The following is a 56,504-nucleotide window of genomic DNA, read 5'->3' on the forward strand; positions in this document are numbered from 1 at the left end:
GTATTCATGAACTATAAAAGAATCAAAATTGAAAAGATGAATAGGAATAGTTTGGCAATTAGGTAAAGTGATGTGATAAACTAAAGGAGATTCTGATCAAAAAGAGTCAGAATTAGAGAAAAGGAAGATTTACACTAGGTTGGTGACAATATGAAACAAGGTGTTTTTATTACATTGGAAGGAAATGACGGTGCCGGTAAAACGACGGTCTGTATGGGATTGAGAAAAGAATTAGAGGCAAGAGGGTACTCGGTTGTTTATACAAGAGAACCGGGAGGATCCAAGATTGCGGAGGAAATACGAAATATTCTTTTGAGCGATGAAAATGAGAATATGGATCCCAGAACGGAAGCGTTGTTGTTTGCCGCAAGTCGTCGTCAGCACCTGGTAGATATCGTACTTCCGGCATTACAGGAAAAAAAGATCGTGCTATGTGATCGGTTTGTTGACTCCAGCCTGGCTTATCAGGGATACGCAAGGGAAATAGGCATTCCGGAAATCTGGGATATCAATCAATTTGCGATTCATGATTGTATGCCTCAAAAAACCATCTTTTTAAAGGTGTCGATGGAAACCGGACAAAAACGAATGAATCAACGAGGAGAAAAAAATCGTCTGGATAATGAACAAAGTGATTTTCATAAAAAAGTGCGTCAAGGTTATGAAACATTGATTCAGATGTATCCAGATCGAATCTGTGTCATCGATGCAGAGCCGGAGCCTGAAGTAGTTCTTCAGTCCGCTTTACATGAGGTTTTGAAGGTGATTCAAAGCTATGAATAAGGAACAGTTAAAGAAAGAACAGCCGGTCGTATATCAAACCCTGTCAAACGCCTTAAAAAGAGATCATCTGGCCCATGCTTATCTATTTGTCGGACCTAAAGGTAGTCCTAAAAATGAGATGGCTGTGCTGTTGGCACAAAGCTTGGTTTGTCATCATACGGACAGCGATGGTTTTGCCTGCCAGGAATGTGATGTCTGCCAGCGTATTCAAAAAGAAGAAGCCATTGATTTTAAGTGGATACATGGTGATAAAAATCGAATCAAGAAAAAAGATATTTTAGATTTACAGTCTTTTTTTGAGGCTACCAGTGTGGAAATAGAAAATCGAAGGATCTATTTTTTAGAACAGCTTGATCAGGCAACACCGGATGCTTCCAATTCACTTTTAAAATTTTTGGAAGAACCTAGACCGGGAATTTTTGCGATCATCAGTGCCGATGAAAAATCAAATGTATTGCCAACGATTCAATCACGTTGTCAATGGATTCAGTTTCGACCGGCATCCAAGCAACACTTTATAACAATGTTGGAAGAAATGACGGATACTGAAAGTGCGAAAATGTTGGCACAGTTTGGTTATACGATGGAGCAGGCTAAGGAAATCCTTGCCTGGCCGGACTTTGATCTGATCAAAGATTCTGCTAAGAAATATACGATGAACTGGGATGATCTTTCTATGATTCTTTCCATGCAAAGAGAAGTGTTTGTCGCAAAGTCAGAACACATGCAGAAAGAAAAGATTCGATTTTGGTTGGAATGTGTACTGTATTATACAAAAGAAAACAAAAAGGGCATTCCATTATCCAAACAAATTCGTATTCAGGAAATCCTTATTGAAGGAATGGATATGCTTCGCCGCCCGATTGAACTCGCGTTATTTTTAGATAAACTGTATAATCAGATAAGAAAGGTTGTGATATCTTGAAAAACAACGAGACTCAAAACGAAAATCGTAAATATAAATATATTGTTTATATCCAGTTTGAAGAATCTAAAAAAGCCTATACTTTTGGCTCCGATATACCTTATAAAGAACAAGATATGGTCGTTGTAGAAACGGTTCGTGGAAAAGAGCCGGGAAAAGTTTGTTCTGATTCCATCCTTTTCGATGCCAAAAAAGTAAAAGGAGCCTTAAAACCGGTTTTGCGTTTAGCTACGGAATATGATCTGATTCAAAAGAGCGAAAATGATGAAAAGGCTAAAAAAGCGATGAAGATCTGTCATCAGTGCATCGAAAACCTGGAGTTGGATATGCATCTGATCAGTGGTGAATATACATTGGATCGTTCTAAAGTCATCTTTACTTATGTCAGTGATGATCGTGTAGATTTTCGTCAGTTGTTAAAAGATTTGGCTGGTCAGTTACACTGTCGCATTGAGCTTCGTCAGGTCGGACCTAGAAATAAAGCTAAAATGGTTGGTGGTTTGGGAAACTGTGGAATGGAAACTTGTTGTTCGCGATTCCTTACCGACTTTGAAGCAATTTCCATCAATATGGCTAAAAACCAGCTTTTGGCTTTAAATATTCAAAAGTTGAGTGGACAGTGCGGAAAGCTGATGTGCTGTCTGCGTTATGAAAATGATGAATATACGAAGCTGCGAGAAGGCTTGCCAAAGATTAATTCACAGATTACTTTTGAAGATACTCGTTATCGCATTACTTCGATGAATGTTCTTCAAAGACAGGCAAAGTTAGAAAATAAAGAAGAAGTTCGTTTTGTTTCTTTTGATGAGCTTTGGCCGGATAGGAAAAAGAAAAATGAAAAGGCAAAAAAGCTTCCAAAACAATAATTCAACTTTGTATTTAGTGCCAACACCGATTGGAAATCTGCAGGAAATGACACCAAGAGCATTAGATGTGCTAAAACAGGTGGATGTGATTGCGGCAGAAGATACTCGCAATACAAAAAAGCTTTGTATGGCATATCAGATTCAAAAGCCTCTGATTTCTCATCATGAACACAATCAAGCTACCAGCATTCCGGAAATTTTGAGTTTGTTAGAGCAGGGAAAACAGGTAGCTGTCGTCAGTGATGCGGGTTATCCGTTAGTTTCAGATCCGGGGCAGAGACTGGTAAAAGAAGCGATTGAAAACGATTTTAATGTAGTTTCTTTATCTGGTGCCAATGCGGCCACCAATGCTTTGGTAGCCAGTGGTTTATCGACAGAGCATTATTTGTTCTATGGTTTTCTTGACAATAAGAGCAGTCGCCGAAAGAAACAACTGGATGAACTCAAGGATTTTCCATATACGATGATTTTCTATGAAGCGCCTCATCGAATTGAGGATATGTTACAGGATTGTTTAGAAGTATTAGGCAATCGAAATATCGTCTTAGCGCGTGAGCTGACGAAAGTGTATGAGGAATATATACGAGGAACGATAGAAGAGGTTTTAGAAATCGTATCTTCTTTAAAAGGTGAAATGGTGGTCTTAATCGAAGGAAAGAGACAAGAAACAAAAATCTTTGATATGAAAGCGGCACTTAAACAAGTACAAGCTTTAGTGGATGAAGGAATGAAAACCAAAGAAGCTGTCAAACGGGTAGCACAGGAAATGAACGGTTCTAAAAATGAACTGTATGAAGCGTATCATAAACAATCTTGATCTTGCGAAAGCAGGATCTTTTTTTGTATAAGGGATGGAAAAATGCAATTTTTGAGGTCAAAATGGGGTGGAAAAATGCAAGAAGATTACAATTTTATTTCGAATTTATCAAAAATCCAATAAAATGAGCTGCATAACTCAATATTCTATACATGTATAAGGAAGAAATAATTAAAATCATTGAATAAAGGGATGTTAAAGAATCTTTGCGTGACAAATTGACATGATTTTACCATACTGTAATTGAAGGAAGGTGATCTTATGTCAAATCTTTCTCAAAATATCCGTAAATATAGAGAACAGAAATCTATGTCACAAGAAGAATTGGCGCAAAAGCTTTATGTGACAAGACAGACCATATCTAACTATGAAAACGGAAAAACAGAACCAGACTTAGATAGAATTGAAGAAATGGCTGTACTGTTTGATGTGGACGTTCAGGAACTTCTACAAACAAAAAATAAGTATCCATTCCCCAAAAAGAGATTCATTCTATTGATTTTATTAGCTGCTGTTTTGGTAATTTGGATGATTATTATATCTCATGACATAGATCAGATGAGAAAATATTATACGGTGCCATGGTCATTCTTAATTCTATGTCCGTTTGTGGCTTGTGTCTTATTATCCGGTATTGGTTATCTGATTGGTGATGTATTGACGGAAAGTCGGCTGTTGAAACGGGTATCAATGCCTTTATGGGTACATCAAGTGTTTTTGATCTTAACAAGTTTGATCTGTATAGGACTGATTATTTCTATATTGATGTATAGTTTTTACCATGTGTTTTATATCGAACTTCAAATACAAAATACAAATCAATGGATATCGTAGGGGTTTGCGTTTTGGAATCAGGTGCGCGCAAATATCATGGTGATGTTTAGTTTTCATCCTTTATTATATGGCATTTTTCCGATATTGGGATTCATATGTTCCTACAGCAAGAAAGTTGTTTCTAAAAAAAGAAATAAGTTGTTCTGTAGAGCGTTTATATTTTATGAAATCTGAATATCTTGTGGAAAAGGTAGAAGTTATGATTCCTAAATATGTTATCAGCATGGATACCATGGATTTTTCAAGAAATGGAATCCATCATATGAATCTACTGGATTTTTTACAGGGAAAACCTGTATAATCGTTTTCGAAATGAGGGATGAAAATGAAAAAGATAGGAATCACAACGTCACAGATTATTATGATGGATCCATCTTTATGTGGATATAAAAAAATGAATGTGACCACAACGTATGTACATGCTGTACAAAAGGCAGGCGGACTTCCTGTCATTATGCCATGTATTTGTTCGGAAGAAGAAATGAAACAATATATCGAGTTATGCGATGGCTTTGTCTTGATCGGTGGTATGGATATTGCTCCGATTTTATACGGTGAAATGCCGCATGCCAAGTGTGGTGCTTATGATTATGATGTTGATGTATCTCAGTTGGCTTTTACTAAGCTGGTAATTGAATCAAAAAAACCGACACTGGCGATTTGTCGAGGAATGCAGCTGGTTAATATTGCTCTGGGAGGTACTTTAATTCAGGATATTCCTTCTTTAAGTGATGCAATCAACCATGCCTTTGATTATGATGGCAATATCGTTCATACCGCATCACTGGATAGGGACGGTGGCTTATATAGACTGTTACAAACTGATACGATCGCAATCAACAGCCTACATCATCAGGCTGTGGGTAAATTAGGTCAAGGTTTACATGTAGATGCCAAAGCACCGGATGGAATCATTGAAGCTATCAGCTTACCAGAGCAGCCACTATTAGGTGTACAGTGGCATCCGGAAATGATGGTGGATACTGATCCTTTGATGGCAAAGCTGTTTCGCTGGGTCACTGAACACTAAAATGTGCAAATCTTCTTCAAAATAGTCATTGTATTGTAAAGAACCTTCATGTAAAATAACGTTGCAGGAAGTTTGTTTTTTGGAGGTCTTACTTATGGTCTTAAGAAGATTTACAAAACTGAAGAACATGGACTGTTTTAAGCGTGCCTAAAAAAGGTGCGCTTTTTTTGATGAAAGAGAGGACAAGAAAATGGACACAAAAAGAGTTTTGATCGTGATGGGATCACGCAGTGATCTGCCAAGCATGGAAGGCTGTATGAAACAGTTGGATGATTTTGGGGTAAGCTATACAGTACGCGTGTTGAGTGCGCATCGTACACCGAATGCCGTGATCGAATTAAGTGAACAGGCGGTAGAAAATGGAGTACAGGTGATTATTGCGGCAGCCGGAGGTGCAGCTCATTTGGCAGGTGTATTGGCAAGTTCTACGCCGTTACCGGTGATCGGTATTCCGATTCAAACCAGTGCTTTAGGCGGTATGGACTCTTTGTTGTCCACAGTACAGATGCCTCAGGGAGTACCGGTGGCGACCGTTGCCATTGGGAAAGCCGGTGCTCGCAATGCGGCCATCCTTGCATGTCAGATGATGGGCTTAGCCGATAAAGATCTTCAACAGAAGATCGTGGATTTCAAAAAAGCGCAGGCTGAAAAAGTATTGGCCGATTCTGTCGTAGAGTAGGAGGACGCATGAATACACGAATTTTTGTACGAAAGAAGGAACAGTTTCAGGTTGAAAGTGAATCGCTTTGCCATGAATTAAAGACTTCTTTAGGATTAAACGATGATTTTAGTTTGGAACAATACAATATTTATGACATTTTTGAAGCGGATGAAAATGATATTGCTCTTTTAAAGAAAAATGTCTGCAGTGAAGTAGTCACCGATGAAGTGTTGGATACTGTTGATCTGGAAGGAAAGACGTATTTGGCTTATGAATATCTTCCGGGACAATACGATCAAAGAGCTGATAGTGCCATGCAGTGTTTGATGTTGCTCAACAATAAACAAAGCGTGCGTATTCATTCGGGAACATTACTGGTATTCTCTGGAACGATAGATGAAGCACAGTTGGAAAAGATTACGCAGTATATCGTGAACCCGGTTGAAGCTCGTGTTAAAGATCTTTCTGTTTTAGAAGATGATCAGGATGTAGAAGTCGCAGAAGTACCGGTATTGGAAGGGTTTATTACATTATCTAAGGAAGAGTTAGAAGCCCTTCGTCAAAAAGAAGGTTTGGCGATGAGCTTTGATGATATCGAACATGTGCAAAACTACTTCCGAGATGAAGAAAAACGTGACTGTACGATGACCGAATTAAAAGTGTTGGATACGTATTGGTCGGATCATTGTCGTCATACGACCTTTGAAACAGTGTTGGATTCTGTCGATTTTAAATTGTCGACTTTAAAAGAACAGATTCAAGCTTCTTATGAACGATATTTAAAGCTGCGTGAAAAGGTGCATGGCAATAAAAAAGAACAAACTTTGATGGATATGGCCACGATTGCCGGTAAATATCTTCGCAAGGAAGGCAAGCTGGATGATCTGGAAGTCAGTGACGAAATCAATGCCTGCTCGGTTGAAATCAAGGTTGATGTCAACGGACAGGACGAAGACTGGCTGTTGATGTTTAAAAACGAAACACACAATCATCCTACAGAAATTGAACCATTTGGTGGGGCTTCTACCTGCATCGGTGGTGCCATTCGAGATCCATTGTCGGGTCGAAGCTATGTATATCAGGCTATGCGTATTACCGGTGCCGGAGATATTACCAAACCGATCGAAGAAACGATGGAGCATAAGCTTCCGCAGTCCAAAATTTCAAAAACGGCGGCTCATGGCTACTCCAGCTACGGAAACCAGATTGGACTGGCCACCACATTTGTCGAAGAAGTCTTTGATGAAGGCTATGTCGCCAAACGTATGGAAGTCGGCGCCGTTGTCGGTGCAGCTCCGAAAAGCCATGTGAAACGAGAAAAACCACTGCCTGGCGATATCATCGTGTTGATCGGTGGCGCAACAGGTCGTGATGGAATCGGCGGTGCTACCGGATCCAGTAAAGAACATAATGAAACATCCTTGGAAAAATGCAGCAGTGAAGTGCAAAAGGGAAATGCCTTGATCGAACGTAAGCTGCAGCGTTTATTCAGAAATCCAAATTGTACAAGACTGATCAAAAAGGCCAATGACTTTGGGGCCGGTGGTGTCAGTGTGGCTGTGGGTGAATTAGCCGATGGTCTGGATATCAATTTGGATGCGGTACCTGTTAAATATCAGGGCTTAGATGGAACGGAACTGGCGATCAGTGAATCACAGGAGCGTATGGCTTGTTGTATTGCGGCCAGTGATTTTGAAGCCTTCCAAAAAGAAGCCGAAAAAGAAAATCTGGAAGCCATCAAAGTGGCCGATGTTACGGATACCAATCGTCTGGTGATGCATTTTAGAGGCAAAACTATTGTCGATATGTCCAGAGCTTTCTTAGATACCAACGGTGTTCGCCAACATCAAAACGTAGAAGTTGTGGAAAGTACCTATGATGAAAAACCATTTGCACCAACACATTCTAACTTGATCGATACGCTGCAGGATCCCAATGTGGCCTGCCAGATCGGTTTAAGTGAAATGTTTGATGCCTCGATCGGAAAATCAACCGTTCTGATGCCATTTGGTGGTTTTTATCAGCTGACACCGGAAGAAGGAAGCGTACAGAAACTGCCGGTCTTTGGCATGACGCATACTTGTTCTTTGATGACTTATGGCTATGATCCAAAATTAAGCAAATATTCACCATACTTAGGAGCAAGCTATTCTGTTGTGGAAGCTTTGGCTCGCATGACCGCTTTGGGTGCCGATTATAAAACGTGTCGTTTATCCAATCAGGAATACTTTGAACATTTAGGAAAGGATCCTGAAAAATGGGGCAATCCAATGCAGGCTTTACTGGGATTGATCGATGCCCAGCTTGCTTTTGAAACACCAAGTATCGGTGGTAAGGACAGTATGTCCGGTACCTATAAAGATATTCACGTACCGCCGACATTGATCACCTTTGCGGTTACGACCGAAAAAACAGAAAATATTATTTCAGCCAGCTTTAAAAAGCCGGGTAACTATGTCTATTTGATCAAACATGATCCAAAAGAAGACCATACACCAAATTATGAACAGTTAAAGGATAACTTTGAAGCAGTTCGTAAAAGGATGCGGGAAGGTAAGATCGTTGCGGCCAGTGCCGTTAAATTTGGTGGTATCGGTTATGCGATTGCCAAGATGGCTTTTGGAAATAAACTCGGTGTTGCCATTGAAAGCAATGAAGATCTGTACGGCTTTAACATCGGATCGTTGATTGTAGAAACAACCGAAACGATTCAGGATCTACACTTTACTTTATTGGGAATTACCAATGAAGAAAAACGCATTGTGTTAAATGGCGAAAGTGTAACAATCGATGAGGCTCTAGAAGCTTGGATGAAGCGTTATAACGAAGTGTATCCGGTTCGTGTCGATTTAGGAAAAGAAGTATTGGATACACCACTCACCGAAGCAAAAGTACCACAATCTAAAGTGGTTGTAGAAAAACCGGTCGTGGTTATTCCGATTTTCCCGGGACAGAACTGTGAATACGATACAACACAGAAATTTGAAAGAGCTGGAGCCGAGGTTCATCAAGTCGTCATCAATAATCTTACGGTAGAAAACCTGCAAAGAAGTATTGATACGCTGGCGGATGAAATTTCCAAGGCGCAGATCTTAATAATCGTCGGTGGATTCTCCAGTGGAGATGAGCCGGATGGTTCGGGTAAATTTATTGCCAATGCCTTACGTAATCCAAAGATCTGGCAAGCCATTTGTACGATGCGAGAAAACGATGGATTGATTCTGGGAATCTGTAACGGATTCCAGGCTTTGATCAAAGCAGGTCTGCTTCCATACGGAGATATTGAAAAACTGGATGCCTCGAATCCAACCTTGTTTAGAAATAATATCAACCGTCACGTTTCCCATATCGCCAGAACGCGTATCACTTCAAATAAATCACCGTGGTTAGCTTCTATGAAACCGGGTGAAATTCACAGCGTGGCCATGAGTCATGGCGAAGGAAAGTTTGTGGCTTCTGCCGATGTGATCGAAAAACTGGTACAGAATGGTCAGGTGGCTACGCAATATGTCAATGAAAAAGGGCAGCCGACCATGGATGGTTTAGATAATATCAATGGTTCTACGATGGCTATTGAGGGCATCTTGAGTGAAGATGGAAAGATCTTTGGTAAGATGGGGCATAGCGAACGTTATGAACCGGGTCTGTTCCAAAATATTGCGGGAAACAAAGACCAGAATATATTTGAAAACGGTGTGCGTTACTTTACGCATAAATAGGATTGTCTATGAAACAGACAAATGTGATTCAAGATTCTTCGGGAATCTTAGGGATCTTTGGCAGTGAGAATGCGGCCAACAGTGCGTATTATGGTCTTCATGCGATGCAGCATCGAGGGCAGGATGGTGTCGGCATTGCGGTATCTAATGGAGAAACCGTTTCCTGTATCAAGGGATTAGGGCTGTTATCGGAAACGATATCCAGCGCTTCCCTACAGGATTTAAAAGGTTCGATTGCCATAGGACAGGTTCGTATGGCGACAACCGGCGATTCTCAGCTGGAAAATGTGCAGCCGATCATGGTTCGAGCCCATCAGGGACATTTTGCGATCGTCACCAGTGGCATGATCACCAATGCGATCACACTAAGAAATCAGCTGGAGGAAGAAGGATTGATCTTTCAGGGAACCAGTGATGCGGAACTGATCGCCCATTTGATTCAGATTCATCCGGGTAAATTTGTCGATAAGATTCGCGGTGTAGTGCAGATGATCGAAGGGGCGTATAACTTTATGATTGCCACAAGGGATTCTTTGTACGTGATGCGAGATCCCTATGGCATTCATCCCTTAAGTATGGGAAAAAGCGAACAAAGCATGATTTTCAGCAGTGAAACCTGTTCCTTTGGTATCTTAGGCGCTCATTTTGAACGGGAAGTCAATCCCGGCGAACTGCTCTGTCTTTGTCCGGATAAAGTGGAATCCATACAACTGGTTCCAGCCCACAAGGAAACAACATGTGCCATGGAGTATGTGTATTTCTCTCGTCCTGACAGTATTGTCAATACACAGACGGTACATGAAGTGCGTACCCGTTGTGGAGAAGCCTTGGCAAGACAGGAGGATGTACAGGCAGATATGGTTATCGGTGTACCGGATACCGCTACCTCGGCAGCTGTAGCCTATGCACGTGTATCAAAGATGCCGTATGAGATTGGCCTGATGAAAAACCGGTATATCGGTTCGACCTTCATTCGACCGACCAAGCAGCAGCGTCAGGAAGGAATGCGCGTTCGTTTAAATGCGATTTCTTCGGTCTTGAAAGGAAAACGTGTGATCCTGGTCGATGACAGTATCGTCAAAGGATCAACGGCCAAGCGCCTTTCGGTATTGTTGAAGGAGGCGGGGGCCAAAGAAGTGCATTTGCGTATCGCATCCCCTAAGATCAGTTATCCCTGCCTGTATGGAACAGAACGTACAAGACAGGAAGAACTGGCGGCCTATAATTATACCGAAGAAGAAATGTGTGCTTTGTTTCAGGTGGAATCCATTCGATTTTTAAGTTTAGAAGACTTTAAAAAGTGTATTCCCGATACAAGCTGTTTAGCTTGTTTTAACGGAAATTATTCCGCAAAGCTTTGCGATTATAAAAAAGAGATAAAGGAGTAATGTATGGCAGAACAATATAAAGAAGCGGGTGTCAATTTAGAGGCCGGATACGAAAGTGTTCGTCGTATCCAATCTCATGTAGCCCGTACCAAAGTCAAAGGCGCCATTGATTCATTGGGTGCTTTTGGCGGTATGTTTGATTTGAGTGTTTACAATTTAAAAGAACCGGTACTGGTATCTGGTACTGATGGCGTTGGTACAAAACTGATGTTGGCATTTGAAATGGATAAGCACGATACGATCGGAATCGATGCGGTAGCCATGTGTGTTAATGATGTGTTGGTGCAGGGAGCCAAACCTATCTATTTCTTAGACTATATTGCGGTCGGACAAAATAAGCCCGAAGTCATTGAGCAGATTGTTAAGGGTGTGGCCGATGGCTGTGTACAGTCTGCTTGTGCTTTGATTGGTGGCGAAACCGCAGAAATGCCAGATATGTACGATGTAGATCACTATGATTTGGCCGGTTTCTGTGTCGGGGTTGTCGATAAAAGTAAACTAAAAGATTCCCGGAATTTAAAAGTGGGCGATGTATTGATCGGCTTGCCAAGTACTGGTGTACATTCCAACGGATTCTCTTTGGTGCGTAAGGTCTTGTTCAAGGATAATCATCTGGATGCACATGCGACTTATGAGGAATTGGATGGTCAGGTGTTAGGCGATGTACTTTTGACACCGACAAAGATCTATGTCAAAGCTGTATCCTCTCTATTTGATCAGGTGGATATTCATGCGATGAGTCATATTACCGGCGGTGGTTTCTATGAAAATGTACCGAGAATGTTAAAAGAGGGAATGGGTGTTCGTATTGATACCAAGGCTTTCCCACGACCTAAGATCTTTGATTTCATCCAGCAAAAAGGAAAAATCGAAAATCAGGAAATGTACAATGTCTTTAATATGGGTATTGGTTTTGTGATGGCAGTCGATCCAAAAGATGTACAAAAGGTGCAGGATGCCCTGCAGGCCATTGGTGAAACCAGCTATGTGATCGGCGAAGTCACGGACAGTGGCGAGGTTGATGTACAATGGTAAACATTGCGGTTTTTGCCAGTGGATCGGGAACGAATTTTGAAACCATTCTTCAACATATCGAGGATGGTTCGCTTCCGGTACAATGCCAATGTCTGATTGTGGATAAAGAACAGGCATATGCTCGTACACGTGCCCAACAACATCAGATCGAGGACTACTATTTTAATCCGAAAAGCTATCCAAACAAAGAAGCGTATGAAAAGGATATTCTAAAAGTACTAAAAGATAAAAATGTGGATTTGATCGTATTAAGCGGTTATATGCGCTTTATCGGCAAGGTACTTTTAGAAGCCTATCCGAAAGCAATCATCAATCTGCATCCGGCCTATTTACCAGAATTTCCAGGGGCTCACAGCATTCAGGATGCCTTTGAGGCCGGTGTATCTCAAACCGGTGTTACGGTGCATTATGTAGATGAAGGTGTCGATACTGGGCCGATCATTCGCCAGGAGCGTGTACCGATCGATCCAAACTGGAACCTGGAAACATTGGAAGAGCATGTACATGCCATGGAATATGACTTGTTCTGGCAGGTCATCAAAAGTGTTGCCGAAGAAATGGAGGGAAAGAAATGAAAAGAGCATTGGTCAGCGTGTCTGATAAGACAGGCTTAGTAGAATTTGTAAAAGGATTAGTGGATTGTGGTTATGAGATCATCTCGACCGGAGGAACCAAAAAAGCATTGGAAGAAGCAGGATTAAATCCAATCGGTATCAGTGATGTAACCGGTTTTCCGGAAATTATGGATGGACGTGTAAAAACATTGCATCCAAAAGTGCATGGAGCTTTACTTTGTGTACGCGATAATTCCGAACACGTCAAACAGTTACAGGAATTAGGCATCGAATATATCGATCTTGTTTGTGTAAACTTATATCCATTTAAAGAAACCGTACAAAAGAAAGGTGTAACCCACGAAGAAATCATCGAAAACATTGATATCGGTGGGCCAAGCATGTTACGAAGCGCTTCTAAAAATTATAAGAGCATCACGGTTGTCTGTGATCCAAAAGATTATGATAAAGTCTTAAAAGAAATTCAGGAAAATGGAGATACATGTCCGGTAACTCGTGAATTTTTGGCAGCTAAAGTGTTCCGTCACACGGCTCGTTATGATGCGATGATTGCCGATTATCTGACCAAGAAAACCGGCGAGGAATTCCCGGAAAGTTTAACCATTACTTTTGATAAGGTACAGGATCTTCGCTATGGAGAAAACCCACATCAGAAAGCGGCTTTCTATAAAGGTATGAATCCGCAGTACTCTTTGGCCAATGCGACACAGCTTCATGGTAAAGAACTTTCCTACAACAATATTCAGGATGGCAATGCGGCTATTGAAATCTTAAAGGATTTTGAAGGTCAGTGTGCTGCGGTTGGCTTAAAACACATGAATCCATGTGGTGTAGGCATCGGTGAAAATATCGAAGCGGCCTGGGATAAAGCATATGAAGCCGATTCTGTCAGCATCTTCGGTGGTATTGTTGCGTTAAATGATACGGTAGAAAAAGGTTTGGCGGAAAAATTATCCAAGATCTTTTTGGAGATCATCATCGCACCGGACTTTACACCGGAAGCCTTGGAAATCTTAACGCGTAAAAAGAATATTCGTTTAATGAAGCTGGATACGAGATTGTCTGTGAATACGTCTTTGAAATATACGAATGTCAACGATGGCTTGCTGGTACAGGAAATGGATATGCATCAGATCAAGGGAGAAGATCTGCGTTGTGTGACAAACCGAAAACCAACACCGGAAGAAATTAAGCAGTTGTTGTTTGGATGGAAAGTTGTCAAGCATGTGAAGTCGAATGCGATCGTATTGGTTAAAGATGATATGACGATTGGTGTCGGTGCTGGCCAGATGAATCGTGTCGGTTCTGCCAAAATTGCGATCGAAGAAGCCGGAGAAAAAGCCAAAGGTTCGGTTATGGCCAGCGATGCGTTCTTCCCGATGCCGGATACAGTCGAAGAAGCCATCAAAGCCGGTGTAACAGCAATCATTCAGCCAGGTGGATCCATTCGTGATCAGGACAGCATTGATGTCTGCAACGAACATGGCATTGCGATGGTCTATACCGGAATCCGTCATTTTAAGCACTAGTAAAATACTAAAAAATGGGGCAATGTATTGCATTAAAATAGGAGGCGGCTATTTGATGTAATACATGCCCCTTTTACTAGTACAATGGTCAGAGTTGAAAAAAGCTTGTTTGCTCTAACTCTTTAATTAAAGAAAAATTGTCTTTGATTAAGATTCCATTTGTAAAATTATCAATTAGTTTTTGTCTTTTCCAGATTGGATGAATATATAATTCTAGGATTTTTAAATCCTGGATTTCGTCTTTTCGTTTCATATATCTTTGGATACTTGATGAATAAGAAGTTGATTTCATTCCTAGTGATGAGATTTCAGCTTTTAGCCATTCCTCATAGATTTTATTATATAAATCATTGTTAGAAAAACTATCAAAAACGGTTCTTATTGATTTGAATTTATACTTTAATAGTAGCGGTTTTAGTGCAAGCCAAACAGGTAGGTCCATTAAAATATTAGAGTGTGAATCAATATGATTAGGTTCAAAGCCATAATCAATAAATTTTTTGATTTGTGCTTCTAGCTCTTCGCGTACTGCTTCAATTTCCATTTTGAATTCCAGATTAGTGTATTCTTCAAAGTAAGTTTTTAAAGGAGAAATTCCATATGAACTTTTGTTCATATAAGCAGGATAATAGTTTAATTTGTCTTTGTTTACATATTTCTTAAGATTTTTAATTTTTTCTGTAAGTGGCATTTCTTCAGACAAGTTTAGATGTAGTCCAACAAGATGATTAAATTTATTTTTAAAAGATAAATTTGCTCCTTCATCAGAGAACTTGGAGTTTACTACAAAAGTCGTTTGAGTACAATATCCCATTTTTAAGGCTTTAGTAATTCCTAGATTTGATTCGTGTGTTAAGCCTAAATCATCAGCATTAATAATTAGTTTCATTAAATTTCCTCCTAATATATTCATATTTTATATAGCCTAGAAAAATATATAGTTTCATATTATTTTTGGAAATTAAGAAAATGTTGAAACTATATATTTTTTTAATGCATATATAATTTGAGTATGGAGTAAGATTGTTATATTTGGACTTGCTAAACTAAAAAGATTAAGAGAGGAGGATAAAAATGCAAAATTTTATATTGAGTGAGAGATATAAACAGATTATCATATGTCTTTTATCTAAAAGTGATATGAATAGATATATAAGTAGTGATCAGTTAGCAAGTGAAATTTATTTAAGTAGAAGTACATTGGTTAAAGATATTAAAAATTTAAATAAATATTTACAATATTATAATTTGCAAATTAAAGGCGTAAACAAGCTTGGATATATATTAGAAGGTAATGAGATAAATAAGAGATTATTTATTATTAATGAAATATTTGAGGTGTTTATGGAAAGTTTAAATATCTCTGAATATCATTTCTCAAGAAAAATAGAATATCTAATAAAGAAATCAGAAGACCATTATTTTATAGATACAAAAAAGTCGGATTTATTTAAAAAGTGTTTGATTATTACGGTGCTTAGGTGTCAAAAAGGAATACATATTACTAGGCCTATAAAGAACTATATGAATCAATTTCAAAATATAGAATGGGTCGAAGATCTTAAAAATTATATTTTTGAAGATTATAAGGTGAATTTGACTAGATATGATACAGATTTTCTAATCTTTCCTTTTAATCTTGGTGATTTTAAACTGTCACATTATTATGAAGGAAGTGTGAGTTATATTTTGGATAGAATGATTAATGAAATATACAAAGAGTATCAATTCTATCTTGATAAAAATTTTATCAACAATGAAATATATACGCATTTTATTTATATGATTAATAGGAGTATTTTTAAATCCCCTATAAATATTTCTATCGATGAAAAAATAGAATTGAATTATCCTTTTGCTTATCAGATAGCTAAAAGCGCATGTGTTTATCTTGAAAAGGAGTTAAACACTCATATTTTTTATCAAGAAATAGGCTTTCTTGCTTTATATTTTCAACTGGCCATAAGAGCGAAATATGATGCTCCTAAAATAATAGGAATTATCAAAACGCCAGAAACATCTATGATGAAAATAGCAGAAGACAAAATGAGAGAAATGTTCAAAGGGGATTGCGAAATTATTGAAGTCAATCTTTCTGATGTGGGTAGTTTAGATATCTCCAAGTGTAGTGCTTTAATTTCTGCATTTCCAATTGAAGAACAAACAAATATTCCTGTTATTCAACTAAATAATATTTTTGATAATGACTATATTGAAAAAAGAGTAGATGAAGGACAAAGACAAAATCTGATACGAAATATTAATGTTGATTATAGTCCACATTTTGTTTTAGAAGATGGAGAGATAAGCTACGAAACATACGTATTTGAGATTTTGAACCGAATGAAGAATGAAGGAAAGGTTAATAATGATTTTATAAAGAAAGTCATAGATACAAAAAAAGAAAAATTTGGATCGGACTACACTTTTTTACCGCATGGTGTTAATAAAAAGTCAATGAAATTTATAGTTGATTTAAATATTATATATTCTCAAGAAATTAATAAAGTACTCTTTATTACTGTACTAGGAATACCAGAAAAGGTAGAAGATGAATCAAATTATTTAATAGTTCAAATTTATGATTTTTTATTTCATGTCATACATTTATTAAATCAAGCAAGTAAAAATCAAAGCATTTATTCAATACTTGAAGAAATTAAGAGAGAAGGAATTATAAATGGATAAGAACTTCTTAGTTATAGGAATTATGTTTTTTGTAGCTTATATTTTCCAGTTTATTTTTACTTTATTACAAACAAAAAATATAACGAATACATATTTAATGCTGTCAAAAAAATATAAGGGTAATTATTACATTGGAATGAATAAACGAAAAAAAATAGGCCTAAATTCCATTGTAATTATTGTTGTAGATCATTCTATGGTTATTAAAGAGTTGCATGCAATGAAAGGAATATTCGTAACTTCTAGAATGAAACCAATCATAGTGAAAGGAGAGATAAAAATAAACGAGCTGTCTAATGAAAAAGAAATTTTGGAAAAGAAATTAGGTAAAAAAGTTTATATGGCATTACAAAATGCTGCTGAGAATATTTTGGATTGTGTATAGAAGGAGTTGGACATATGGACGCAATTGTTGGATTTGCTGAAGGTTTTATTCAGTTATTTAAGGCTGGTGCTGATACATTGGTTGGTAATGTAACAGGAATGCTTCCTCTATTAGCTGTAATCATTACCTTAATGAACGCGATTATGGCATTAATTGGGGAAGAAAGAGTTACTAAAATAGCTAAATTTGGTGGAAAGAGTGTATTTATTAGATATACGATTATGCCGGTTTTGTTTACATTCACAATGGGATCACCTACAAATTTTTCAATGGGAAAATTATTAGATGAGAAGCATAAACCTGGGTATTGTGATTCTTTAACAGGTATGGGACATCCATTCACAGGACTGTTTCCACATACTAACCCTGCTGAATTATTTGTATTTATGGGAATTGCTACAGGGTTACAGCAGTTAGGGTTGAATACAACTGAATTTGCTGTTAGAGCTTTAGCGGCAGGAATTATTTTAGGGTTATGTAGAGGAATAATTACTGAAAAAGTATATTTTATGATGTTAAAACGTAATAAGAATAAGCGTTCTTCTGAGGATGTAGAGTAGGAGTAAGGTTATGGGAAATATATTTGATAAGTTAGTAAACATTGCTACGAAATTCGGAAATGGTTTTGGGAATGTAACTTCAGTTTTATATCAAGCTGGTAGAGATACGGTTGAAATGATTCTGAACACAGTCTTACCTTTCATGATTTTTGTATCTGCCTTAGTTGGTATTATTTCAACTTCGGGAATAGGTGACATTATTGCTCATGTTTTATGTCCATTGGCAGGAACATTACCAGGGTTATTTGTAATCTCATTCATATGTAGTATGCCTTTTTTATCACCAATCTTAGGGCCCGGAGCTGTTATAGCACAAGTTGTTGGGGTTTTAGTTGGTACAGAAATTGGAAAAGGTGGAATAGCTCCACAGTTAGCTTTACCTGGGTTATTCGCTATTAACTCACAAGTTGCTGCAGACTTTTTACCAATTGCATTGAGTTTAGCTGATGCTGAGCCGGAAACGATTGAAATCGGAGTCCCTTCCATACTTATGGCACGATTAGTTACAGGTCCTTTAGGTGTATTAATCGGATATATTTTATCTTTTGGTATGTATGCATAAGGAGGTCTTTTAAATGTCAAAAAAATTGGTTATATCGAAGGGTAGCGGAGGATATGGCGGACCGCTTGAAATTCCATTAGATGGAAGCAAAAAATATGTAATGTATATGACCGGTGGAGGAGAACCGACAGTATTACATAAAATCGTCGAATTGAGTGGACTAGAACCAGTGAATGGGTTTAAAACGAAGGTTCCGGATAAAGATATTGCGATTGCAATCGTAGATTGTGGAGGCTCGGTTCGCTGTGGTGTATATCCTCAGAAAAAAATTCCTACTGTAAATATCAGAAACACTGGAAAAGCTGGTCCGTTTGCAAAATTTATGACACCGGATATCTATGTATCCGGCGTTATTAAAGAAAATCAAATTGAAGTAAAAGAATTTTGAGAATGTGATAAAAATGGAAACTAAATTTGAAGCTAAAATTACTAAAATAGGTATGAGAGCAGAGGAGTTTCAAGATCAAAACATGATTCTTCTGTTTGGTGATATTGCCCCAGAGGATTTAGAAGATTATTGTTTTATATTGGATTCCCATTATCTGAAAAAAAATGTATGTATTGGAGATATTCTCTTTATAGATAACTGTAAATATGAGATTACCGGAATAGGGGATGTTGCTAATCAAAATCTAAATAGTTTAGGACATATTACTTTAAACTTTGGGAATACATCTGAAAAAAAAGATTGGCTCGGGGGAAGTATTTATTTAGAAGAAGATCTCAAAAATAAATTGCATCTTGGCTCAAAAATTGTATTTAGTTCCAAATGAAAACGATGAAGTAGGAAGAAAGGATACGATATGAAAGTTGTGATAACGCCAAGAGGATTTGCTAAGTATGGCTTAGCTCAGATAGAGTGGATGAGATCAAAGGGGTTAGACGTACATTACAATGACACAGGATTAGCTTATACACATCAGCAATTTTTAGAATTAACTAAAGATGCAGATGCAATAATTGTTGGTGTTGATACTATGAATAAGTCCATGTTAGAAAATGCAAAAAATCTAAAAGTTATCTGTAAATTTGGAGTTGGAACGGATAACATTGATTTAGATTATTGCAAAGAACATAACATTTTTGTAGGTAGAACTGTTGGATCAAATTCTAAATCTGTAGCTGAGCATGTCATTGCAATGATGTTTAATGAAGCAAAGAATCTTTACGGTAGTTTGAAAGAAGTTAAAGAATATAAATGGCAGAAACCAACAGGACGAGAAATCAGCGGAAAAAGTCTTGGAATCATTGGATTTGGTATGATTGGAAGATATTTGGCTGATTTTGCCAATGGTTTAGGAATGAAGGTATATGCATACGATGCACTTGAAATAAAAGAAGAGGATGTTTTAAAGCACCAAGTAACAGTATGTAGTTTTGAGGAAATTCTCAAAAATTGCGATTATATTTCTATACATGTTCCTTTATTGGAATCTACCAAAAGTATGATTTCAGAAAAAGAGTTTAAAATAATGAAAAAAGAGGCCTGTTTAGTTAATGCGGCTAGAGGCGGAATTGTTGATGAAGAAGCATTATACAATGCATTAATACAAGGTGAGATCCGAAGTGCCTGTTTTGATGTATATAGTACAGAACCACCGGCACAAGGAGATAAACTTCTTAAATTATCTAATTTTTATTTAACTCCACATACAGCGGCACGTACGCAAGAGTCTGAGAAAAGAACTTGCAAAATGTCATCAGAGATCATAGTTAAACATTTATTGGAGGAATAAAATGAAGAAAGATGTAGAACAATTTATACGATTAGTAGACGAGCAAATGAAAGGAGTTTATAAAAATATAGATTTTGAAAGTATTGAAAAAGCTGCAAATTTAATTTTAAAATCCGAACAGCAGGGAGGAAGAGTTCATGTTACAGGAATAGGAAAGCCTGCTCATGTAGCTGGATATATTGCTAGTCTCTTGTCTAGTACAGGAACTAGTGCATATGAATTACATGGAACTGAAGCTGTGCATGGAAGTTCAGGACAAGTAAAACCTGGAGATGTAGTGATTTGTATTTCTAATAGTGGAGAAACCGCAGAGTTACAGGCAACAGTGCAAACATTAATTAAGAATGGTGCTTACATTATCAGTTGTACTCGAAATGAAAAGTCAACTTTGGCAAAAGAATCTGAAGTATGTTTGAAGGCCAGGGTAGAAGAAGAGGGAGATGTACTTAATAAACCCCCAAGAGCATCTGTATTGGCAGAAATCTTAGTTTTACAATGTCTTAGTGTTACTTTACAATCTTATAAAAATTTAGATTTAAAGCACTATTTAAAATGGCATCCAGGGGGAACTTTAGGACAAAGTATTCGTGATTTGGAAGAGGGAAGGTTGTAAGTATGTTTGAAGGAATTATTACACCGATTGTTACTCCAGTTAATAGGGATGAAAATCAATCTATTAATTTTGAAGCATTAAAAGATTTAATTGAGCATTTAATTTCTCATGGCGTAAAGGGTATATTCCTTTTAGGAAGTAACGGTGAGTTTCATGTAATTGATGAAGAGGAGAAAATTGAATTAGCTAGGCAGACAATTAAAATTGTGAATCATAGAGTGCCGGTTTTTGTAGGGACTGGATGTTGCTCTACTAAAGAAACGATTCGTTTATCAAAAAAAATGGAAGAATTAGGAGCTGATGCTTTATCCGTTATTACTCCATACTTTTTAAAACCGTCTGATGATGATTTATATGTACATTACAAAGCAGTAGCTGATAGTGTAGACATCCCGATTATTCTTTATAATATCCCCAAAGCAACAGGGTGTCCATTAAGTCCTGAATTAGTTGATAAATTAGCTGATATAGACAATATCAAAGCCATTAAAGATTCGAGTGGAGAATTAGACAGATTAGAGGCATATGCTAAAATTGCAAAAGAAAAAGACTTTGAATTGTTAGTGGGAAGCGATTCAAAAATCACTTATGCATACAATCTTGGAGCGACCGCAGCGGTTGCAGGAACAAGCAATGTGATTGTAGACACATTAGTTGGTTTGGACCGAGCTTTACGTTTAGGAGATGAAGAACAAGCAATTCAACTACAAAAAGATATTGATGTCTTAAGAAGTGTATTAAAATTAGGAACTGTACCAAGTGTTATTAAACGAAGTTGTGAATTGGCCAATATAGCGAAAGTAGGGCCGGCGAGACTGCCTGTGCAAGAGCTAAGCAAGAAAGATGATAAAAAGATTTTAGAAATGTTGAATTATTATCAATTAGTATAGATTTAAAATTAAGCAAGTCAAGTGAATCAGTTCAAACTTGATTTGCTTTTTATATAGGTCATATCAATAGAGAAAATAAAGGGTTTCTGCTATGGTAATATGGCAAGGAGACTCTAATTGTATGAATATTATTAAACGTGATAAAACCATTCAACCTTTTAATGTAGAAAAAATTAAAATTGCCATCAAAAAAGCATTTGCCTCTTTACATTCTGAGATTGATGAGGCGGTATTGGATCAAATCGTGATCGAAATACAAGATGAATTTCAGTCTCGCAACCAGACACCGACAGTTGAAGAAGTACAGGATTTAGTTGAAAGAGAGTTGATGAAACACTCTTTTTATGATGAAGCGAAAGCTTATATCTTATATCGATCCCAGCGCGCAAGACTTCGTGAACAGATCGCTCAGTTTGAAAAACTTGTTTATAATCCGGCTGTGTCAAAAATCTTGATGCAGGTGGAACGTGAATTTGGCTATGATCTATCGACTTTGTATCAGAAGTTTAAGACTTTTTATAAAGCAGAGGATTCGCAAAAAGAAACAGAAAAAATGTTGGTTCGTGCCTGTGTGGAACTGATTTCCATGGAACAGCCGCAATGGGAAATGATTGCAGCTCGTTTCCAAAGTGAATTCCTTCATCAGGAAATCAAAGCTCGTATGTTAAAGTATGGTGTCCATTCTTTTGCGGAAAAGATCGCTTATTTAGAAAAAGAAGGCTTATATGGTGATTATATTCGTCAGGCTTACAGCAATTCGGATATTAATGAATTAGAAGCGTATATCAAAGAAGAAAGAAATGATTTGTTTACCTATTCAGGTTTAGATTTATTGATCAATCGTTACTTGATTCGCTCTCATAGTGGTGAGATTTTAGAAAGTGTACAGGAGATGTTCATGGGTATTGCGATGCATTTGGCTTTGCCGGAAAAAGATCGTGTATTCTGGGCTAAACAAATCTATGATATTTTAAGTGAATTGAAAGTCACGATGGCAACGCCAACCATGTCCAATGCGCGTAAGCCATTCCATCAGATGTCAAGCTGTTTCATTGATACCGTACCTGATTCTTTAGATGGAATCTATAAATCTATTGATAATTTTGCGCAGGTATCGAAGCATGGTGGTGGTATGGGTCTTTACTTTGGTAAGGTTCGTGCCAATGGTAGTGATATTCGTGGCTTTAAAGGGGCTGCCGGTGGTGTTGTTCGCTGGATCAAGCTGGTCAATGATACCGCTATTGCCGTCGATCAACTAGGGGTTCGCCAGGGGGCAGTGGCTGTCTATCTGGATGCCTGGCATAAAGATTTACCGGAGTTTTTACAGCTTCGTACCAACAATGGTGATGATCGTATGAAAGCACACGATGTCTTTCCAGCTATCTGTTATCCGGATCTATTCTGGCGCATGGTCAAAGAAGATTTGGATGGCACATGGTATCTGATGTGCCCGCATGAAGTTTATACCATCAAAGGTTATCATTTGGAAGATTCTTATGGAAAAGAATGGGAAGAGAAATATTGGGATTGTGTGCAGGATGATCGAATTCATAAGCGCACGATCAATATCAAAGACTTAGTGCGTCTGATCTTAAAATCTTGTGTGGAAACAGGAACGCCGTTTACCTTTAATCGGGATATCGTCAATCGTGCCAATCCAAATCCGCATCAGGGTATGATTTATTGTTCAAACTTATGTACGGAAATTGCGCAGAATATGAAACCGATCCAGCATTTGCCTAACGAAGTGGTTCAAATCGATGGACAGGATGTTGTCGTAGAACGCTATGTACCGGGTGATTTTGTCGTCTGTAACCTGGCGAGCTTAACGCTAGGGAAAATCGATGTCAAAAACGATAAGGAATTGGAACATATCGTATCGGTTGTCATTCGTGCTTTGGATAATGTCATCGATTTGAATTATTATCCGATTCCTTATGCCAAATTGACAAATCACAAAGTACGTCCGATTGGTTTAGGAACCAGTGGATATCATCATATGTTGGTCAAGAACGGCTTCCGTTTTGAAAGTGAAGAACATCTGGAATTTGTCGATCAGCTCTATGAAAAGATTAATTATTATGCGATTCGTACGAGTATGGAACTGGCAAAGGAAAAAGGAAAATACGAGATTTTTGAAGGAAGTGACTGGGATACCGGTGCTTATTTCACAAAACGAGGTTATACATCGGATGCCTGGAAACAGCTGCAAAAAGAAGTGCATCAAAACGGAATGCGTAATGGTTATTTATTAGCCATTGCCCCAACGAGTTCAACATCCATCATTGCGGGAACCAGTGCATGTTGTGATCCGATCATGAACAAATTCTTCTTAGAGGAAAAGAAAGGCTCCATGATTGCCCGTGTGGCACCGGATTTAAATCAGCAGACTTTCTGGTTGTATAAGAATGCGCATTTGATTGATCAGACATGGTTAGTTAAGGCAGCCGGTGTTCGTCAGCGTCATATTGATCAGGCACAATCGGTAAACTTGTATATCACAACAGAATTTACAATGCGTAAGCTTTTGAACTTGTTTATACAGGCATGGGAAGAAAATGTAAAAACGTTGTATTATGTGCGCTCTAAATCACTGGAAGTCGAAGAGTGTGAGAGCTGCAGTGCATAGGAGGTCATATGGAACAATTACAGAAAAAGGCATTATTTAATGAAAACGGCGATATTGAAGTCACAAAACGTCGTATGATCAATGGAAATACGACAAATTTAAATGACTTCAACAATATGAAATACAGTTGGGTATCGCAATGGTATCGTCAGGCGATGAACAACTTCTGGATTCCAGAAGAAATTAACTTATCACAGGATGTCAAAGATTATCGTTCATTAAAACCGGCTGAAAAGACAGCTTACGATAAGATCCTCTCTTTTTTGGTCTTCCTGGACTCCTTACAGACAGCAAACCTTCCCAATGTTGGTGAATACATCACGGCCAATGAAGTCAATTTGTGCTTGTCTATTCAACAGTTTCAGGAAGCCGTGCATTCTCAAAGCTATTCATATATGTTAGATTCTATCTGTTCTCCACAGGAACGAGATGATATTCTTTATCAGTGGAAATACGATGAAATCTTATTGAATCGAAATAAATTTATCGGTGATTTATACAATGCGTTTCAGGAACATAAAGATCCTTTCCATTTTATGCAGATGATCATGGCGAATTATATCTTGGAAGGAATTTACTTCTATTCCGGATTTATGTTCTTCTATAATTTGGGACGTATGGGAAAAATGCCGGGAAGTGCCAATGAGATTCGTTACATCAATCGGGATGAGAATACGCATTTGTGGCTATTCCGTTCGATCATCTTAGAACTTCAAAAGGAAGAGCCGGAATTGTTTACACCGGAGCGTGTTGAAGTGTATCGTGCCATGTTGAAAAAAGGTGTGGAAGAAGAGATCAAATGGGGCAAATACGTCATTGGTAATGATATTGAAGGTTTGACTATGGAAATGGTAGAAGACTACATTCGCTATCTGGGAAATTTCAGAGCCCATAGTTTAGGCTTTGAACGCTTGTATAAAGGCTATGACAGTGAACCGGAAAGTATGAGCTGGGTATCGATGTATTCCAATGCAAATCTGATCAAGACTGATTTCTTTGAGGCCAAGAGTACAGCCTATGCCAAGAGCAGTGCGATTGTTGATGATCTATAAAATCTGAGGGGTTGAAGCTTTGTTTCAACCTCTTTTACTTTTTAGTTGAGATTCCCTTCAAATCGAGGTATATTATTAAGGTATCGATCTTATCGGGATGTAGCACAGCTTGGTAGTGCGTTTCGTTCGGGACGAAGAGGTCGCAGGTTCAAATCCTGTCATCCCGACCATGAAATAACAGTCGTCTGAGGACGGCTTTTTTTGTAAAAGGAAAGGAACATAATGAAAAAAGGAGCAATCTTTGATATGGATGGCTTGCTGTTTGATACAGAAAAGCTATTTGATATCGCATGGCATAGAGTGGCAGATAAACATGGTCTGACATTGACACAAGAGTTTTTTAACACATCACGTGGAATCAGCGGGGATGTAATGTTCAGAAATCTTAAAAGTTATTTTCCAACAAAGGATCCAAAAATTTTATTGAATGAGTTGTTTGAAAACACAGCAGAATTAACCAGGCAACAGGTGCCACTTAAAAAAGGTGTTTTCGAAATATTATCATTCTTTAAAGAAAATGGAGTGAAAATCTCCGTTGCCAGCAGTTCTCCATTATCGATGATACAAAATAATTTACAAGTCTCAAAAACGTCTTGTTATTTTTATGTAGTCTGCAGTGGACAGGAAGTAGAACATGCCAAACCATCACCAGAAATATTTTTATTGGCAGCGAAACGAATGGGAGTCGATGCCAGGGATTGTTATGTTTTTGAAGATGGAATTCATGGGGTACATGCCGGAGTGAATGCAGGATGTACAACGATCATGATACCGGATATGCTAAAACCAACGCAGGAAATATTAAATATGCCGGTGCACATCTATAAAGATTTATTACAAGCAAAAGAAGCCATTGAAGCAAAGAAACTGTAAAATGTATCTTATAGATATAGTTTTACAGTTTCTTTATTATTTAGATGAAATAATAGTATGTCCTAATTTATGAAATATCTCACGGGTTTCTTTAACGTTATGTGACATATTATCATAATCTTTCATGGCTAATGCTAGAAATATAGTATCTTCGATCATCGTATGAATCACTGTAGATGTTTGGCTTGCTAATCTAAGATTATTTTCAATGACAGAGGTATATAATACAATATCGGAATTTTTGGCCAATTTTGTGCATCCATATTGAGTGATTGACAAGACTTTGGCACCTCTATTTTTTGCAATTTCAATCATTTCATAGTTTTCTTTTGATGAACCAAGAGCAGAGAAACAAATAAATAAATCATCTTTTTGTAAATTGGTACATGCTTCAAGACGAAGATGCATATCAGAGAAAAAAACACTATTTATATTTAGGCGCATTAGTTTAACTTGAAAAGATTCAGCCATTAGCGAACTAGCCCCCATACCACTTAAAAAAATTTGTTTATTATTTTGAGCGGCTTGGTAAATGCAATCTACAGCTTTTGACAAAGAATCATCCTCTAGAGTGGAAGAAGTGCTTTTGATAGATGAAATGGTGAATGAAGCTAGTTTTAGGTAAATATCTTTTGGACTGTCATGGCTATCCATATTGATTAAAGTTCCACTAATAGGATCTGATACATATTCAGCTGTTAATTTTAATTTAAATTCTCTATATCCTGAATATCCTAATTTTCTTGTAAAACGAATTAATGTAGGCTCACTTACATCACATAATTTTGATAAAGTCTGCGTAGATAGAATAGTAACTTCACTAGAATGTTCTAAAATATATTTACCTAATTTTTTTTCTTTGCTGGAAAAGAATGGCATCATAGACTCAATTTTAGATAATACTTCATTTTTTTGCATAAAATCACCCTTTCATGGTAACAATGAAGAATAAAATATTATAAATATGTAGTTTTACTATCATTATATGATATATTTTAACGTAAAATACATAAAAATTCATCCTATTAAACTGGATAAAGGTTACTATAAGTAGTAAAATTAAAAAAATAATAAAATATATTGTAGTTTTACTACTTTTTATGTATAATCAAACTGTAAGGTGTCTTAGGAGGAAACATAATGGAAAAATTAAATGTCGCAGTTGTTGGAGCAGGTATTTATGGGCGCAATCATTTGAATGCTTATAAATGGAATCCAAATGCAAATCTTGTCGCTGTTTGTGACATGAATGAGGAAGTTGCGAAAAAAGCTGGAAAAGAGTACGAAGTGAAATTCTATACAAATATGGATGAAATGCTTCAAACTGAAGATATCGATGTTGTATCTATAGCAACCCCAGATCCATACCACAAAGAACCAGTATTAACAGCAATTAAATATAAGAAGGATGTTCTTGTAGAAAAACCACTTGCTACAACTTCAGCTGATGCTTATGAAATTATTGATGCAGCGAACGAAGCAGGTGTACGAGTTATGGTTGATTATCATAAAAGATGGGATCCGGCATCTATTGCAGTTAAGAATAAACTGAATGATGAAACATCTGGAAAACCAGTAAGAGGATATATGCGTATGGACAATATTTACGATGTTGCCGAAAATTGGTTGAAATGGTCGGCAAATTCTAGTCCGGTTCATTTTGTAGGAACGCATTGTTACGATTTAATTCGCTGGTATATGGGATGTGAAGTTACAGAGGTTTATGCAATTGGGCATAAAGGCATTTTACAATCAAAAGGTATTGATACTTATGATAGTATCACAGCAAATTTGACTTTTGAAAATGGATGTACTTGGACAGTAGAAAATGCATGGATTTTACCAAATGGCTTTGCGAAAGCAGATGATGGATGTACAGAAATACTTTGTGAAAACACAATGATTCGGGTAGATTCACAAAAACGTGGAGTGGAATTCTTTGATAATAAAAAACAATATACTCCTAATATTTGTTTCATGTTAAGTAACAACGGTCGATTGCGAGGTTTTGGTATTGACCCTTTAGATGATTTTATTGATTGTATTCAAAATAATAAGCCTTTTATTGCAAATTTAAAAGATGGTTTAGAAGCAGAATTGATTGCAGAGGCAGTTCATAAAAGTGCTGATACTCATGAAATTGTAAAGATTGAACGAAGATAGAGGTATAGTATGGCAAAAATTAAAATGACTCGTATTGATTATCGAATGGTACATGGTCAAATTGTAGCTAAATGGATTAAGTTTAGACCGGTTGATCGATTAATTTTAGCAGATGATCCTTTGGTTGATGATCCTTTTATGGGAGACATTTATCGTATGGCTGTTCCTCAAAAAAAGGTAGATATTGTTAAATTGAATGATATTCAAAATGCAATTGATAAAAAAGATGATACAGTTATGCTGATTTTTAAGGACGTAGCTTCAGCTTATAAAGTATTTAAAGATGGTTTAAAAATTGACGAATTAAATGTAGGGGCAGTGCAGAATGGTCCAAAACGTAGATCTGTAATTCAAGGAGTTTCATTATCTGAAGAAGAATATACTCAATTAGAAGAAATAAAAAGCAATGGTGTAAATGTATTTTTACAACCTATTCCAGAAAATGATCCAACAAGTCTAGCTTCTATAGAAAAGAAATTTAGATAGCTTAGTTAAATAAATCGCAGTTTAAAGTACAAATAAATTTGTCATGACAATTATAATAGAGCTCAATAATTGCACTTTTAACTGTAATTTAATAAATTGTTTCGAGTGAAAGGAGAGAAACATGCAAGGCACACAATTAATTATTATGGCTATTTTGATGGGCTTAATGTATTGGGTGGCTCGAGGAATGATTGGAGGGTATTTCGCATTCTTCTTCATCGCTAGCCCAATTGTAGTAGGAGTTGTTGCTGGTTTGGTATATGGTGATTTAACTCAAGGTTTGATTATAGGTGGAGGAATAGCAGCGGCATTTGCTGGTATTATTGCTCCGGGTGGAAATTTACCGACAGATTCTGCACTTGCAGCAACAACGGTAATTCCAATTGCATTGGCAACAGGATTAACAGTAGAACAAGCAATAGCATTTGCGGTACCTATGGGGTTATTGGGATCTTTTGTTACTAACTTAAGAAAAATGATCAATGTTATATTTGTTCATAAAGCAGATGAATGTGCTGCTAAAGGTGATCTGGGAGGAATAAGACGTTGCGCTATTCTTTGGCCTCCTTTAATTGAAATTCCTTTGTTATTCTTGCCTGTATTTTTAGTTGTAATGTTTGGCCAGGATGCTATGTTGGCTTTTATGAATGCTGTTCCTGATTGGGTAATGCATGGATTAGAAGTAGCAGGGGGAGTAATGCCGGCGATTGGTTTTGCATTGATTATGAATATGATAGGAAAACCATATATGGTTCCTTATACAGTGATTGGATTTATTCTTGTAAAGGCTCTAGGTCTAAATACTTTAACAGCTGGAGTATTGGCTGCCTGCGTAGCTGTATTGATTGTAATGTCTAAAAGACAGTCTGCAAAGGAAGGAGAGTAATGACATATGAGCGAAGAAAAGAAAGTTACTTTATCTAAAAGAGATATTAATCGTGTTATTGCAAGATGGTATATCACCACAGAAATGTCTTTAAATTTTGAACGTATGCAGTCTATTGCTTATGTTTACTCTCTGTTACCTGCTTTAAAGAAACTATATACTAATAAAGAAGATTTAATAGAAGCATTGCAAAGACATTTGGAACTGTTTAATACAAATGCAACAGCAGGTGGATTAATTCTAGGTACTACACTTGCGATGGAAGAAGAAAAAGCAAATAATCTAGAATCAATTCCAGGGGAGTCAATTGTAGCGGTTAAAACAGGATTAATGGGTCCGGTAGCTGCTTTTGGAGATTCTTTTAGTGCTGGAACTATTACTACATTATTTATTCTAGCTTCTTGTTCTTTGGCACAAACTGGATCAATGGCCGGCTTTTGGTTATTGTTGCTTGGGACTATGTACACTTTAGGAGAACTTATTGTTTTTACTAAATTAACATATTCAAAAGGCCGTACAGCAATTAAAGATATCTTATCCTCTAAACTTATGACAGATATCATTGAGGGAGCTAATATTTTAGGTATGTCAATGATGGGTGCTTTAACTGCATCAATGGTAAATCTAAGTGTAGCCCTTACAGCATCTTTTGATGAGGCAACATTAAGTATTCAAGACAAGATTGACGGAATTATGCCGGGTATTTTGTCTATTGGTGTACTCTTTATCTACTATTATTTAATTAGTAAAAAACATGTGAGTGTAGCCAAACTAGTTTTATTTACAATTTTAATAGCATTAGTTTGTGCATTCATTGGATTATTTTAAAAAATGAGGTTGTAACAGTAATATGTTTAATCATTTTAGCTGTACAACCTCATCAACTTTATTTACATGCAGGAGGATTTTTTGTGAAAGGAATTATTTTAGCAAGCCATGGACAATTAGCAGCAGGTATGATGGATACTCTTAAATTATTTGTTGGAGAGCCTGAACAAATAGAATATTTGTGTCTAATGCCAGGGCAGGAAATGCCTGAATTTCTAGATAAGTTGACTGAAGCTGTTTCGAAGGTGGATTGTGGAGATGGTGTAGTAGTTTTCTGTGACCTGCTGTTTGGAACACCGTGTAATTGTAGTGCAGCTTTATTAAATAACTCTCAATATACAGATAAAATAGACGTTATAACAGGTATGAATTTGTCGATGATATTAGAATTTGTAGGTAGCCGATCACTGGGTATGGGAAATGAGTCTATTATTAGTACAGGTATAGAAGGAATCGTAGATTTTAAAAAGTTATATCAAGAACGTATGAAGCAGTTTGACCAATAAGGATTATGAAAGAAGAACAAATTAAAGACATACTTTTAAAACATAAAATAGATTATACAAAAAATTCTACGATTTGGGGAACGATCATTCCAAGTATAAGTGCTTATGAAAATGGTTTAGGTGAAGTTATGCATGTTATGAAAGATCATATTCTTCATTTCAATTCTAAGGGTATTGCGATAATTGCAGTTGATGATATGCTTGGAATTCCCAGAGAAAAGCAGTTAGTATTTATTAATAAATCTGATATTCACGGAATTAAGATACGGATGAGAAGAACAAAATTCATTTTATCCATTCAAACCAATAGAGGATTGATTGAGTACAAGATACGAAAAAGTATTTTAGGTGCCCCTTGGCATAAGGAAAATTTATCTTATCTTCTCTTACAAACCGTATAAACAGAATGGTGAGGAATTCATATGAAAAAAGGCGCTATATTTGATATGGACGGATTACTATTTGACACAGAAAAAATATTTGATGATATTTGGTATCAACTTTCTGATCAATATCATTGCGAGTTAGACCGTTCTTTTTTTGATTCAAATCGTGGTACCACTGGAACTATTATGGAAAAAACTATTCGTCAATATTTTCCAATGCATATTGTTTCAGATTTAATTGAGGATTTATTTCGGCGGGCAAGAATGGAATTAACTGAACACGTCCCTATGAAAAAAGGTGTTGTTGAGATATTAAAGTATTTTACAACTAATGATATTAAAATCTCTATAGCTAGTAGTTCACCAAAAGATATGATTATAAACAACTTGAAAATATCAGGAATACATTCATATATTGGTGAAATCGTTAGTGGAGATGATGTTAAGCAGGGAAAACCATCACCGGAAATATTTCTATTGGCGGCCAAACGAATGGGAGTCGATGCCAGGGATTGTTACGTATTTGAAGACGGGATACATGGGGTCCATGCCGGAGTGAATGCAGGATGTACAACGATCATGATACCGGATATGCTAAAACCAACGCAGGAAATATTAAATATGCCAGTGCATATTTATACAGATTTGTTAGAGGCCAAAGCAGCGATTGAAACAGGGATTCTATAAATGCATAGAAAACGGGCACAACTGTATATTTTCATTGATAGACAATAAGAAATCCTCCATCTACAATAGAAGCAGATGGAGGATTTTATGTGAGTTTGGGAAGCAATTTATATAACGCAAGACGAAAAAAAGGATTATCACAAGAAACAGTCGCGGAGATTTTAGGTATTTCTCGACAGACGGTATCTAAATGGGAAACCGATGAAACACTGCCGAATGTTTTTCAGGCGAAAGAAATGGCACAACTATATGAATTGAGCTTAGATGATTTGATGGAATATGATGCAGATGTGCAGGAAATCGAAAAGGTCATCCAGAATACCAGTGAAGAAACACAAAAAAAGATTGATTGGACCAAAATGTGGTCTAAACAGTATCCGGTTTTAGGAACTTATGCAGATGTAGTGGAGGTAGAGCGATATGCTGATGGCTTACAAGAGTTATTGGATGATTTAAAGAAACGATATGATTATAACCAACTTGATGCGATGTTGGTATTAAAAGACATATTGGGTAAAACATGGAATCAGAATAAATAATTTAAATGAAAAAAATAAAACTTCTATGTATAAAACTTTACATAGAAGTTTAGGATTGATGATAATTATATTTACTATCACGATTAAAGTATATTCACGTCATTTAACTGTTTTGGAACATCAATGTCAAAAATTACTTAGCTGTGGGAGGAATCCCTGGCTAAGCTTTTTTTATCAAATTATTCCAGTGTTTTTGAATTCTCTGAGGAACGTAGAATAGTTATCTGCTTGCTCCCGTCTTGCTATATTGTTGTAGGTACTATGGCGAAGTTTGAAACTTTAGTATGTTTCTATTGTGAAATTAAAAGCTTAAAATGATGGGATTTCTGTTGAGTGTAAAAAAATTGATTCTTTATGTTTTTGGTAAGAAATAGGTCACTTTAATCCGATAAAGTTGTACATAACAGGAAGGTGATCGAAATGAACACAAACGTAGAAACAAGAAACAGCTTAATTGAGTTTACGAAAATAGATGATATCGTTTCAGATATGAAACATATTATTGAGACTTCTCAAAAGAATGCTTATCAGGCCATAAATACGACCTTGGTCTATCGCAATTGGTTAATGGGGTACCGTATTTCTGAAGAAATATTGAGTGGAGATAAACGAGCAGAATATGGTGGGCAAGTTATAAAAAAGCTTTCAAAAGAATTGACAAGGATTTATGGAAAAGGGTTTACCAAGACAAATCTATATAGTTTTTATAAATTTTATACTATGTTTCCAGAGATTTTCCACTCACTGCGTGGAAAATTTAATTCTTTTTTAAGTTGGACACATTACCGAGTATTAATTCAGGTGGAAGATAAAAATGCCAGAGAATGGTATGCTTGCGTAGCATTTATGGAAACTTGGAGTGTTAGAACTTTACAGCGAAATGTTTCGTCTCAGTATTATTACCGCATGTTGAAGACGCAGAGAAAAGATCATGTAAAAAAAGAAATAGAATCATTAACGGCTGAGTATCAAAAAGATCAACTGGAATTTATTAAAAATCCAGTTGTGGCAGAATTTCTGGGTTTGTCTTCCAATGTTGATTTTACATAGGCAGATTTAGAGAAGGGGATCATTACCAATATATAGAATTTTTTGATGGAGTCGGGTAAAGGGTATGCCTTTGTCGCAAGACAACAACATATACAGACTGAAAAACAGGATTACTTTATCGATCTTGTTTTCTATAATTACTATTTAAAATGTTTTGTGTTGATTGATTTAAAATCCAGCAGGATCACCCATCAGGATGTTGGTCAAATGGATATGTATGTTCGAATGTATGATGAATTAAAACGTTCTTCGGATGATAATCCAACCATCGGTATTATCTTGTGTTCGGATACAGATGAAGATATCGCGCGTTATTCCGTTTTGAAAGAAAATGAACATTTATTTGCGACAAAATATAAACTGTATCTTCCAACTCAGGAAGAATTAAAAGCTGAAATAGAAAAGCAAAAAACGTTGTTTTTGCTGCAGCAGACAGAAAACGGACAAAAGAGGCCAAACATCTAACAGATTCTGGGTAAAGGTTGACCGGACAGCTTATGAAGTTGGCGTGTTGCTCCAATCTTTGTTTTTAAATATAGCTTTTGCGGATGTTCTTTGGTAATTTTGCCGATCATTTTGGCACCATCTTTTAATTGCTCACAAAGTTGTTTGGCATCATTTTCATTCATGATACAAAGCATACGTCCTTCACAAGCTAAATATAAAGGATCAAAACCTAAAAGGTCGCAAAGTGTTTGTACATTTGGATCGACAGGAAGTAAAGCTTCATAAAGTTCCATTCCAAAGTCGGATTTTTCTGTCAGTTCAATGCAGGTGGTCGCAACACCGCCTCTGGTTGGATCACGCAGGATTCTAAGACTATCATATGCCATGGCTTTCATAGCTTTTTCTTTTAAACAGGCACAATCGGAAAGCAACTCTCCTTGCAGATGAATATCCTCGCGAGCCATGAAAATACTGGCACCGTGGCATCCCATAGAACCGGATAAGACAACGACATCGTTTTCTTGATATTGGTAGGAAGTCTTTCTTTGAAGAATTCCAATACCAGCTGTGTTGATATAGATTTGATTTCCTTTTTGTTTTTCAATGACCTTAGTATCACCGGTTACGATCGAAACATCTGCGTTTTTTGCGGTCTGCTGCATGGAGTGTAGGATCGTTCTTAAGTCATCGATATGAAAACCTTCTTCAATGATCAAAGAACAGGACAAATATTTAGGGATTCCTCCGGTCATGCAAAGATCGTTGATTGTGCCACAAACGGCCAATTTTCCGATGTCACCGCCGGGAAATTTCCATGGATCGACTACAAAGCTGTCGGTGGAAAAGACAAGTTCGTTTTGTGGATTAGGTAAAATGGCTCCATCTTTTAATTCGGTCAGCTGTTTGGTTTCCTTGAGGCTTTACGATACGTCCATATGTGTTTTGAATGGCAGGCTTGTTCTGGTTCAACATTTGAATCGGCAGTTCAATTGAATATAAGATGTCTTCGGGATCAAAGCCGCTGATAACACCGGGATGATGATATTGGTTTGGCAAAAAGGTAAATCCTTGTTCACCGATAATGGCAGCAACATGTCCCGGACAAAGAAAGCCATCGATTTGTGTATTTTCTTGTTCTAATAAAGTGCATATGGCAGGCTTTGTCTGCTTTAAAAGACTCAAAAAGAAAAAGTTTTGAATGTTTTGTCGTTGGGCGTCTAAAATCGCAATGGCACTTCCAGGTGCAGTTGTTTCAAAGCCGACACCTAAAAAAATTACATTCTTAGACGGATTTTCTTTGGCCAGTGTTAAAGCATCCATACAGGATAAACAAATTTTGACCTGTGGCAATCCTTGAAGAGATGGATGTTTACTTCCGGGAATGCGGAAAAGATCACCATAGCTGCAAAGAAGAATATCCGGTCTTTGTGCCAGATCATAAGCTAGGTCGATCAGAGATGAAGGAGTTACACATACTGGGCAGCCCGGGCCACTGATCAGTTTTACATCATCCGGAAGCAGACTTTTTAGACCCGAGCGGGCAATGGACATGGTATGCGTTCCGCAGATTTCCATCAACTGGATAGGGCGTTTTGGTTTACTGAAATGCATTGAATATCTCCTGATATAAATCTCTTGTCTTTTGGGCTTCCTGAGAATCGACTTTTTCAATCGCAAAGCCGGCATGGACCATGACTTCATCACCGATTTGTACATCGGGTATAAAATCGATTCGTATAGTTTGCGAAATGCCGTGAGCACCGGCTATGGCGGTGTTTCCCTCGATTTTTTCAATGGTTAAAGGAAATCCAAATGGAGAATGTTTTATTCGTATTGAACAACCACGAGGGGAAGCCATTTATTATACAAAAGGAAATGGTACAAAATATCTGGATCGCTTTCGATTGCGAACACCGACAACCTCCAATATACCGCCTATGTTAGATTTGTTGAAAGGGTGTCAGCTTGGGGATGTGCCGCTTTTGATTTTGACGATCGATCCTTGTATCAGCTGTACAGAGAGGTAGAGTATGCGATCTAAAAAACTGTTTGTATTTACGCGTCAGGTTTTAAAGGATTTAACTTCTTCTCCGGTGACCGAAGCCTATCCATTTCAGGAAGCTTCCTATAGTGATCGTATGCGCGGCCATATCTCCATTACGATCGATCAATGTATCTCTTGTACCTTATGTGCACAAAACTGTCCGCCTCGTGCCATACAGGTCGATCGAAAATCCGGCACCTGGAGTATCGATTGATTCTTATGTGTGCAGTGCGGCAACTGTGTTCAGGTTTGTCCGAAACATTGTTTAAAAATGGAGAAAGGGTATGCAGCACCCAATACCAAAAAGACAATGGAAATCTATACACGACCGCCACAGAAAAAGAAGATCCCCCAAGCTGGTGAATCGTGTGTATTCTGCGGTCTATGTGCTAATAAGTGTCCCAAACAGGCAATTCATGTAGATCGAGAAACAAAAGAATGGCTTCTTAAAAAAGAGGATTGTGTGCATTGTGGACTTTGTGCTAAAGTGTGTCCAAAACACTGTATAGAAATGAAAGACGAGTAATGAATGCATTGAATTTATTACTCTTTTTAATAATGATGGGGCGGGTGTATAATCGTATCCGGTGATATGTATGATTCTTAATTCGTGGAAACAAGGACTTCAAGACGGTATTCCGATAGCGTTAGGCTATGTTTCCGTTTCTTTTGCGTTTGGTATGATGGCAAGTAATCAAGGCATACCGGTTTGGGCAAGCGTATTGATTTCTTTTTCTAATTTAACCAGTGCCGGACAGTTTGCCGGACTGGGGATCATTGCGGCCAACGGTTCTATGATGGAGATGGCCTTATCGCAGTTTGTCATCAATGTTCGTTATTTTTTGATGTCTTTATCTTTGACACAGAAGCTGGATGAAAAAACCAAAACTTTACAGCGAGCTGTAATAGCACATGGCATTACCGATGAGATCTTCGCACTTTCTTCCAGTAAACCCAAGAAAGTAGGATTTCTATATATGATTTCATTGATGTTTCTGCCAATTTTAGGCTGGACAGGCGGCACATTCCTAGGAGCCACAGCCAGTACCTTATTACCGGTTATATTACGCGATTCTCTGGGAATCATGATCTATGGCATGTTTTTGGCGATTATTATTCCCCCGTGCAGAACTTCTAAAAATATCGGAATTGTTGTATTGATGGCAGCAGTGACAAGTTGTTTGTTTCAAGTGTTGTCCGCTTATATATCCATAGGAAGTGGATTTGTGATCATTCTTTGTACGTTGTTTGCGGCTGGGGTTGGTGCCTTTTTATTTCCAATAGATGGAGAGGAACAGAGATGAATCGGTTATTGATGTATATTGTGGTGATGGCTGGTGTCACCTATTTGATTCGATGCTTACCATTGATTTTCTTTCGTAAAAAGATTCAAAGTCGCTATATTCAATCTTTTTTATATTATGTACCTTACGCGGTATTAGGATCTATGACTTTTCCTGCCATTTTTACATCAGGAGGCGATCTTCTTCCTTCCTGCATAGGGTGCATAGTTGCATTATTCTTAGCGTACCAAAAACGAAGTTTACTGGTCGTTGCCTTAGCGGCATCTGCTGCCGTTTGTATCAGCACTATCTTTATTGGGTAGGCTCAGATTACATTCAGGCACACCAAAAAGATATTGAAAAAACATAGACTTTATGCCATAATGTTAGAGCGCAAATGCAGAAGTGGTGGAACGGCAGACACGCTGTCTTCAGGCGGCAGTGCGAGCAATCGCGTGAGAGTTCAAATCTCTTCTTCTGCACCATAGTCTATGAAGTCCTTTATGTAAAGGACTTTTTTTGATTTTATATGGTTTAATGTCAGTTTTACTGCCAGGTAGAACAGTTTATCTATGAACTATAGAAAAATTATTCATGAACCATAAAGGGGCATTGATTTTACAAAAACCAGATTACTGCAGAGTGTATCATTGTGCTTCTGGATCATATTCGTATTTACAGCGACAGCAAATAAAATGGATTTTTTATTTATGATGAGGAAGATACGGCAGACAAAACGAAAGTGGTTTGAAAAGAGGATCACTGAATTTAGATACTGATCCTCTTTTCTTTAGTGATATCCTTTTTACAAAGTTGAGGCATTATCTATTCCTTATTTATGGCTATGCTGTTCTATATAATATGATATTAATTATGTTGGGTCACTATTTTGCAGGTCAAGCCAAAAATAAAGGTAATCAATTTAATAATATTTAATCTTGTGAAAAAAGATTGGAAAAGATAAATTGATAAATTTTCTAACGACTTTTCATAAATAATACAAATCCGAAGATTTGTATAAGAAATTAAGGTTTCGTCTTCTTATTACTTTTTTCCGATTTTTTATTTGGAGATATTTTCAATTTGAGAGAATAAAGATTGATAAAGAATCTCTATGTCTCCGCTTTCAAAATGGATATCTTTGAATTGGTAGAACATGTGTAAACTATTGGCAATAACTGGAAAGACTTCCATGTCTTCATCTCCTTCTAAGCTGAAATGTTCTTTTTTATTTAGGATCTTGTTCAATAGACAGTTTCCTTGAAATAAGAAATCAATGATCATGGAGTTTGTGATAGAAATCTTCAATTGTTTACAGAGATATTCCAAACTTAAATAGAAAAGGTTATTTGTTAACCTGGTATTTAAGGAAGGAAATATTATCTGCATTGATTTTAAATAAGTGTTACTTTCGCGAGTGTCTTGTAAACACAAAGAATTACTTTGCACAAAATCTTGACTTATATGTGTGTTTTTTGTGATCAGTTTAGAAAAAGTGATCGAGTTCATTTTAGTGCTATCTAACTGGGTGATTAAATCTAAGAATACTGATAGGGATCCAAAAGTGAATAAAAACACAGGAACTTTTGTATAAGTAAAGATGTTACTTCCAAGTTTTGATATTAGTTGTTGGTTAGCGATCATGTAGATTCCTTTGCCACGATTTAAATGTGTAACAACATTGTAGATTCGTGATTTGACGGCCTCGATATTTTTATTGGTGTCAAAATCCGAAAAATCCACTGAATAAAAAATTCTTTTCCTTGCGAGAATATTAAACTGATGCGCATAATTTTCCGAAAGATGACTGGAATGTGTAATGATCAATATTGGGGTTGGTGATTCGTTTGTGATCACAAAACATTCATTGATCAATTGTGCAAAGATGTATTTTTCGCTTTCCATGAGATGGAACACTTCCGGGGAGGAATTTGATATAATTCGTAATATAGAATCAATCATATTTTGTACATTGGGTTTGATTTCCTTAGGGTAGGGGATTTTAAATTTTTGTATTGAAACACGGTTGTTGATGAATTCGCTAATGGTATTGATGATAAAATCCACTAAGAAAATATCGGTGTATAATGTTGTATTTTTTATAATATTTTCGATTTTATCTGCTAAATCGCTCTTTTCATTCGTTAATGAGGTAGGATCCTTAAAGTTTGTTGGTGCATTCAATATGGCATACTGTAAATTATTTTCAAATTCAGAGGATAGATTAATATTGATTTGCTCATTTTCATAATTTAAAAGTTTGTTTAACTGTGTAGAAGGAGCGATATGAATCGTGTCTGCCAACTTTGATAAATATAAAGATAATTTTGGGTCTTCTTTGGTGTATTTGATATTGTTGGGCATATAGGAATCATCTAAAACTAAAGGAATTCTAGGATTTTTTGATGTATGAAAGAAACACAGAGCGATAATTCCGTAAATGGTTTTGTTTAGTTTTTCTACATTTTCATTTTGCCCATATTGTATGAGTTTGTTGATAAACAAAGGGGTCAATTGGATCTCCTTTTTAAAAGAAGAGGCATTGGATATCAGAAAGTTGAGTATTAGCTCCAGAATTTCTATGGTGGGGCGTTCATTTAGGGGCTGTATAGTGAAGTTCTGGGAATAATAATAGTCGGATAAATCAAACAATCTATTCATATTATTATGAAAAATAATGGAAATCGCATTAAGCTCTGTACCTTTGTTCGAGTATAGATCAATCATTTCTGTCAAAAAAGAAGAGAGTTTGATTTTCTCATAATGATCAAAGATTTCTATAAGGATCCATTTATGAACAATAGGGTCGATTGCATTTAATATATAATCTGGATTTCGTACAATCAGTGAGTAATTTGCATAAAAAATAGATGCCTTCTTTTCTAAGTGTTGGTGATTTTTTGCGTATTGAAATAAGTTTTTGGCCAAATATTTTTTCCCTATTCCTGAAGGGCCGGAAAAAGAAAACAGATAGAGATTATTATTTCTCCTTGATATCATAGGCAAAATGGAAGAGATGGTTTTATATAAAGAACCATTTTTTTTAGATCCAACTACTTGCGAAAGTTCATCTTTTTTTTCTTCTTTTTCAGAATAGAGATAATTCTGCAGTGAATCATCCTGATTTAAGATGGAAGGAATCTCTACAAAAGGATAAAGATTTTCAATGATTTTCCGAGAAATATACAAAGTAGGACGACCACTGGTCTTGATTAGTTTTCCTTCCTGGAAAAGCTGGTTCAAAATACGGGAAATATTGGAGCGGTCAATATGCAAATTCAAAGACAAAATATGTGCATTGCAGCTAGAAAAATCTAGATTGTTCTCTACGATAGCTTTTGATGTGTACTCTTGAATGGTTTGAAAGATTAATTCTTTACGGGATGTAGGCATGTTTATTCTCCTTTCCAAATGGCAAGTTTACATTTTAGTAAAGATTTTAGTTTGTTTTTCACTGTTTATTTTACACGAAAACATAATACTGTGAATACATAAATATTAATTTCGTATTTAATCCGTGTAATGTGCGCGTAATATATCCATAAAATGCTTTATTTTTGGCAGTTTAAGGATATTTATTTTGTGTAACACACTATTTTTATAGTGTGTTTTGACTTTCTTTTTTAGTGTATGTATAAAAGAAATAGGCAAAGAAAGGAGAGACTTTAATTCATGGAAAAAGTTGCGATTGTGAATGTGAAAAGTTTTGGAAGAGAGTTTCCAGAATTTTTAGATGAGCTAAAAGAAAAAGTTGGTTATGTGGAAAAGTTTATATTTAGCCAGGATGCTTCTCAACAAGAATTGATCGATAAATTAAAAGATTTTCATTATATCATTTTAGGAAATGATCCGACCTTCAAAGAGGAATTCTTTGAAAATTGTCCAGATTTGAAATTAATAGCCCGACATGGACTAGGTTTCAATAACGTGGATCTGGAAGCGGCCAAAAAACATAATGTATACGTAACAAAAGAAGAAAATATCATCGAACAAGATGCAGTGGCTGAGCATGCCGTTTCTTTATTAAATGTATTGGCTAAAAACATTAACATCGCCAACCAGATGGTACATCAAGGAGAATGGGGTGTTCGCCGTGAACGTTTGATGGGGTATCAGATAAGAGGAAAAGTAACTGGTGTTATTGGATATGGAAATATCGGAAGACGATTTGGGGAAATCATGAAATATGGTTATAAAAATCGAATTTTAGCTTATGATCCATACTTACCATCAGAAAAAGCCGAAGAGTACGGTATCGAATTGGTTAGCTTAGATGAATTGTTGGCTAATTCGGATTTTATTTCAATGCATTGTAACTTAACAGATGAAAATAAGAAGATGATTAACCAAGATACTCTAAAGAAAGTTAAGAAAGGAGCTATTTTAATTAATTGTGCTCGTGGTGCCTTGGTCGACGATGAAGCAGTTTTAGAAACAGTCGAAAGTAGAGATTTGTTTGGGTACGGAGCCGATGTGTGTTCTCAGGAACCAATTCATCCAGATAATCCATTATTAAATCATGACCATATTGTACTAACACCGCATGTTTCTGTTTACAACTTGACTTGCACAGAAAACATGAATCGAAAAGTCATGGAAGATATTTATCTAGTTATGGAAGGTAAAAAACCCAATGTCATTGTAAATGGACTATAGAGAAGGAGGAGAAGAAAATGACAAGACAAGAAACGATTCAAACAATTGAAAGAGAAAAGATCGTAGTGATCACTCGAAACATTTATGATGAAGACCTATTGAAGCTGGCGAAAGCTTTGTATGAAGGTGGAATTCGTTGTTTTGAAATCACATATGATCCAGCTGATCCAAACACAATGACAAAAATATCAGAAAACATGAAAATGCTCGAAGATCATTTTCATGGAGGACTAACGCTTGGCGTGGGAACGGTACTTAATCCAGAACAAGTAATCAATGCCAAAAATGCAGGGGCAAAATTTATTGTTTCACCAAATTTCAAAAAAGAAGTAGTAGAGGAAACGTTGAAACAAGGATTGGTTTCTATGCCAGGTGCTATGACGCCTACAGAAGTCTTAGCTGCTGATGAAGCAGGTGCTGATTTTATTAAGCTGTTCCCGGCAGGAACATTAGGAATTAAATATTGTAAAGATATCTATGCTCCGATTCATCATGTGAAATATATTGCCACGGTATCGGTTACAGAAGAAACATTTGAAGAGTATTTAAAAATTGGATTTGCCGGGGCTGGAATTAGTTCACGTTTAATTGATAAGAAATTGCGAGAAGAAGGTAATTATCAGGAATTAACAAGCAGAGCTAAGAGATTTGTAGAAATTGCAAAAAAATATTAGGAGGAAATCATGGACAATTTAAAACTAACTCGTATCGATTTTCGTTTGATACATGGACAGGTAATGACACGTTGGGTAAAAAAATATGATATTGAATCCATCGTGGTTATTGATGACAGGTCTGCTAAGAGTGCTATTTTGAAAAAAATCTTGTTGAATGCCGCTCCAGCAGGGGTCAAGGTCGAAGTGGAAAGTATTGAAAACGCTGCAAAAAGGTGGCAGGCAGGAGAAATGCCAAAGAACAATTTGTTGATTTTATTTAAAGATCCTGTATCCGCTGCCAAAGCCTATCAGGCAGGCGTGAAATATCCTTCTCTACAGGTCGGTGGTGTTGAAGGCGCCGGTGACAAGAAAAACATTTGTCGAAATATTGTTATGTCACAGGAAGATATCGACGCTTTGAAACCTGTATATGAAGCTGGGGTAAACATTTTCTGTCAGCCAATTCCAGAAGATGCGGAATATCCATTTAAATCAGCTTTAGAGAAGTTTAACTAGCAGCGTTTCTAAAAGATAGGGAAGGGAGGAATCGAATCAAGAAACTTTTAAAATTTAATGCTTATATAATTCAATAGTAAAGGAGAGAAAAATAATATGGTACAAGCATTATTAATGGCTTTACTGGCGTTATTCAACGGAACACAGGGACCAACATTCTGGTATTTCTTCCGTGAACCAGTTATGGCCGGTTTTTGGGTAGGATTAATCTATGGTGATCCTGTAATGGGTACTATGATCGGTGCGACAATCAACGTTTCCTATTTAGGTTGGATCAGTGCTGGTGGAGCCAATGCATCTGACTTATATTGGGCAGGTTTGTTAGGAACATTTGTTGCCATCCAGGGTGGTATGGATATTCAGCAAGCAGTTGCGTTTGCCGTTCCAGTTGGTTTGTTAGGTAACTACATGCATGTTGCTTATATGACAATTGCTTCTATCTGGCCAGTACGTATGGATAAATTGGCCGAAAAAGGAAATTGGAAGGGCATTCGTAGATTACAGTTGTTAGGTGGACCTTCCATTGTTGTATTAGTACGTTGTATTCCAGTATTCGTAATTGCTTACTTCGGTAGTGAATATATTCAAATCTTAATTGATAGTTTACCAACATGGGCTATGAATGGTTTGAGTGCAACCGGAAAACTTCTTCCAGCTCTAGGTATGTCAATGCTGATGAAGTTTATGTGGAAAAAGGAATTGGCAATTTTCTTCGTGCTAGGTTTTACAGTTGCAGCTTACTCTGGAATGACAGACTTGTTGCTGTATGCCATCTTAGGTACAGTACTTGCGATTGTCCTTCTTAAACTTGGATTCCAGGCAAAACCTAAGGAGGTTGAATAATTATGGAACAAATTCGTTTAACTAAAAAAGATGTCAATAAAGCCGTTGGCTGGTGGTGGTTCACATCCCACATGACATATAACTATCAACGTCTTCAGGCTGGGCCTTTGGCCGGAATGATGGGGCCAATCTTAAATAAACTTTATAAGGGTGATAAAGAAAAGGTTTCTGAAGGTCTAGTAAGACATATGCAATACTTCAACACAGAACCACGTTGGGGAGCAATCCTTCCTGGTATGGTTGTAGCGTTGGAAGAAGGTATGGCAAACGATACTAGTGGTGAAATTGATGGTTCAATGATCACCGAAATCAAAACTGCTTTAATGGGTCCATTGGCTGGTATCGGTGATACAATTTGGGCTGGTTTGATCAAACCGGTAATCCTTTCTATTATATTGTCCTGGGCACAAGAAGGTAATGTTTGGGCAGCATGGTTGTATGGTATTGGAGTTACTGCTTTAGATTTTGCGGTTACGTACATTATGTTTACTCAAGGTTATAAATTAGGTATGGATTCTATTGACAAGTTCCTTGAAGGTGGATTCATTGCGAAAGTTACTACATTCTTAGGTATTGTTGGTTTGTTCTGTCTTGGAGCCATGATTGTTAAATACGTTACGATTTCAGCAGTTTTGACACTCGAAATGACAACGACAACTTTGGATTTTGGAGCTATTCTAAATAAGATTTTCCCATGTTCTGTTCCTCTAGCTTTAACGTTCTTAGCTTATTGGCTGCAAGTTAAAGGCAGAAGCGTTACCACTGTATTACTGATTTTGTTCGTAATCGGTTTTGCCGGTGGAGCTATCGGATTCTTAGGATAGGACATAGAAATCAGGAAAGGGATAGCTCCTTTCCTATTCATAGAGTATTTGGAGGGTTTATGATTCGAATTTTAATTGTGACACATGGAGAATTGGCAAGTGCCTTAAAAACAAGTTCCAAGATGTTCTTTGGCGAAATGTCTGACACTTTGGAAACTATTGGATTGTTTCCTACTGATAGTCCAGATAGCCTGCAGGTAAAAATTAAAGAAAAGATCAATGAGATCGATGATGGCTCTGGTATATTGATCTTTGTAGATATTTTCGCAGGTTCTCCATTCAATAATGTGGCGATTGTTTTAGATGAATTAAAAGAAGACCACAAGTTACAGTGTTTTACAGGCGTCAATATGCCATTACTTATGGAAGCTCTGGCAAGTTGCCAAACGATGGATATTGAAAGCCTCACAGACCATTTAGAAAAAGTTTCTAAAGATACGATCGTTAATTTAAGAAAAGCATTGGACATTTGATAGAAAGTTGGTGACATCATGCTCTTTGGTATTCAGATAGAAGTATTTGAAGATACAAAATCACGAAAATTATTACATGTAAAGAAAAAAGATCTTTATTATCAAATCACAAAAAGCGATGAGGCAAAAGTATTCTTGTTCTCAAAAGGCTTGATTAATGCGGTTTCCTTGGCTCTTATATTCGGTTTGATCTTACGTTGGCCGATTTGGGCTTATGTGGTTACGGCATTACTGATTTACGCATTTATTTTATATATGTTTAACGATAAAGTCTTACCAAAGATGCCTGTTGTCAACGCGAAAACAGTTGCCCGAAAAGAAGCACCAAAAAAAGATAGAAGTTTTTCAATAGCTGGTATTGCTTACCTTGTCATCGCATTTGGTCTTCTTTATTGTTTCTTTACTAATCAAGTTGAAGAAGGAATGATGACATATGTCGTAATTGGGGCGATAGCCATTTCATTGGTTATGGGGGCTATGAACTTGTTTACTTACGGTAAAAAAAACGAATAACATAGGAGAAATGTATGGAAATATCAAAAGCATTGGTCGTTGAAAGCGTGAACCATTTGAAGTTTGTTGATTTGCCAAAACCGAAAATCGGTGATTTTGAAGTGTTATTCAAAACACAATATTGTTCATTGTGTACCGTAGATCGAAGAACCTATAAAGGGACACGTAAGAAAAAGCTTCCTTTCCTAGGTGGGCATGAATGCAGCGGCATCATTGAAGAAGTGGGAGATGGAGTGGTAGGTGTAAAGGCTGGAGACAAAGCCATCTTTACTTCCGGTTATTGCATGCAGTGTGAGCTAGATCGAACAAATCACGGTACCCAGTGTAATAAAAAAAGCGAAATGCCTCCTCGTGCTGTTTTTGACGGAACGATATTAGGTGGTGGATTAAGTGAGTACTTGGCTATACCTGCGTGGCAAGTGATCAAAGTTCCGGACGATGTGGACCTAAAATATGCCTGTTTGACGGAACCCTTGGCTTGTTGCATACACAGTATCCGTAAATCAAGAATAAAAATTGGGGAAACTGTTTTGATCATAGGTCTTGGGATCATGGGATATTTTCAGTTAAAACTAGCTCTTATGCAGGGAGCACGGGTTATTGTCAGCGAACCCGATCCAAAACGTCAAAAGAAAGCTTTAGAGAGTGGAGTTTGGGCAGTGTTGGATCCCACACAAGAAGACTTAGCTCAAAGAATTCATCAATTAACCAACGGATTAGGGGCTGACGTGGTCATTAATACGATTCCTGCTTCTTCGATTTGGATGTCTTGTTTTGATATGTTGGCTCCTTATGGACGATTGATTGCGTATAGTTCTCAAGATGAGAAAAAAGGAATTCCAGTTGATTTTGGACAAATTCATGGAAAAGAATTTGAAATCATTGGGACACTGAATCCTAACTTAGATGATAACGATGCTGCTGTAAAATTGATTAGTTATGGAATGATCGATATGGAACAGGTGATTGATGAAATTTATCCATTTGATCAGGGAAAACAAGCTTTTGATAAAGCTTGTGAACCAGGAATGTATAGAGTGCTAATTTCATATTAGGAGATTGTTTATGTTAGTGACTTTAAATGAACTTTTACAAGATGCGAAAAAAGAAAACTATGCCATTCCCGCAACCAATGTGGATAATGAACATAACGTAAGAGCGGCTATACAGGCTGCAGAAAATAAGCGCTCTCCTTTGATTTTGAATGTGACACCGGTTGCCAATCCGGATCTTGTCTTGTTTGGAAGTATTTGCCGACGATTGATCGAAAAGGCCAATGTACCGATTGTTCTCAATCTGGATCATGGAAAAACATTTGAGCAATGCATATTGGGGATCCGCGCTGGATTTACCAATGTCATGATTGACCGCTCGTGGCTTCCATATGAGGAAAATGTAAAAGAAGTAAAAGAAATGGTGAAGATGTGCCATACCCTTGGTATCACTGTAGAAGCAGAGCTAGGGCATGTGGGAATTGGTGAAAACTACCAACACGATGGCAATACAGCATTTACTCGTGTCGATGAGGCCGTCGAGTTTATAAAAGCAACAAAAGTAGACGCTTTGGCTGTTGCGATTGGAACAGCACACGGTGTATACCAGGGAACACCTCATATTCATTTTGATTTACTTCATGATTTATCTAATGCGCTTCCAATTCCTTTAGTGTTACATGGAGGAAGTGGAACGGGAGATGAAAACTTGAAGCGATGTGCTCGTGAGGGAATCAATAAGATCAATTTGTCAAATGATTTAAAAAGGGCGGCAATCAATAACTTGATCGCAAAAGATCTTTCGGGTAACGAAGTCTATAATCTCTATCCGTTATTAGCAGAAGGCTTCCAAAAGAAAATCGAATATTTCATCGATTTGTTTGGATGTGCGAATCGAGTATGATCAAATACATTTTTGTTGATTTGGATGGTACATTTTTGGATTCAAACAAACAAGTTTCCAAAGATTGTGTTCAATTTATTAAAGATTTGAAAAAACAGTATGATGTCCATTTTGGGATTGCATCTGGACGTGCACTAACTTCTTTGCTTCCTTTGGTAGAGAAACAAGAGCTCGATGAAATCATAGATGTCATTGTTGCAAACAATGGAGCTGAAATTTTGGACTGGGAATCAAAAAAAATCATAAATCTTCCCTTTGTCCAAAAAGAAGAGATTCAAATAATCTTAAACACGTTTCAAAACTTGAAAGGCCTTACTATTTGTTTCCATAATAAAAATAAGTTATTTGCTTCAAGAACAACAGAACGAATTCTTGGCATACAACGATTTAATAATGAAGAATACTTGTCAAATCCTTTGAAAAACAACTCCTACCTGTCAACTCCTAGAGTAATGTTGATTTTAGACAAACCCGTTGATGAAGAGTATGTTAAGAAAATTCGTACCGTTAGTTTTGAGGGACTAACGAGTTGTCGTTCAGAAAATGATGTATATGAATTTATGAATAAAGAAACATCGAAGGCCAATGGTATTAAACAATATGTGACACAAAGAGATTCTTCTTTAGACGAAGTTATGGTGTTTGGCGATAGTGACAATGACATTGAAATGCTGAAAGAATGTAAGCTGGGTATCGCAATGAAAAATGCCCGGCCAATGATTCAGAATGTGAGTGATGATATCACATATAAAACCAATGATGAAGAAGGAGTAATGGATTACTTACTCCATCATACAGACTTATTTGAAAGAGTAATTGAGGGATAAAATGGAAAATACAATTCGTGAAGCTTTTGAGAAAAAAGATATGGTTCTTTCAACTCGAATCAATAGTACCTGGCCTGTGATTACAGAAATTGTAGGGTCCTCTGGAATCTACGACTATATCGAATTTTTGGCCGAATACGCACCTTTTGATCATTATGATCTGGAAGTGCTTGCAATGGCTTGTGAATTACACAATATTGGATCTTTGATTAAGGTAGACTATGCTAATCGAATTTATGTAGCTCAAAAAGCTTTGGCTTCCGGATTCCAGGGTGTTTTATTTACAGACCATACAAAGGCGGATGAAGTAAAGGAAACAATCCGAGGAATTCGAGCTGCCACTCCTGAACTGGGTGGAAAGTTAGGCTATGTGAGCCGCAGATGGATTCGCAATGCGACATTTTCTTCGCAACAAGAATATGCCAAAGAAGTTTCCAAAACCGTGATTGGCTTTATGATCGAAAAAAAAGAGGCGGTAGAAAACATTGAAGAAATCTGCAAGGTACCAGGTGTCGATTTTGTACAGTTTGGGCCAGCTGACTATTCAATGAACTGTGGCTACGCCAAGAATTCGAAAGAAGTAAAAGAAGCAGAGAAGCATGTTATTAAAACAGCTTTAAAAAATGGGGTACAGCCTCGTGTGGAAATTACACAAGCCCAACAAGCGCAACCTTATTTAGAGATGGGGGTTACTCACTTTTCCTTAGGTACCGAAGTAAAAATCTTAAAAGAATATTGGAATAATGAAGGTTCCAAACTTTTGGATATTCTAAGGGGAAAGTGAAATGAAAAATTTTGTTTATGACATACCCACAAAAGTTTATTTTGGAAAGGATCAAATTCAGTCTTTATCTGAGTTGGTTAAAAATTTAGGAAAAAAACTGTTGATTGTCTATGGCGGTGGAAGCATCAAGAAAAACGGAATTTATGATTCTGTACTTGAACAGTTAAAAAAAGCTGATGGGGAATGGTTTGAGCTTTCAGGCATAGAACCAAATCCACGCATCGCAACCGTAAAAAAAGGCATCCAGCTTTGTAAAGAAAAAAAGATTGATGGAGTGCTTGCTGTTGGAGGAGGTTCGGTTATCGATTGTTCTAAGGCAATTTGTGCAGGGGCCTATTACAATGGCGATCCTTGGAATCTGGTGATGAATCCTTCATTAATTAAAAACGCTTTACCTCTAATTGCAATTCCGACCATGGCTGCTACGGGCAGCGAAATGGATCATATTGCTGTAATCACCAACGAAGATACAGATGAAAAGATAGGAACCCGACATCCTCTTCTTAGACCTATAGCTAGTATTTTAGATCCAACATATACATTTTCGGTATCTCCTTATCAAAGTGCAGCTGGAGTAGCCGATATCATGAGTCATATCATGGAGTCTTATTTTTCTAAGGAACCTGGATTGATTCTGGAGAATGTTGCGATTGGGCTATTGAAAACGTGTATGGATTCTGGACTTAAGGTGTTAGAAGACCCAGAGGATTACGAAGCACGTGCCAACTTAATGTGGGTGAGTTGTTGGGCTATCAATGATTTTCTTAAATTAGGAAGACCGGTAGCATGGAGTGTTCATCCAATCGAACACCAACTCAGTGCTGTTTACGATATTACACATGGTGTTGGATTGGCTATATTGACCCCACACTGGATGGAATACGTTCTTAATGAGAATACGGTAGATATTTTTGAAGGTTTCTTTAGAAAACTATGGGACTGGCAAGATAAAGAATTGGATTCATATGAACTAGTCTATAAAGGAATCGAAGAATTGAACAAATTTTATGCCAAATTGAATTTACCAATGACATTACACGAGTTGGATATTGATTCTTCTCAATTTAGTGCCATGGCAAAAAAAGCGGAAAAACAAGTCCAACAAGGATTTGTTCCTTTGAGTGAAAGTGACATAGTGAAAATTTATGAAGCAAGCTTATGATTTAAAAATCGTTATATTGGATGGGTATACAGAAAATCCTGGTGATCTTTCATGGGCGGGCCTGAATGGCTTTGGTCACGTGGAATACTATGATCGCACCAGTGAAGATGAAATCTTATCCCGAATTCAAAAGGCCGATATTGTACTCACGAATAAAACGCCGCTGCGTAAGGAAAACTTGAGTCAGTGTCCTTCTTTAAAATACATCGGGGTGTTGGCAACTGGATATGATGTGGTGGACATCGGGTATTGTAAAGAGCACAACATCGCAGTAACCAATGTACCTGGCTATGGGACAAAAGCAGTTGCACAGTTTGCTATTGCGTTGTTATTGGAAGTTTGTAATCGAGTAGGATATCATGCTAAAGCGGTTCAAGAAGGAAAATGGAATGCACAACCTGACTGGTGTTTTTGGGATTATCCTTTGATTGAACTGGCGGATAAGACGATGGGAATCATTGGCTTAGGAAGAATTGGACAAAGTACAGCAAAAATTGCATCGGCATTAGGTATGAAGGTCCAATATTTTGATGAATATGTTAATACGGATATTTATAAAAAAACTTCATTAGAAGAGTTGTTGAAGACCAGTGATGTGATTTGTTTGCACTGCCCTTTGACAAAAGATAATTACCATATCATATCCAAAGAAAGTCTTCAGCTGATGAAGAAAAATGCCATTTTAATCAATAATTCCAGAGGAAAACTGGTAGATGAACAGGCATTGGCAAAAGCGCTGGAAAATAATGAGGTCTTTGCGGCAGCATTGGATGTGACAAATGATGAACCAATCGATAAAGATTCTCCATTATTAAAACTGGATAACTGTATTATTACACCCCATATTTCATGGGCGGCCAGAGAGTCTAGACAAAGAATAATGGATACGACAATTGAAAATTTAAAAGCTTTTTTAGAAGGTAAAACATTAAATCGAGTAGAAGAATAGGAGATAAATATTATGTCAAAACCAGAAGTAGAAGTAAGAATGAAAAAAACAGCAATCATGGCTGTTGTACGTGTAGAAACAGTAGAAAGAGGATTGGAAATCGCAAAAGGATGCATTGACGGTGGTGTAGATGTGATGGAAATCAGTTATACCAACGCTAATGCCGGTGATGTGATCCGTGCTATTAAGGAAACTTATGGTGACAAAGTATGTGTTGGTGCCGGAACGGTATTGGATGCAACTACCGCAAGATTAGCTATCATGAATAAAGCTGAATTCTTTGTTGCTCCTAACTTTGATCCGGCGGTTCAGGAAATGGCCAACTTGTATCAGATTCCTTATGGGCCCGGATGTACAACATATTCCGAATGTTTGAACGCATTAAAAGCTGGTGCGGCATTCATCAAGATGTTCCCAATTTCAAATTACTATGGACCAGATTTGGCCAAAGTGTTCAAAGTGCCATGTCCTCAGATTCCTGTATTGGCAAGTGGTGGTATTAACTTAGACAATGTAAAGACATGGGTGAAGAATGGAGCCGAAGTTTTAGGCGTTGGAGGTTTGTTGTCAAAGGGAGATTCTGCTCAGATCGCTGAAAACGCTAGAAAACTACGTGCTTTAGTGGAAGAAGCCAGAAAAGAGATGGGTAAATAATGAAAAAGATCTTAGTAACGCCTAGAGGCTATGCCAAATATGGCCAGGAAGCTAGAAAACGCCTGGAAGCTCTTGGATTTGAAATGGATATCAATGAGACAGGGAAACCATTACCTCGCGAAGTCTTTATTCAAAAGGCAAAAGAATCCACCGGCATCATCGTTGGTGTGGATGAACTGGATAAGGATCTGCTTGCCCAGTGCAAGGACTTGAAGGCTATTGTAAAGTTTGGGGTCGGAACTGACAATATTGATGTTGATTACTGCAAGGAACATGGAATACAGGTAGGAAGATGTTTGGGAACAAATTCCAATGCGGTTGCGGAATATACCATTGGTATGATGTTCAATTGTGCTCGTTTTATAGTCAGTGATGCGATGTGCGTGAAAAACGGTGATTGGGATAAGCCAACCGGCATGGAATTGACCGGAAAAAAATTAGGAATTATAGGTTTTGGGAACATTGGCAAGCAAGTTGCCAGAATGGGATATGGAATAGGTATGCAGATTTATGCTTATGATGCTTTTGATATTCCAGAAGAAGCTCTACAACCATATAAGGCAAAGAAATCGAATCCAGAAGAAATCTACAAAGAGTGTGATTTTATTACGGTTCATGTACCTTTGACACCGGAAACAGAGAATATGATCTCGGATGAAGAATTTGACAAGATGAAAGATACGGCCATTTTGATCAATGCGGCCCGTGGAGGGATCGTAGATGAAAAAGCATTGTTGAAGGCATTGAAAGAAAAGAAGATCTTTGCGTGTGCCAGTGATGTGTTTACCAGTGAACCTCCGGCAAAGGAAGATTGGGTGCAAGAATTATTAGGAATGGATAATTTCATTTTAACGGCGCATATTGGTTCTCGTTCAAGAGAGTCTGAGATCAATACGGTAAACCGCGCTACGGATGTAATGATTGATTTTTTAAAGTAATTGGAAGGAAGTGTATATATGAAGGCAGTTATTTTAGGTGCAGGACGAATTGGTAGAGGCTTTGTGACGCAACTATTGACATTGAATAATGTGGACATTACTTATTTTGATGCCAGCGATGCGATGGTTGAACAAATGAATCAAATAGGACATTATACGATCCATGTGTTAGGACATTCGGATCTTGATTTAGAAGTGGATCATGTGAAGGCATATCCAACTTCAGACATTGATCAGTTGGCTGCTTGTTGGAAAGAAAGTGATTTTATCTTTACGGCTTGTGGTGGAAAAAATATGCCTTCAGTAGGAAAAACCATTGGTCAGGCATTTAAAAAATTAGTTACGATCGGTGGTGTACACCTTTCTAATATTATAACTTGTGAAAACTGGATCGATCCGGCCAAAGACCTGGAAGAAGCCATCTTAAGCTGTTTGGATGAAAAAGAAGCAAAGTTATTTAAAGAAAACGTGGGTGTAGGAGAATCGGTAATCCTTTGTACGGGAACAGGGGCACCAGATCCTTCTAAAGTGATAAATCCAATTGATACGTGGGTTCAAAACTTTAAATACTTGCCAATTGATAAAGATGCTATAAAAACAGAGATTCCAAATTGGGAATATATTGAGTTTGTAGACAACTTTGGGCATTTATTGACACAGAAATTGTACACAAATAACACAAGCTGTGGTTCGGTAGCGTATCTGGGGCATTTAAAAGGTTTGACTTATATGGCCGAAGCTGCCAATGATGTGGAAATCGAACCAATCATGGATGAAATTTATAATGAAATCAACCAAGCTTTGATTCAAGGAATGGGTATCGATGCAGAGAGTCAATACGCTTTTTCTAAACGTGCCAAGGCTAAGTATACCGATAGAGATATTGTCGATAAATTGACGCGTATTGCTCGGGATCCTCTAAGAAAACTTCGTCCCGAAGATCGTTTGATTGGCCCAAGTAAAATTGCGTTGTCCATTGGTGTAAAACCAACTGCGATTGCATTGGCAACGGCAGCGGCTTTATTCTATGATGAACCCGATGATGAATCCGCTATGAAGCTTCAGCAAATGCGAAAAGAACATGGCGTGGAATACATCTTACAAAATGTTTGTCAGTTAAAACCGGAAGAAGAATTGTATCAAATGATTTTAAGCAGCATTGATGAACTAAGAGCGAAAGGATGGCTAAAAGAATAATGAAAAAGGCAGTTGTAATTGGAGCTGGTCAAACAGGACGTGGATATTTGGTTCGTTTTCTGTTCGAAAAAAACTATGATATTACATTAATCGATAAAAATGAACGGTTAATAGACTATCTCCAAGAGGATAAAGCGTTCTGTATCCATTTTTATTCAAAAGATAGAACACCTTTATATGTTCATGGATTGAAAGCGTATTTAAGCTATTCTAAGGAAGCCAAACAAGCAATTCATGATGCGGATATTATTTTTACTTCTGTTGGTGAACAAAATTTAGGCGATGTGGCTAAACAGATTCAGGAAGGCATTGCCGGGCGTGAAGATAAGGTAGTTATGTTGACGGCGGAAAATGGAATCAATCCAGGGAAAGTATTAACCAATCATTTAAAAGATTTAGGAGTAAAAGAAAATTTTACCGTATCTATGACGGCCGTCTTCTGCTCAACGGTTGCCTTAGATAAGACAAGATTGGATATCTTGTCTATGAATGAATACTACTTCCCGTTTGATGCGGACGCCCTTGATGAAATTGATTTTGAAGGAGCGGTTCCTATTCATGACTTTGAAAAGTTCTTAAAAAGAAAGATTTATACGTATAACTGCTTGGCGGGTTTGATCTCTTATTGCGGATATATCAAAGACTATGAAGTCTATGGTGATGCTGCTAATGATCCCGACATTGCCGAAATGATGGATATTCTTTTAGAAGATTTAAATCCGGCTTTACAGGATTATTTCCAGATTACAAAAGAAGATCAAGAAGAGTTTGCCCAACGCGCTATGCGTAAGATGAAAAACAAAGATATTCTAGATTTCAATGTAAAAAATGGACGTGCCGCAAAACGTAAATTAGGACCAACAGAGAGAATCATGTCACCTATGAAAATTTTAAAAGAGCATGACAAAGATACACGAATCATGGAATTCGTGGCGGCAGCGGCTTTGGTGTATTGGGAAGAACTCCAAGGAAATGGCAGTGAACCTGTATTAACAAAATCACCAATCGAAACATTCTGTGATATAAATGGTCTTTCTGTAGACGATGCCATGGTGAAACGGGTGGAAAAATATTATGAGTTGATCAAGGCCAATCGCCATAACATCTGCATGAAAGAGCTTGTCTATTCTGTGGAGTAGTGAGATGAGTAAACATAGAGAAATTAAAATCAGCGGTTCCTTGTCTTGTATCGATTTATTGCATATAAAAGACCAGATGGATTTGATTAATCAAACCCATCTGTCTTTTCTACATTATGATGTGGTGGATGGGAAGTTCAACGATTGTTTTGTGTTCGGAGATTTAATTTTAGAAAGGCTTCGACCTTTGACTACAAAACCTATCGTGGTGCATTTGGCTGTGGAAGATATCAAGCCTTATATCAAACCGATGATCAAAGCAGGTGCTGATTATCTTGCGGTGCATTATGAAACCCCTTGCGATCATAAAGAGGTATTTGAAGAGATTCGCTCTTTAGGAGCTAAACCCATCTTGGCTTTTCGATGTGAAACACCCGTTCCAGAAGATTTTTTAGAATTGGTTGGCCAGGTTGAAAGTATTTTGAAATTGACGGTCAATCCGGGGTATGCCGGACAGCCTATACAAAAACAAGCTTTAAAACATATTCAAATTATGCGCGAATACTTGGATAAGGCGAATATAAATATGGATATTGAAGCTGATGGCAATATCAATGTGCATACGATCCCTGAAGTAGTTCAGGCGGGGGCAACGATCCTGACAGGGGGAACTTCTGGTTTATTTAATGATAAGGCAAGCATACAAGAAAATTATGATTTGATGATGGAGGCGGCAAAGATATGAAGCCATTATTATGCCCTAGTATGATGTGCTGTAACTTTTCCAATTTAAAAGAGGAGATGGCTCTATTGGAAGAAGCGAAGATCGATATGTATCACTGCGATATCATGGATGGAACCTTTGTTCCTAATATGGCTTTGGGGATTTCAGATATCCAGGCGATACGCTCTTTGACAAACAAAAAGATTGACGCACATTTGATGATTGATTCACCAGCAAATAAAGTGGATTGGTTTATAGATGCCGGTGCCGATATCATTTATCTGCATCCAGAATCTGAGATGTATGTCATCAAAACTATTCAGCACATTCATGAACGAAAAAAAGAAGCGGGCATTGC

At 37.2% G+C, this 56,504-nt stretch carries 65 protein-coding genes and 2 tRNA genes (1 of these 67 only partly in view); 61 read left to right on the forward strand and 6 right to left on the reverse strand.

Annotation, left to right across the window (positions count from 1 at the left end):
• Positions 1-150: 150 nt before the first annotated feature.
• From tmk to purH, 13 genes are all read left to right on the forward strand, one after another.
• Positions 151-783, forward strand: a complete 633-nt coding sequence (gene tmk / locus ACTQX6_RS07885; RefSeq protein ID WP_117446510.1) for a dTMP kinase — start codon at positions 151-153, stop codon at positions 781-783.
• A complete protein-coding gene (locus ACTQX6_RS07890; protein WP_294689223.1) occupies positions 776-1,708 on the forward strand; it encodes a hypothetical protein in 933 nt (310 codons plus the stop codon). Before tmk ends, ACTQX6_RS07890 begins: the two co-directional genes overlap by 8 nt.
• Positions 1,705-2,574: a regulatory iron-sulfur-containing complex subunit RicT gene (ricT, locus tag ACTQX6_RS07895; protein ID WP_294689224.1), complete on the forward strand. Its 870-nt coding sequence runs from the start codon at positions 1,705-1,707 to the stop codon at positions 2,572-2,574. The genes ACTQX6_RS07890 and ricT overlap by 4 nt, the downstream gene beginning before the upstream one ends.
• Positions 2,543-3,391: a 16S rRNA (cytidine(1402)-2'-O)-methyltransferase gene (gene rsmI, locus ACTQX6_RS07900; RefSeq protein WP_294689225.1), complete on the forward strand. Its 849-nt coding sequence runs from the start codon at positions 2,543-2,545 to the stop codon at positions 3,389-3,391. The genes ricT and rsmI overlap by 32 nt, the downstream gene beginning before the upstream one ends.
• A gap of 261 nt (positions 3,392-3,652) precedes the next feature.
• Entirely contained in the window at positions 3,653-4,225 is a 573-nt protein-coding gene (locus ACTQX6_RS07905) for a helix-turn-helix transcriptional regulator (protein ID WP_441657409.1), read from the forward strand.
• 163 nt (positions 4,226-4,388) lie between these two features.
• A complete protein-coding gene (locus tag ACTQX6_RS07910) occupies positions 4,389-4,526 on the forward strand; it encodes a hypothetical protein (protein WP_181965621.1) in 138 nt (45 codons plus the stop codon).
• A 24-nt stretch (positions 4,527-4,550) separates the two neighbouring features.
• Positions 4,551-5,255, forward strand: coding sequence for a gamma-glutamyl-gamma-aminobutyrate hydrolase family protein (locus ACTQX6_RS07915; protein ID WP_294689228.1), 705 nt, complete (start codon positions 4,551-4,553; stop codon positions 5,253-5,255).
• Positions 5,256-5,445: 190 nt separating this feature from the next.
• Positions 5,446-5,934: a 5-(carboxyamino)imidazole ribonucleotide mutase gene (gene purE, locus ACTQX6_RS07920; RefSeq protein ID WP_117446516.1), complete on the forward strand. Its 489-nt coding sequence runs from the start codon at positions 5,446-5,448 to the stop codon at positions 5,932-5,934.
• 8 nt (positions 5,935-5,942) lie between these two features.
• Positions 5,943-9,635, forward strand: a complete 3,693-nt coding sequence (locus ACTQX6_RS07925; protein ID WP_441657410.1) for a phosphoribosylformylglycinamidine synthase — start codon at positions 5,943-5,945, stop codon at positions 9,633-9,635.
• Positions 9,636-9,643: 8 nt separating this feature from the next.
• On the forward strand, positions 9,644-11,023 hold the full coding sequence (gene purF, locus ACTQX6_RS07930; RefSeq protein ID WP_294689231.1) for an amidophosphoribosyltransferase: 1,380 nt from the start codon (positions 9,644-9,646) through the stop codon (positions 11,021-11,023).
• Positions 11,024-11,026: 3 nt separating this feature from the next.
• A complete protein-coding gene (purM, locus tag ACTQX6_RS07935) occupies positions 11,027-12,058 on the forward strand; it encodes a phosphoribosylformylglycinamidine cyclo-ligase (protein ID WP_022790193.1) in 1,032 nt (343 codons plus the stop codon).
• A complete protein-coding gene (purN, locus tag ACTQX6_RS07940; protein WP_117446520.1) occupies positions 12,052-12,633 on the forward strand; it encodes a phosphoribosylglycinamide formyltransferase in 582 nt (193 codons plus the stop codon). Before purM ends, purN begins: the two co-directional genes overlap by 7 nt.
• Complete coding sequence (purH, locus tag ACTQX6_RS07945) at positions 12,630-14,162, forward strand: bifunctional phosphoribosylaminoimidazolecarboxamide formyltransferase/IMP cyclohydrolase (RefSeq protein ID WP_294689233.1); 1,533 nt, start codon at positions 12,630-12,632, stop codon at positions 14,160-14,162. Before purN ends, purH begins: the two co-directional genes overlap by 4 nt.
• Positions 14,163-14,250: 88 nt before the next feature.
• Here purH and ACTQX6_RS07950 read toward each other — a convergent pair whose 3' ends face one another.
• On the reverse strand, positions 14,251-15,051 hold the full coding sequence (locus ACTQX6_RS07950) for a ChbG/HpnK family deacetylase (RefSeq protein ID WP_294689235.1): 801 nt from the start codon (positions 15,049-15,051) through the stop codon (positions 14,251-14,253).
• A 185-nt stretch (positions 15,052-15,236) separates the two neighbouring features.
• On the opposite strand from ACTQX6_RS07950, the gene ACTQX6_RS07955 reads away from it, so the two are divergent.
• The 13 genes from ACTQX6_RS07955 (at position 15,237) to ACTQX6_RS08015 (ending at position 26,150) form a co-directional block, all read left to right on the forward strand.
• A complete protein-coding gene (locus ACTQX6_RS07955) occupies positions 15,237-16,850 on the forward strand; it encodes a BglG family transcription antiterminator (protein WP_320802531.1) in 1,614 nt (537 codons plus the stop codon).
• Positions 16,843-17,235 carry a transcriptional regulator GutM gene (locus ACTQX6_RS07960; protein ID WP_167699311.1) on the forward strand — a complete coding sequence of 131 codons (393 nt, stop codon included), beginning with the start codon at positions 16,843-16,845 and terminating at the stop codon, positions 17,233-17,235. Before ACTQX6_RS07955 ends, ACTQX6_RS07960 begins: the two co-directional genes overlap by 8 nt.
• A gap of 14 nt (positions 17,236-17,249) precedes the next feature.
• Positions 17,250-17,795: a PTS glucitol/sorbitol transporter subunit IIC gene (gene srlA, locus ACTQX6_RS07965; RefSeq protein WP_320863326.1), complete on the forward strand. Its 546-nt coding sequence runs from the start codon at positions 17,250-17,252 to the stop codon at positions 17,793-17,795.
• A gap of 10 nt (positions 17,796-17,805) precedes the next feature.
• Entirely contained in the window at positions 17,806-18,357 is a 552-nt protein-coding gene (locus ACTQX6_RS07970; protein WP_167699309.1) for a PTS glucitol/sorbitol transporter subunit IIB, read from the forward strand.
• A gap of 13 nt (positions 18,358-18,370) precedes the next feature.
• Positions 18,371-18,745, forward strand: coding sequence for a PTS sorbose transporter subunit IIB (locus ACTQX6_RS07975; protein ID WP_167699308.1), 375 nt, complete (start codon positions 18,371-18,373; stop codon positions 18,743-18,745).
• A gap of 13 nt (positions 18,746-18,758) precedes the next feature.
• On the forward strand, positions 18,759-19,130 hold the full coding sequence (locus tag ACTQX6_RS07980) for a PTS glucitol/sorbitol transporter subunit IIA (protein WP_167699307.1): 372 nt from the start codon (positions 18,759-18,761) through the stop codon (positions 19,128-19,130).
• Positions 19,131-19,160: 30 nt separating this feature from the next.
• Positions 19,161-20,093 carry a phosphoglycerate dehydrogenase gene (locus tag ACTQX6_RS07985; protein WP_167699306.1) on the forward strand — a complete coding sequence of 311 codons (933 nt, stop codon included), beginning with the start codon at positions 19,161-19,163 and terminating at the stop codon, positions 20,091-20,093.
• Between the two features lies 1 nt (position 20,094).
• On the forward strand, positions 20,095-20,706 hold the full coding sequence (locus ACTQX6_RS07990; RefSeq protein WP_167699305.1) for an SIS domain-containing protein: 612 nt from the start codon (positions 20,095-20,097) through the stop codon (positions 20,704-20,706).
• Between the two features lie 2 nt (positions 20,707-20,708).
• A complete protein-coding gene (dapA, locus tag ACTQX6_RS07995) occupies positions 20,709-21,596 on the forward strand; it encodes a 4-hydroxy-tetrahydrodipicolinate synthase (protein WP_320863325.1) in 888 nt (295 codons plus the stop codon).
• A 121-nt stretch (positions 21,597-21,717) separates the two neighbouring features.
• Positions 21,718-24,225 carry a ribonucleoside-diphosphate reductase subunit alpha gene (locus tag ACTQX6_RS08000; RefSeq protein WP_320863324.1) on the forward strand — a complete coding sequence of 836 codons (2,508 nt, stop codon included), beginning with the start codon at positions 21,718-21,720 and terminating at the stop codon, positions 24,223-24,225.
• Positions 24,226-24,233: 8 nt separating this feature from the next.
• Positions 24,234-25,277, forward strand: a complete 1,044-nt coding sequence (locus ACTQX6_RS08005; RefSeq protein WP_320863323.1) for a ribonucleotide-diphosphate reductase subunit beta — start codon at positions 24,234-24,236, stop codon at positions 25,275-25,277.
• 93 nt (positions 25,278-25,370) lie between these two features.
• Positions 25,371-25,447, forward strand: a tRNA-Pro gene (locus tag ACTQX6_RS08010).
• A 52-nt stretch (positions 25,448-25,499) separates the two neighbouring features.
• Positions 25,500-26,150 carry an HAD family hydrolase gene (locus tag ACTQX6_RS08015; RefSeq protein ID WP_441657411.1) on the forward strand — a complete coding sequence of 217 codons (651 nt, stop codon included), beginning with the start codon at positions 25,500-25,502 and terminating at the stop codon, positions 26,148-26,150.
• A 36-nt stretch (positions 26,151-26,186) separates the two neighbouring features.
• Here ACTQX6_RS08015 and ACTQX6_RS08020 read toward each other — a convergent pair whose 3' ends face one another.
• The gene (locus ACTQX6_RS08020) at positions 26,187-27,068 is read right to left on the reverse strand and encodes a MurR/RpiR family transcriptional regulator (RefSeq protein ID WP_117446532.1); all 882 of its coding nucleotides are present in this window, start codon (positions 27,066-27,068) and stop codon (positions 26,187-26,189) included.
• Between the two features lie 222 nt (positions 27,069-27,290).
• Between ACTQX6_RS08020 and ACTQX6_RS08025 the strand changes: the two genes are divergently transcribed.
• The 10 genes from ACTQX6_RS08025 (at position 27,291) to ACTQX6_RS08070 (ending at position 34,146) form a co-directional block, all read left to right on the forward strand.
• Positions 27,291-28,313 (forward strand): Gfo/Idh/MocA family protein, encoded by a 1,023-nt coding sequence (locus tag ACTQX6_RS08025; RefSeq protein WP_117446533.1) that lies wholly within the window; start codon positions 27,291-27,293, stop codon positions 28,311-28,313.
• Positions 28,314-28,322: 9 nt separating this feature from the next.
• Positions 28,323-28,799, forward strand: coding sequence for a PTS sugar transporter subunit IIB (locus tag ACTQX6_RS08030; RefSeq protein WP_117446534.1), 477 nt, complete (start codon positions 28,323-28,325; stop codon positions 28,797-28,799).
• 121 nt (positions 28,800-28,920) lie between these two features.
• Positions 28,921-29,685 (forward strand): PTS mannose/fructose/sorbose/N-acetylgalactosamine transporter subunit IIC, encoded by a 765-nt coding sequence (locus ACTQX6_RS08035; protein WP_117446535.1) that lies wholly within the window; start codon positions 28,921-28,923, stop codon positions 29,683-29,685.
• Positions 29,686-29,691: 6 nt separating this feature from the next.
• Positions 29,692-30,513 (forward strand): PTS system mannose/fructose/sorbose family transporter subunit IID, encoded by an 822-nt coding sequence (locus ACTQX6_RS08040; protein WP_272005653.1) that lies wholly within the window; start codon positions 29,692-29,694, stop codon positions 30,511-30,513.
• Between the two features lie 83 nt (positions 30,514-30,596).
• Positions 30,597-31,019, forward strand: a complete 423-nt coding sequence (locus tag ACTQX6_RS08045) for a PTS sugar transporter subunit IIA (RefSeq protein WP_117446537.1) — start codon at positions 30,597-30,599, stop codon at positions 31,017-31,019.
• Positions 31,020-31,024: 5 nt separating this feature from the next.
• Positions 31,025-31,420, forward strand: a complete 396-nt coding sequence (locus tag ACTQX6_RS08050; protein ID WP_117446538.1) for a hypothetical protein — start codon at positions 31,025-31,027, stop codon at positions 31,418-31,420.
• Positions 31,421-31,441: 21 nt separating this feature from the next.
• Positions 31,442-32,092: an HAD family hydrolase gene (locus tag ACTQX6_RS08055; RefSeq protein WP_320863321.1), complete on the forward strand. Its 651-nt coding sequence runs from the start codon at positions 31,442-31,444 to the stop codon at positions 32,090-32,092.
• An 89-nt stretch (positions 32,093-32,181) separates the two neighbouring features.
• Positions 32,182-32,631, forward strand: coding sequence for a helix-turn-helix domain-containing protein (locus ACTQX6_RS08060; RefSeq protein ID WP_320863320.1), 450 nt, complete (start codon positions 32,182-32,184; stop codon positions 32,629-32,631).
• Between the two features lie 420 nt (positions 32,632-33,051).
• Entirely contained in the window at positions 33,052-33,681 is a 630-nt protein-coding gene (locus tag ACTQX6_RS08065; protein ID WP_441657412.1) for a DUF1016 N-terminal domain-containing protein, read from the forward strand.
• A gap of 45 nt (positions 33,682-33,726) precedes the next feature.
• Positions 33,727-34,146 (forward strand): PDDEXK nuclease domain-containing protein, encoded by a 420-nt coding sequence (locus ACTQX6_RS08070; RefSeq protein ID WP_320863318.1) that lies wholly within the window; start codon positions 33,727-33,729, stop codon positions 34,144-34,146.
• Here the strand turns inward: ACTQX6_RS08070 and hypE are convergent.
• The 3 genes from hypE to ACTQX6_RS08085 are packed head-to-tail and all read right to left on the reverse strand — an operon-like array spanning position 34,143 to position 35,986.
• Entirely contained in the window at positions 34,143-35,027 is an 885-nt protein-coding gene (gene hypE / locus ACTQX6_RS08075) for a hydrogenase expression/formation protein HypE (RefSeq protein WP_441657414.1), read from the reverse strand. The two genes, ACTQX6_RS08070 and hypE, sit on opposite strands and share 4 nt — an antisense overlap.
• Complete coding sequence (gene hypD, locus ACTQX6_RS08080) at positions 34,993-35,739, reverse strand: hydrogenase formation protein HypD (RefSeq protein ID WP_441657413.1); 747 nt, start codon at positions 35,737-35,739, stop codon at positions 34,993-34,995. Before hypD ends, hypE begins: the two co-directional genes overlap by 35 nt.
• Positions 35,726-35,986, reverse strand: a complete 261-nt coding sequence (locus ACTQX6_RS08085) for a HypC/HybG/HupF family hydrogenase formation chaperone (protein WP_117446559.1) — start codon at positions 35,984-35,986, stop codon at positions 35,726-35,728. The genes hypD and ACTQX6_RS08085 overlap by 14 nt, the downstream gene beginning before the upstream one ends.
• On the opposite strand from ACTQX6_RS08085, the gene ACTQX6_RS08090 reads away from it, so the two are divergent.
• The 6 genes from ACTQX6_RS08090 (at position 35,922) to ACTQX6_RS08115 (ending at position 37,940) form a co-directional block, all read left to right on the forward strand.
• Entirely contained in the window at positions 35,922-36,155 is a 234-nt protein-coding gene (locus ACTQX6_RS08090; RefSeq protein WP_259295340.1) for a hypothetical protein, read from the forward strand. The genes ACTQX6_RS08085 and ACTQX6_RS08090 overlap by 65 nt on opposite strands.
• Before the next feature lie 3 nt (positions 36,156-36,158).
• Positions 36,159-36,386, forward strand: a complete 228-nt coding sequence (locus ACTQX6_RS08095; RefSeq protein WP_117446543.1) for a hypothetical protein — start codon at positions 36,159-36,161, stop codon at positions 36,384-36,386.
• Positions 36,387-36,395: 9 nt separating this feature from the next.
• Positions 36,396-36,698, forward strand: a complete 303-nt coding sequence (locus ACTQX6_RS08100) for a 4Fe-4S dicluster domain-containing protein (protein ID WP_117446544.1) — start codon at positions 36,396-36,398, stop codon at positions 36,696-36,698.
• A gap of 70 nt (positions 36,699-36,768) precedes the next feature.
• Positions 36,769-37,476, forward strand: coding sequence for an AzlC family ABC transporter permease (locus tag ACTQX6_RS08105; protein WP_181965625.1), 708 nt, complete (start codon positions 36,769-36,771; stop codon positions 37,474-37,476).
• On the forward strand, positions 37,473-37,778 hold the full coding sequence (locus tag ACTQX6_RS08110) for an AzlD domain-containing protein (RefSeq protein ID WP_117446545.1): 306 nt from the start codon (positions 37,473-37,475) through the stop codon (positions 37,776-37,778). Before ACTQX6_RS08105 ends, ACTQX6_RS08110 begins: the two co-directional genes overlap by 4 nt.
• Before the next feature lie 76 nt (positions 37,779-37,854).
• Positions 37,855-37,940: transfer RNA gene (locus ACTQX6_RS08115), tRNA-Leu, on the forward strand.
• 577 nt (positions 37,941-38,517) lie between these two features.
• Here the strand turns inward: ACTQX6_RS08115 and ACTQX6_RS08120 are convergent.
• The gene (locus tag ACTQX6_RS08120; protein WP_117446546.1) at positions 38,518-40,848 is read right to left on the reverse strand and encodes a hypothetical protein; all 2,331 of its coding nucleotides are present in this window, start codon (positions 40,846-40,848) and stop codon (positions 38,518-38,520) included.
• A gap of 279 nt (positions 40,849-41,127) precedes the next feature.
• On the opposite strand from ACTQX6_RS08120, the gene ACTQX6_RS08125 reads away from it, so the two are divergent.
• The 19 genes from ACTQX6_RS08125 to ACTQX6_RS08215 form a co-directional block, all read left to right on the forward strand.
• Entirely contained in the window at positions 41,128-42,111 is a 984-nt protein-coding gene (locus ACTQX6_RS08125; RefSeq protein WP_117446547.1) for an NAD(P)-dependent oxidoreductase, read from the forward strand.
• Between the two features lie 17 nt (positions 42,112-42,128).
• Entirely contained in the window at positions 42,129-42,785 is a 657-nt protein-coding gene (locus ACTQX6_RS08130) for a bifunctional 4-hydroxy-2-oxoglutarate aldolase/2-dehydro-3-deoxy-phosphogluconate aldolase (protein WP_117446548.1), read from the forward strand.
• A 9-nt stretch (positions 42,786-42,794) separates the two neighbouring features.
• Positions 42,795-43,283, forward strand: coding sequence for a PTS system mannose/fructose/N-acetylgalactosamine-transporter subunit IIB (locus ACTQX6_RS08135; RefSeq protein WP_181965626.1), 489 nt, complete (start codon positions 42,795-42,797; stop codon positions 43,281-43,283).
• Positions 43,284-43,379: 96 nt separating this feature from the next.
• A complete protein-coding gene (locus ACTQX6_RS08140) occupies positions 43,380-44,126 on the forward strand; it encodes a PTS mannose/fructose/sorbose/N-acetylgalactosamine transporter subunit IIC (protein WP_117446550.1) in 747 nt (248 codons plus the stop codon).
• Positions 44,127-44,128: 2 nt separating this feature from the next.
• Positions 44,129-44,950, forward strand: coding sequence for a PTS system mannose/fructose/sorbose family transporter subunit IID (locus ACTQX6_RS08145; protein WP_259295341.1), 822 nt, complete (start codon positions 44,129-44,131; stop codon positions 44,948-44,950).
• A gap of 59 nt (positions 44,951-45,009) precedes the next feature.
• The gene (locus ACTQX6_RS08150; protein WP_117446552.1) at positions 45,010-45,423 is read left to right on the forward strand and encodes a PTS sugar transporter subunit IIA; all 414 of its coding nucleotides are present in this window, start codon (positions 45,010-45,012) and stop codon (positions 45,421-45,423) included.
• An 18-nt stretch (positions 45,424-45,441) separates the two neighbouring features.
• Positions 45,442-45,936 (forward strand): hypothetical protein, encoded by a 495-nt coding sequence (locus ACTQX6_RS08155; RefSeq protein WP_294687134.1) that lies wholly within the window; start codon positions 45,442-45,444, stop codon positions 45,934-45,936.
• A gap of 14 nt (positions 45,937-45,950) precedes the next feature.
• Positions 45,951-46,991: a zinc-dependent alcohol dehydrogenase gene (locus tag ACTQX6_RS08160; protein ID WP_117446554.1), complete on the forward strand. Its 1,041-nt coding sequence runs from the start codon at positions 45,951-45,953 to the stop codon at positions 46,989-46,991.
• 10 nt (positions 46,992-47,001) lie between these two features.
• On the forward strand, positions 47,002-47,832 hold the full coding sequence (locus tag ACTQX6_RS08165; RefSeq protein ID WP_117446555.1) for a class II fructose-bisphosphate aldolase: 831 nt from the start codon (positions 47,002-47,004) through the stop codon (positions 47,830-47,832).
• Positions 47,829-48,659 (forward strand): Cof-type HAD-IIB family hydrolase, encoded by an 831-nt coding sequence (locus ACTQX6_RS08170; protein WP_181965627.1) that lies wholly within the window; start codon positions 47,829-47,831, stop codon positions 48,657-48,659. The genes ACTQX6_RS08165 and ACTQX6_RS08170 overlap by 4 nt, the downstream gene beginning before the upstream one ends.
• A 1-nt stretch (position 48,660) precedes the next feature.
• Positions 48,661-49,443, forward strand: a complete 783-nt coding sequence (locus tag ACTQX6_RS08175) for an HpcH/HpaI aldolase family protein (protein WP_022790226.1) — start codon at positions 48,661-48,663, stop codon at positions 49,441-49,443.
• Position 49,444: 1 nt separating this feature from the next.
• Entirely contained in the window at positions 49,445-50,605 is a 1,161-nt protein-coding gene (locus ACTQX6_RS08180; RefSeq protein WP_117446557.1) for an iron-containing alcohol dehydrogenase, read from the forward strand.
• The gene (locus tag ACTQX6_RS08185; protein WP_117446558.1) at positions 50,589-51,554 is read left to right on the forward strand and encodes a D-2-hydroxyacid dehydrogenase; all 966 of its coding nucleotides are present in this window, start codon (positions 50,589-50,591) and stop codon (positions 51,552-51,554) included. The genes ACTQX6_RS08180 and ACTQX6_RS08185 overlap by 17 nt, the downstream gene beginning before the upstream one ends.
• A gap of 12 nt (positions 51,555-51,566) precedes the next feature.
• Positions 51,567-52,208, forward strand: coding sequence for a ketohydroxyglutarate aldolase (locus tag ACTQX6_RS08190; protein WP_117447360.1), 642 nt, complete (start codon positions 51,567-51,569; stop codon positions 52,206-52,208).
• The gene (locus ACTQX6_RS08195) at positions 52,208-53,146 is read left to right on the forward strand and encodes a phosphoglycerate dehydrogenase (RefSeq protein WP_195222146.1); all 939 of its coding nucleotides are present in this window, start codon (positions 52,208-52,210) and stop codon (positions 53,144-53,146) included. The genes ACTQX6_RS08190 and ACTQX6_RS08195 overlap by 1 nt, the downstream gene beginning before the upstream one ends.
• 18 nt (positions 53,147-53,164) lie before the next feature.
• Positions 53,165-54,343 carry a mannitol dehydrogenase gene (locus ACTQX6_RS08200; RefSeq protein ID WP_022790231.1) on the forward strand — a complete coding sequence of 393 codons (1,179 nt, stop codon included), beginning with the start codon at positions 53,165-53,167 and terminating at the stop codon, positions 54,341-54,343.
• Positions 54,328-55,482: a 2-dehydropantoate 2-reductase N-terminal domain-containing protein gene (locus ACTQX6_RS08205; RefSeq protein ID WP_259295379.1), complete on the forward strand. Its 1,155-nt coding sequence runs from the start codon at positions 54,328-54,330 to the stop codon at positions 55,480-55,482. Before ACTQX6_RS08200 ends, ACTQX6_RS08205 begins: the two co-directional genes overlap by 16 nt.
• A gap of 4 nt (positions 55,483-55,486) precedes the next feature.
• Positions 55,487-56,167, forward strand: a complete 681-nt coding sequence (locus ACTQX6_RS08210) for a ribulose-phosphate 3-epimerase (RefSeq protein WP_117447330.1) — start codon at positions 55,487-55,489, stop codon at positions 56,165-56,167.
• Positions 56,164-56,504, forward strand: partial view of a ribulose-phosphate 3-epimerase gene (locus ACTQX6_RS08215; protein ID WP_117447329.1) — the 5' portion only. The gene runs 319 nt beyond the window's last position; the window shows 341 of its 660 coding nt (coding positions 1-341); its start codon is at positions 56,164-56,166; the stop codon falls past the right edge of the window. Before ACTQX6_RS08210 ends, ACTQX6_RS08215 begins: the two co-directional genes overlap by 4 nt.

Source organism: Faecalicoccus sp. LCP19S3_E2 (genome assembly GCF_052121255.1).
Taxonomy (GTDB): domain Bacteria; phylum Bacillota_I; class Bacilli_A; order Erysipelotrichales; family Erysipelotrichaceae; genus Faecalicoccus.

Bases quoted from the DNA above. Each gene is read 5' to 3' on its own strand.
- ACTQX6_RS08190 (WP_117447360.1), top strand. From the start codon at position 51,567: ATGTCAAAACCAGAAGTAGAAGTAAGAATGAAAAAAACAGCAATCATG.
- ACTQX6_RS08155 (WP_294687134.1), top strand. From the start codon at position 45,442: ATGCTCTTTGGTATTCAGATAGAAGTATTTGAAGATACAAAATCACGA.
- ACTQX6_RS07985 (WP_167699306.1), top strand. From the start codon at position 19,161: ATGAAAGTTGTGATAACGCCAAGAGGATTTGCTAAGTATGGCTTAGCT.
- ACTQX6_RS08165 (WP_117446555.1), top strand. From the start codon at position 47,002: ATGTTAGTGACTTTAAATGAACTTTTACAAGATGCGAAAAAAGAAAAC.
- ACTQX6_RS08195 (WP_195222146.1), top strand. From the start codon at position 52,208: ATGAAAAAGATCTTAGTAACGCCTAGAGGCTATGCCAAATATGGCCAG.
- ACTQX6_RS07925 (WP_441657410.1), top strand. From the start codon at position 5,943: ATGAATACACGAATTTTTGTACGAAAGAAGGAACAGTTTCAGGTTGAA.
- ACTQX6_RS08170 (WP_181965627.1), top strand. From the start codon at position 47,829: ATGATCAAATACATTTTTGTTGATTTGGATGGTACATTTTTGGATTCA.
- ACTQX6_RS08185 (WP_117446558.1), top strand. From the start codon at position 50,589: ATGAAGCAAGCTTATGATTTAAAAATCGTTATATTGGATGGGTATACA.
- rsmI (WP_294689225.1), top strand. From the start codon at position 2,543: ATGAAAAGGCAAAAAAGCTTCCAAAACAATAATTCAACTTTGTATTTA.
- ACTQX6_RS08005 (WP_320863323.1), top strand. From the start codon at position 24,234: ATGGAACAATTACAGAAAAAGGCATTATTTAATGAAAACGGCGATATT.
- tmk (WP_117446510.1), top strand. From the start codon at position 151: ATGAAACAAGGTGTTTTTATTACATTGGAAGGAAATGACGGTGCCGGT.
- ACTQX6_RS08160 (WP_117446554.1), top strand. From the start codon at position 45,951: ATGGAAATATCAAAAGCATTGGTCGTTGAAAGCGTGAACCATTTGAAG.
- purN (WP_117446520.1), top strand. From the start codon at position 12,052: ATGGTAAACATTGCGGTTTTTGCCAGTGGATCGGGAACGAATTTTGAA.
- ACTQX6_RS07980 (WP_167699307.1), top strand. From the start codon at position 18,759: ATGGAAACTAAATTTGAAGCTAAAATTACTAAAATAGGTATGAGAGCA.
- ACTQX6_RS08130 (WP_117446548.1), top strand. From the start codon at position 42,129: ATGACAAGACAAGAAACGATTCAAACAATTGAAAGAGAAAAGATCGTA.
- ACTQX6_RS07960 (WP_167699311.1), top strand. From the start codon at position 16,843: ATGGATAAGAACTTCTTAGTTATAGGAATTATGTTTTTTGTAGCTTAT.
- ACTQX6_RS08000 (WP_320863324.1), top strand. From the start codon at position 21,718: ATGAATATTATTAAACGTGATAAAACCATTCAACCTTTTAATGTAGAA.
- ACTQX6_RS07970 (WP_167699309.1), top strand. From the start codon at position 17,806: ATGGGAAATATATTTGATAAGTTAGTAAACATTGCTACGAAATTCGGA.
- hypD (WP_441657413.1), bottom strand. From the start codon at position 35,739: ATGCATTTCAGTAAACCAAAACGCCCTATCCAGTTGATGGAAATCTGC.
- ACTQX6_RS08015 (WP_441657411.1), top strand. From the start codon at position 25,500: ATGAAAAAAGGAGCAATCTTTGATATGGATGGCTTGCTGTTTGATACA.
- ACTQX6_RS07915 (WP_294689228.1), top strand. From the start codon at position 4,551: ATGAAAAAGATAGGAATCACAACGTCACAGATTATTATGATGGATCCA.
- ACTQX6_RS07950 (WP_294689235.1), bottom strand. From the start codon at position 15,051: ATGAAACTAATTATTAATGCTGATGATTTAGGCTTAACACACGAATCA.
- purM (WP_022790193.1), top strand. From the start codon at position 11,027: ATGGCAGAACAATATAAAGAAGCGGGTGTCAATTTAGAGGCCGGATAC.
- dapA (WP_320863325.1), top strand. From the start codon at position 20,709: ATGTTTGAAGGAATTATTACACCGATTGTTACTCCAGTTAATAGGGAT.
- ACTQX6_RS08065 (WP_441657412.1), top strand. From the start codon at position 33,052: ATGAACACAAACGTAGAAACAAGAAACAGCTTAATTGAGTTTACGAAA.
- ACTQX6_RS08150 (WP_117446552.1), top strand. From the start codon at position 45,010: ATGATTCGAATTTTAATTGTGACACATGGAGAATTGGCAAGTGCCTTA.
- purF (WP_294689231.1), top strand. From the start codon at position 9,644: ATGAAACAGACAAATGTGATTCAAGATTCTTCGGGAATCTTAGGGATC.
- ACTQX6_RS08205 (WP_259295379.1), top strand. From the start codon at position 54,328: ATGGCTAAAAGAATAATGAAAAAGGCAGTTGTAATTGGAGCTGGTCAA.
- ACTQX6_RS08020 (WP_117446532.1), bottom strand. From the start codon at position 27,068: ATGCAAAAAAATGAAGTATTATCTAAAATTGAGTCTATGATGCCATTC.
- ACTQX6_RS08125 (WP_117446547.1), top strand. From the start codon at position 41,128: ATGGAAAAAGTTGCGATTGTGAATGTGAAAAGTTTTGGAAGAGAGTTT.
- ACTQX6_RS08055 (WP_320863321.1), top strand. From the start codon at position 31,442: ATGAAAAAAGGCGCTATATTTGATATGGACGGATTACTATTTGACACA.
- ACTQX6_RS08110 (WP_117446545.1), top strand. From the start codon at position 37,473: ATGAATCGGTTATTGATGTATATTGTGGTGATGGCTGGTGTCACCTAT.
- ACTQX6_RS07955 (WP_320802531.1), top strand. From the start codon at position 15,237: ATGCAAAATTTTATATTGAGTGAGAGATATAAACAGATTATCATATGT.
- ACTQX6_RS08090 (WP_259295340.1), top strand. From the start codon at position 35,922: ATGGTTAAAGGAAATCCAAATGGAGAATGTTTTATTCGTATTGAACAA.
- ACTQX6_RS08135 (WP_181965626.1), top strand. From the start codon at position 42,795: ATGGACAATTTAAAACTAACTCGTATCGATTTTCGTTTGATACATGGA.
- ACTQX6_RS07905 (WP_441657409.1), top strand. From the start codon at position 3,653: ATGTCAAATCTTTCTCAAAATATCCGTAAATATAGAGAACAGAAATCT.
- ACTQX6_RS08085 (WP_117446559.1), bottom strand. From the start codon at position 35,986: ATGGCTTCCCCTCGTGGTTGTTCAATACGAATAAAACATTCTCCATTT.
- ACTQX6_RS07910 (WP_181965621.1), top strand. From the start codon at position 4,389: ATGAAATCTGAATATCTTGTGGAAAAGGTAGAAGTTATGATTCCTAAA.
- ACTQX6_RS08145 (WP_259295341.1), top strand. From the start codon at position 44,129: ATGGAACAAATTCGTTTAACTAAAAAAGATGTCAATAAAGCCGTTGGC.
- ACTQX6_RS08095 (WP_117446543.1), top strand. From the start codon at position 36,159: ATGCGATCTAAAAAACTGTTTGTATTTACGCGTCAGGTTTTAAAGGAT.
- ACTQX6_RS08120 (WP_117446546.1), bottom strand. From the start codon at position 40,848: ATGCCTACATCCCGTAAAGAATTAATCTTTCAAACCATTCAAGAGTAC.
- ACTQX6_RS08105 (WP_181965625.1), top strand. From the start codon at position 36,769: ATGATTCTTAATTCGTGGAAACAAGGACTTCAAGACGGTATTCCGATA.
- ACTQX6_RS08175 (WP_022790226.1), top strand. From the start codon at position 48,661: ATGGAAAATACAATTCGTGAAGCTTTTGAGAAAAAAGATATGGTTCTT.
- ACTQX6_RS08210 (WP_117447330.1), top strand. From the start codon at position 55,487: ATGAGTAAACATAGAGAAATTAAAATCAGCGGTTCCTTGTCTTGTATC.
- purH (WP_294689233.1), top strand. From the start codon at position 12,630: ATGAAAAGAGCATTGGTCAGCGTGTCTGATAAGACAGGCTTAGTAGAA.
- ACTQX6_RS08140 (WP_117446550.1), top strand. From the start codon at position 43,380: ATGGTACAAGCATTATTAATGGCTTTACTGGCGTTATTCAACGGAACA.
- ACTQX6_RS08180 (WP_117446557.1), top strand. From the start codon at position 49,445: ATGAAAAATTTTGTTTATGACATACCCACAAAAGTTTATTTTGGAAAG.
- ACTQX6_RS07890 (WP_294689223.1), top strand. From the start codon at position 776: ATGAATAAGGAACAGTTAAAGAAAGAACAGCCGGTCGTATATCAAACC.
- ACTQX6_RS08030 (WP_117446534.1), top strand. From the start codon at position 28,323: ATGGCAAAAATTAAAATGACTCGTATTGATTATCGAATGGTACATGGT.
- ACTQX6_RS08070 (WP_320863318.1), top strand. From the start codon at position 33,727: ATGGAGTCGGGTAAAGGGTATGCCTTTGTCGCAAGACAACAACATATA.
- ACTQX6_RS08025 (WP_117446533.1), top strand. From the start codon at position 27,291: ATGGAAAAATTAAATGTCGCAGTTGTTGGAGCAGGTATTTATGGGCGC.
- ACTQX6_RS08040 (WP_272005653.1), top strand. From the start codon at position 29,692: ATGAGCGAAGAAAAGAAAGTTACTTTATCTAAAAGAGATATTAATCGT.
- ACTQX6_RS08035 (WP_117446535.1), top strand. From the start codon at position 28,921: ATGCAAGGCACACAATTAATTATTATGGCTATTTTGATGGGCTTAATG.
- ACTQX6_RS08200 (WP_022790231.1), top strand. From the start codon at position 53,165: ATGAAGGCAGTTATTTTAGGTGCAGGACGAATTGGTAGAGGCTTTGTG.
- srlA (WP_320863326.1), top strand. From the start codon at position 17,250: ATGGACGCAATTGTTGGATTTGCTGAAGGTTTTATTCAGTTATTTAAG.
- ACTQX6_RS07990 (WP_167699305.1), top strand. From the start codon at position 20,095: ATGAAGAAAGATGTAGAACAATTTATACGATTAGTAGACGAGCAAATG.
- ACTQX6_RS08050 (WP_117446538.1), top strand. From the start codon at position 31,025: ATGAAAGAAGAACAAATTAAAGACATACTTTTAAAACATAAAATAGAT.
- purE (WP_117446516.1), top strand. From the start codon at position 5,446: ATGGACACAAAAAGAGTTTTGATCGTGATGGGATCACGCAGTGATCTG.
- ACTQX6_RS07975 (WP_167699308.1), top strand. From the start codon at position 18,371: ATGTCAAAAAAATTGGTTATATCGAAGGGTAGCGGAGGATATGGCGGA.